The organism is Phycicoccus sp. Soil748 (assembly GCF_001428025.1).
Classification (GTDB): Bacteria; Actinomycetota; Actinomycetes; order Actinomycetales; family Dermatophilaceae; genus Pedococcus.
Genome location: NZ_LMSC01000008.1, coordinates 764 through 57,752 on the forward strand (window position 1 = coordinate 764; position 56,989 = coordinate 57,752).

Annotated in this window: 53 protein-coding genes and 3 pseudogenes (1 of these 56 only partly in view); 33 read left to right on the forward strand and 23 right to left on the reverse strand. The window is 73.2% G+C overall.

What is annotated here, in order from left to right:
* Nucleotides 1-214: 214 nt before the first annotated feature.
* The 8 genes and pseudogenes from ASG70_RS20410 to ASG70_RS12540 form a co-directional block, all read left to right on the forward strand.
* The coding region (locus ASG70_RS20410; protein WP_369818910.1) for a transglycosylase domain-containing protein at nt 215-639 on the forward strand (425 nt) is incomplete at its 3' end.
* 1 nt (nt 640) lies between these two features.
* A pseudogene (locus ASG70_RS20415) lies at nt 641-2,389 on the forward strand (transglycosylase domain-containing protein); the annotation flags it as partial.
* Complete coding sequence (locus tag ASG70_RS12515) at nt 2,386-3,810, forward strand: glycosyltransferase 87 family protein (RefSeq protein ID WP_056884207.1); 1,425 nt, start codon at nt 2,386-2,388, stop codon at nt 3,808-3,810. The pseudogene ASG70_RS20415 and the gene ASG70_RS12515, both read left to right, overlap by 4 nt.
* A gap of 168 nt (nt 3,811-3,978) precedes the next feature.
* Nucleotides 3,979-4,266 (forward strand): 30S ribosomal protein S6, encoded by a 288-nt coding sequence (gene rpsF / locus ASG70_RS12520; RefSeq protein WP_056884208.1) that lies wholly within the window; start codon nt 3,979-3,981, stop codon nt 4,264-4,266.
* A 68-nt stretch (nt 4,267-4,334) separates the two neighbouring features.
* Nucleotides 4,335-4,913 carry a single-stranded DNA-binding protein gene (locus ASG70_RS12525; RefSeq protein ID WP_056884209.1) on the forward strand — a complete coding sequence of 193 codons (579 nt, stop codon included), beginning with the start codon at nt 4,335-4,337 and terminating at the stop codon, nt 4,911-4,913.
* A 176-nt stretch (nt 4,914-5,089) separates the two neighbouring features.
* Nucleotides 5,090-5,326, forward strand: coding sequence for a 30S ribosomal protein S18 (gene rpsR, locus ASG70_RS12530; RefSeq protein WP_056884210.1), 237 nt, complete (start codon nt 5,090-5,092; stop codon nt 5,324-5,326).
* Nucleotides 5,327-5,350: 24 nt separating this feature from the next.
* Entirely contained in the window at nt 5,351-5,797 is a 447-nt protein-coding gene (gene rplI, locus ASG70_RS12535; RefSeq protein WP_056884211.1) for a 50S ribosomal protein L9, read from the forward strand.
* A gap of 132 nt (nt 5,798-5,929) precedes the next feature.
* Nucleotides 5,930-7,594 carry a DUF3352 domain-containing protein gene (locus tag ASG70_RS12540; protein WP_056884212.1) on the forward strand — a complete coding sequence of 555 codons (1,665 nt, stop codon included), beginning with the start codon at nt 5,930-5,932 and terminating at the stop codon, nt 7,592-7,594.
* Between the two features lie 79 nt (nt 7,595-7,673).
* On the opposite strand, the gene ASG70_RS12545 is transcribed toward ASG70_RS12540, so the two are convergent.
* Complete coding sequence (locus tag ASG70_RS12545) at nt 7,674-8,423, reverse strand: GntR family transcriptional regulator (RefSeq protein ID WP_056884213.1); 750 nt, start codon at nt 8,421-8,423, stop codon at nt 7,674-7,676.
* Between the two features lie 97 nt (nt 8,424-8,520).
* On the opposite strand from ASG70_RS12545, the gene ASG70_RS12550 reads away from it, so the two are divergent.
* The 7 genes and pseudogenes from ASG70_RS12550 to ASG70_RS12575 all read left to right on the forward strand — a co-directional run bounded on the left by ASG70_RS12550 (nt 8,521) and on the right by ASG70_RS12575 (nt 15,906).
* Nucleotides 8,521-9,525: a Gfo/Idh/MocA family oxidoreductase gene (locus tag ASG70_RS12550; protein WP_056884214.1), complete on the forward strand. Its 1,005-nt coding sequence runs from the start codon at nt 8,521-8,523 to the stop codon at nt 9,523-9,525.
* Between the two features lie 107 nt (nt 9,526-9,632).
* A pseudogene (locus tag ASG70_RS19675) lies at nt 9,633-10,253 on the forward strand (TIM barrel protein); the annotation flags it as partial.
* A gap of 183 nt (nt 10,254-10,436) precedes the next feature.
* Entirely contained in the window at nt 10,437-11,393 is a 957-nt protein-coding gene (gene iolC, locus ASG70_RS19680; protein ID WP_200949288.1) for a 5-dehydro-2-deoxygluconokinase, read from the forward strand.
* A complete protein-coding gene (locus ASG70_RS12560; protein ID WP_056884215.1) occupies nt 11,390-12,286 on the forward strand; it encodes a hypothetical protein in 897 nt (298 codons plus the stop codon). Before iolC ends, ASG70_RS12560 begins: the two co-directional genes overlap by 4 nt.
* Complete coding sequence (iolB, locus tag ASG70_RS12565) at nt 12,283-13,203, forward strand: 5-deoxy-glucuronate isomerase (protein WP_056884216.1); 921 nt, start codon at nt 12,283-12,285, stop codon at nt 13,201-13,203. The genes ASG70_RS12560 and iolB overlap by 4 nt, the downstream gene beginning before the upstream one ends.
* Nucleotides 13,200-15,170 carry a 3D-(3,5/4)-trihydroxycyclohexane-1,2-dione acylhydrolase (decyclizing) gene (iolD, locus tag ASG70_RS12570; RefSeq protein WP_056884217.1) on the forward strand — a complete coding sequence of 657 codons (1,971 nt, stop codon included), beginning with the start codon at nt 13,200-13,202 and terminating at the stop codon, nt 15,168-15,170. The genes iolB and iolD overlap by 4 nt, the downstream gene beginning before the upstream one ends.
* Nucleotides 15,171-15,303: 133 nt before the next feature.
* On the forward strand, nt 15,304-15,906 hold the full coding sequence (locus ASG70_RS12575) for a hypothetical protein (RefSeq protein ID WP_056884218.1): 603 nt from the start codon (nt 15,304-15,306) through the stop codon (nt 15,904-15,906).
* Between the two features lie 150 nt (nt 15,907-16,056).
* Here the strand turns inward: ASG70_RS12575 and ASG70_RS12580 are convergent, their stop codons facing one another.
* Entirely contained in the window at nt 16,057-16,785 is a 729-nt protein-coding gene (locus ASG70_RS12580; RefSeq protein ID WP_056884219.1) for a sulfite exporter TauE/SafE family protein, read from the reverse strand.
* Between the two features lie 93 nt (nt 16,786-16,878).
* Here ASG70_RS12580 and ASG70_RS12585 point away from each other — a divergent pair, with 93 nt between their 5' ends.
* The gene (locus ASG70_RS12585) at nt 16,879-18,402 is read left to right on the forward strand and encodes a gamma-glutamyltransferase (protein ID WP_056884220.1); all 1,524 of its coding nucleotides are present in this window, start codon (nt 16,879-16,881) and stop codon (nt 18,400-18,402) included.
* 84 nt (nt 18,403-18,486) lie between these two features.
* Here ASG70_RS12585 and ASG70_RS12590 read toward each other — a convergent pair whose 3' ends face one another.
* The 3 genes from ASG70_RS12590 to ASG70_RS12600 are packed head-to-tail and all read right to left on the reverse strand — an operon-like array spanning nt 18,487 to nt 23,160.
* On the reverse strand, nt 18,487-19,839 hold the full coding sequence (locus tag ASG70_RS12590) for an MATE family efflux transporter (RefSeq protein WP_056884221.1): 1,353 nt from the start codon (nt 19,837-19,839) through the stop codon (nt 18,487-18,489).
* 25 nt (nt 19,840-19,864) lie between these two features.
* Entirely contained in the window at nt 19,865-20,545 is a 681-nt protein-coding gene (locus ASG70_RS12595; RefSeq protein ID WP_162253914.1) for a TetR/AcrR family transcriptional regulator, read from the reverse strand.
* An 11-nt stretch (nt 20,546-20,556) separates the two neighbouring features.
* Nucleotides 20,557-23,160 carry a beta-glucosidase gene (locus ASG70_RS12600; protein ID WP_056884222.1) on the reverse strand — a complete coding sequence of 868 codons (2,604 nt, stop codon included), beginning with the start codon at nt 23,158-23,160 and terminating at the stop codon, nt 20,557-20,559.
* A gap of 115 nt (nt 23,161-23,275) precedes the next feature.
* Here ASG70_RS12600 and ASG70_RS12605 point away from each other — a divergent pair, with 115 nt between their 5' ends.
* Nucleotides 23,276-24,076 carry a PIG-L family deacetylase gene (locus tag ASG70_RS12605; RefSeq protein ID WP_056884223.1) on the forward strand — a complete coding sequence of 267 codons (801 nt, stop codon included), beginning with the start codon at nt 23,276-23,278 and terminating at the stop codon, nt 24,074-24,076.
* Nucleotides 24,077-24,123: 47 nt separating this feature from the next.
* On the opposite strand, the gene ASG70_RS12610 is transcribed toward ASG70_RS12605, so the two are convergent.
* The gene (locus ASG70_RS12610) at nt 24,124-24,813 is read right to left on the reverse strand and encodes a DNA alkylation repair protein (protein WP_056884224.1); all 690 of its coding nucleotides are present in this window, start codon (nt 24,811-24,813) and stop codon (nt 24,124-24,126) included.
* An 80-nt stretch (nt 24,814-24,893) separates the two neighbouring features.
* Between ASG70_RS12610 and ASG70_RS12615 the strand changes: the two genes are divergently transcribed.
* A complete protein-coding gene (locus tag ASG70_RS12615; RefSeq protein WP_056884225.1) occupies nt 24,894-25,259 on the forward strand; it encodes a hypothetical protein in 366 nt (121 codons plus the stop codon).
* A gap of 177 nt (nt 25,260-25,436) precedes the next feature.
* Here the strand turns inward: ASG70_RS12615 and ASG70_RS12620 are convergent, their stop codons facing one another.
* Nucleotides 25,437-25,709 (reverse strand): DUF2277 domain-containing protein, encoded by a 273-nt coding sequence (locus tag ASG70_RS12620; protein ID WP_056884226.1) that lies wholly within the window; start codon nt 25,707-25,709, stop codon nt 25,437-25,439.
* A 410-nt stretch (nt 25,710-26,119) separates the two neighbouring features.
* Here ASG70_RS12620 and dnaB point away from each other — a divergent pair, with 410 nt between their 5' ends.
* On the forward strand, nt 26,120-27,481 hold the full coding sequence (gene dnaB / locus ASG70_RS12625; protein ID WP_056884446.1) for a replicative DNA helicase: 1,362 nt from the start codon (nt 26,120-26,122) through the stop codon (nt 27,479-27,481).
* 31 nt (nt 27,482-27,512) lie between these two features.
* On the opposite strand, the gene ASG70_RS12630 is transcribed toward dnaB, so the two are convergent.
* On the reverse strand, nt 27,513-27,875 hold the full coding sequence (locus ASG70_RS12630; protein ID WP_056884227.1) for a bleomycin resistance protein: 363 nt from the start codon (nt 27,873-27,875) through the stop codon (nt 27,513-27,515).
* A 150-nt stretch (nt 27,876-28,025) separates the two neighbouring features.
* Entirely contained in the window at nt 28,026-28,922 is an 897-nt protein-coding gene (locus tag ASG70_RS12635) for a hypothetical protein (RefSeq protein ID WP_156399992.1), read from the reverse strand.
* Nucleotides 28,923-29,068: 146 nt separating this feature from the next.
* On the opposite strand from ASG70_RS12635, the gene ASG70_RS19345 reads away from it, so the two are divergent.
* Nucleotides 29,069-29,683: a hypothetical protein gene (locus tag ASG70_RS19345; protein ID WP_056884229.1), complete on the forward strand. Its 615-nt coding sequence runs from the start codon at nt 29,069-29,071 to the stop codon at nt 29,681-29,683.
* Nucleotides 29,684-29,800: 117 nt separating this feature from the next.
* Here ASG70_RS19345 and ASG70_RS12645 read toward each other — a convergent pair whose 3' ends face one another.
* The 12 genes from ASG70_RS12645 to ASG70_RS12700 form a co-directional block, all read right to left on the reverse strand.
* Nucleotides 29,801-30,325, reverse strand: a complete 525-nt coding sequence (locus ASG70_RS12645) for an SRPBCC domain-containing protein (protein WP_056884230.1) — start codon at nt 30,323-30,325, stop codon at nt 29,801-29,803.
* On the reverse strand, nt 30,322-30,639 hold the full coding sequence (locus ASG70_RS12650) for a helix-turn-helix transcriptional regulator (protein WP_056884231.1): 318 nt from the start codon (nt 30,637-30,639) through the stop codon (nt 30,322-30,324). The genes ASG70_RS12645 and ASG70_RS12650 overlap by 4 nt, the downstream gene beginning before the upstream one ends.
* 380 nt (nt 30,640-31,019) lie before the next feature.
* Nucleotides 31,020-32,744 (reverse strand): CCXG family PEP-CTERM protein, encoded by a 1,725-nt coding sequence (locus ASG70_RS12655; RefSeq protein ID WP_056884232.1) that lies wholly within the window; start codon nt 32,742-32,744, stop codon nt 31,020-31,022.
* A 232-nt stretch (nt 32,745-32,976) separates the two neighbouring features.
* Entirely contained in the window at nt 32,977-33,834 is an 858-nt protein-coding gene (locus ASG70_RS12660; protein WP_235531487.1) for a phosphotransferase, read from the reverse strand.
* A 25-nt stretch (nt 33,835-33,859) separates the two neighbouring features.
* Entirely contained in the window at nt 33,860-34,432 is a 573-nt protein-coding gene (locus tag ASG70_RS12665; protein WP_056884233.1) for a dienelactone hydrolase family protein, read from the reverse strand.
* A 102-nt stretch (nt 34,433-34,534) separates the two neighbouring features.
* Nucleotides 34,535-35,443, reverse strand: coding sequence for a DUF429 domain-containing protein (locus ASG70_RS12670; protein WP_056884234.1), 909 nt, complete (start codon nt 35,441-35,443; stop codon nt 34,535-34,537).
* A 7-nt stretch (nt 35,444-35,450) separates the two neighbouring features.
* Nucleotides 35,451-36,533 carry a DNA glycosylase AlkZ-like family protein gene (locus tag ASG70_RS12675; RefSeq protein ID WP_056884448.1) on the reverse strand — a complete coding sequence of 361 codons (1,083 nt, stop codon included), beginning with the start codon at nt 36,531-36,533 and terminating at the stop codon, nt 35,451-35,453.
* Between the two features lie 35 nt (nt 36,534-36,568).
* Nucleotides 36,569-37,564 (reverse strand): L-histidine N(alpha)-methyltransferase, encoded by a 996-nt coding sequence (egtD, locus tag ASG70_RS12680; RefSeq protein WP_056884235.1) that lies wholly within the window; start codon nt 37,562-37,564, stop codon nt 36,569-36,571.
* A gap of 129 nt (nt 37,565-37,693) precedes the next feature.
* A complete protein-coding gene (locus ASG70_RS12685) occupies nt 37,694-39,589 on the reverse strand; it encodes a VWA domain-containing protein (RefSeq protein ID WP_235531488.1) in 1,896 nt (631 codons plus the stop codon).
* 161 nt (nt 39,590-39,750) lie between these two features.
* Nucleotides 39,751-41,142, reverse strand: a complete 1,392-nt coding sequence (locus ASG70_RS12690) for a sigma 54-interacting transcriptional regulator (RefSeq protein WP_056884236.1) — start codon at nt 41,140-41,142, stop codon at nt 39,751-39,753.
* Nucleotides 41,143-41,217: 75 nt separating this feature from the next.
* Entirely contained in the window at nt 41,218-41,916 is a 699-nt protein-coding gene (locus ASG70_RS12695; RefSeq protein WP_056884237.1) for a VOC family protein, read from the reverse strand.
* 241 nt (nt 41,917-42,157) lie between these two features.
* Nucleotides 42,158-43,225, reverse strand: a complete 1,068-nt coding sequence (locus ASG70_RS12700) for an alkene reductase (protein WP_056884238.1) — start codon at nt 43,223-43,225, stop codon at nt 42,158-42,160.
* Nucleotides 43,226-43,332: 107 nt separating this feature from the next.
* Here ASG70_RS12700 and ASG70_RS12705 point away from each other — a divergent pair, with 107 nt between their 5' ends.
* Nucleotides 43,333-43,863: a 2'-5' RNA ligase family protein gene (locus ASG70_RS12705; RefSeq protein WP_056884239.1), complete on the forward strand. Its 531-nt coding sequence runs from the start codon at nt 43,333-43,335 to the stop codon at nt 43,861-43,863.
* 47 nt (nt 43,864-43,910) lie between these two features.
* Nucleotides 43,911-45,188, forward strand: a complete 1,278-nt coding sequence (locus tag ASG70_RS12710; RefSeq protein WP_082590722.1) for a cysteine desulfurase-like protein — start codon at nt 43,911-43,913, stop codon at nt 45,186-45,188.
* Nucleotides 45,189-45,260: 72 nt separating this feature from the next.
* On the opposite strand, the gene ASG70_RS12715 is transcribed toward ASG70_RS12710, so the two are convergent.
* Nucleotides 45,261-45,950: an NADPH-dependent F420 reductase gene (locus ASG70_RS12715; RefSeq protein ID WP_056884240.1), complete on the reverse strand. Its 690-nt coding sequence runs from the start codon at nt 45,948-45,950 to the stop codon at nt 45,261-45,263.
* A gap of 60 nt (nt 45,951-46,010) precedes the next feature.
* On the opposite strand from ASG70_RS12715, the gene ASG70_RS12720 reads away from it, so the two are divergent.
* The 7 genes and pseudogenes from ASG70_RS12720 to ASG70_RS12750 all read left to right on the forward strand — a co-directional run bounded on the left by ASG70_RS12720 (nt 46,011) and on the right by ASG70_RS12750 (nt 52,927).
* Nucleotides 46,011-46,547: a DinB family protein gene (locus ASG70_RS12720; protein ID WP_082590724.1), complete on the forward strand. Its 537-nt coding sequence runs from the start codon at nt 46,011-46,013 to the stop codon at nt 46,545-46,547.
* Nucleotides 46,548-46,594: 47 nt separating this feature from the next.
* A complete protein-coding gene (locus tag ASG70_RS12725; RefSeq protein ID WP_304437978.1) occupies nt 46,595-47,623 on the forward strand; it encodes a GTP pyrophosphokinase family protein in 1,029 nt (342 codons plus the stop codon).
* A gap of 78 nt (nt 47,624-47,701) precedes the next feature.
* A complete protein-coding gene (locus tag ASG70_RS12730; protein WP_056884242.1) occupies nt 47,702-48,133 on the forward strand; it encodes a VOC family protein in 432 nt (143 codons plus the stop codon).
* A 125-nt stretch (nt 48,134-48,258) separates the two neighbouring features.
* Complete coding sequence (locus ASG70_RS12735; RefSeq protein WP_056884243.1) at nt 48,259-49,752, forward strand: DUF4232 domain-containing protein; 1,494 nt, start codon at nt 48,259-48,261, stop codon at nt 49,750-49,752.
* 53 nt (nt 49,753-49,805) lie between these two features.
* On the forward strand, nt 49,806-51,254 hold the full coding sequence (locus tag ASG70_RS20420) for an ABC transporter substrate-binding protein/permease (protein ID WP_082590726.1): 1,449 nt from the start codon (nt 49,806-49,808) through the stop codon (nt 51,252-51,254).
* A 13-nt stretch (nt 51,255-51,267) separates the two neighbouring features.
* Nucleotides 51,268-52,037, forward strand: a pseudogene (locus ASG70_RS12745) (amino acid ABC transporter ATP-binding protein); the annotation flags it as partial.
* A 47-nt stretch (nt 52,038-52,084) separates the two neighbouring features.
* Nucleotides 52,085-52,927, forward strand: coding sequence for a nucleotidyltransferase domain-containing protein (locus ASG70_RS12750; RefSeq protein ID WP_056884245.1), 843 nt, complete (start codon nt 52,085-52,087; stop codon nt 52,925-52,927).
* Here the strand turns inward: ASG70_RS12750 and ASG70_RS12755 are convergent.
* Nucleotides 52,924-53,763 carry a UbiA family prenyltransferase gene (locus ASG70_RS12755; protein WP_056884246.1) on the reverse strand — a complete coding sequence of 280 codons (840 nt, stop codon included), beginning with the start codon at nt 53,761-53,763 and terminating at the stop codon, nt 52,924-52,926. The genes ASG70_RS12750 and ASG70_RS12755 overlap by 4 nt on opposite strands.
* Nucleotides 53,764-53,821: 58 nt before the next feature.
* On the opposite strand from ASG70_RS12755, the gene ASG70_RS12760 reads away from it, so the two are divergent.
* The 4 genes in view from ASG70_RS12760 to idi are tightly spaced (at most 2 nt apart) and all read left to right on the forward strand, a layout consistent with a single transcriptional unit that may run on beyond the window.
* On the forward strand, nt 53,822-54,886 hold the full coding sequence (locus ASG70_RS12760; protein WP_056884452.1) for a type III polyketide synthase: 1,065 nt from the start codon (nt 53,822-53,824) through the stop codon (nt 54,884-54,886).
* 2 nt (nt 54,887-54,888) lie between these two features.
* Entirely contained in the window at nt 54,889-55,410 is a 522-nt protein-coding gene (locus ASG70_RS19350; RefSeq protein WP_056884247.1) for an isoprenylcysteine carboxyl methyltransferase family protein, read from the forward strand.
* A complete protein-coding gene (locus tag ASG70_RS12770; protein WP_056884453.1) occupies nt 55,410-56,474 on the forward strand; it encodes an NAD(P)/FAD-dependent oxidoreductase in 1,065 nt (354 codons plus the stop codon). The genes ASG70_RS19350 and ASG70_RS12770 overlap by 1 nt, the downstream gene beginning before the upstream one ends.
* Nucleotides 56,471-56,989, forward strand: partial view of an isopentenyl-diphosphate Delta-isomerase gene (idi, locus tag ASG70_RS12775; protein WP_235531489.1) — the 5' portion only. 93 nt of this gene lie beyond the right edge of the window; only the first 519 of its 612 coding nucleotides appear in the window; its start codon is at nt 56,471-56,473; its stop codon lies beyond the right edge, outside the window. The genes ASG70_RS12770 and idi overlap by 4 nt, the downstream gene beginning before the upstream one ends.

Sequence of the window (56,989 nt, forward strand, 5' to 3'; positions counted from 1 at the left end):
ATACATGCCGCGGATATATCGAGTCGATACACCGGTNATGACGCATCGCCGACGGCGCCGGGAGGGCCGGGGGACCTCCTCGTTCCTGAGCGGCGGACCCGCTCCGATGAGGCAATCCACAGGTCAGCCGTCATACTGAGCCTCAGTTGTCGGGGACCGGGCCACTGCTGGACGCAGTGGCCCGACACCTGCTGTCTGCCGATCGGAAGGCCCCATGAGCTCCTCACGTCCCAAGACGCGCGCCCAGGCGAAGGCGGGCGGAGACCGTCGTGCCGGGGGCCCGAAGCCCCCGCAGAGCCGCAAGAAGCTGTGGGCCAAGCGGCTCGGCATCGTGGCGCTGGCCGGCTTCGTCCTGGCGATCGCGGGCTTCTTCGTCGCCTACGCCCTGATCAAGGCGCCGGAGCCCAACGACCTCGCGAGCGCGCAGGCCTCGGTCATCTACTACGCCGACGGCAAGACCGAGATCGACCGGATCAGCGAGGTCAACCGCGAGTCGGTCAAGCTCTCGCAGGTGCCTGTCGCCGTCCGGCGTGCCCACCTCGCGGCCGAGGACCGCAGCTTCTACCGCAACTCCGGCATCAGCCCGAGCGGTATCGCGCGTGCGGTCTGGGTGGGGCTGCGCGGCGGGGCCACCCAGGGNCGCAAGGGCAAGGAGATCATCATCTCCATCAAGATCGCGAAGCAGAAGTCCAAGGACCAGATCCTCGAGGACTACCTCAACACCATCTACTACGGCCGGGGCGCCTACGGCATCCAGACCGCGTCCAAGGCCTACTTCAACAAGGACGTCTCCAAGCTCACGCCGTCCGAGGGCGCCCTGCTCGCCTCGGTGATCCGCGGTCCGTCGTTCTACGACCCTGGCCTGGGCAAGCAGCAGGAGCAGAACGCCAGGGACCGCTGGACCTACGTCATGGACGGCATGAAGACCGAGGGCTGGATCTCGGCCGCCGACCGCGCCCAGGCGACCTTCCCCAAGGTCGTGACCTACAAGCCCCGGAAGGCCGCGAGCGGCCCCAACGGCTTCATCACCCAGGCCGTCAAGGACGAGCTCAAGGGCAAGCTCAAGCTCTCGGACGCCGACATCGACCGTGGCGGCTACAAGATCGTCACGACGATCGACAAGAAGGCCCAGGACGCCGCGGTCGCCGCGATCCGGGACCGGATGCCGACCGGCAAGGACGCGAGCACCCTGCGCGTCGGGCTCACCTCGATCAAGCCCGGAGACGGTGCGGTCGTGGCGATGTACGGCGGCGCGGACTACCGCAAGGAGCAGTTCAACACCGCGACCCAGGCCACCATGCAGGCCGGGTCGACGTTCAAGATCTTCACCCTGCTGGCCGCGGTGTCGGCGAAGGACCCGATCAGCACGAAGACGAAGTTCGACGGCCGGTCGCCGCAGTACTTCAAGGAGTTCGAGGACTCGGGTGCTTCGACCGACTTCCTGCGGCGCGGTGGGGTGCGCAACTTCGGTCCCTTCCCGGGTGAGCAGTTCGGCAACATCGACCTGCGCACGGCGACCGGCCACTCGGTCAACACCGTCTACGCGCAGCTCAACATCAAGGTCGGCCCCAAGGCGACGCGTGACGCCGCCGTCGCTGCCGGCCTGCCGGCCAAGGGCCTCGGCACCAACTACGCCAACGTCCTCGGCACCTCGCACGTCAAGATCATCGACATGGCCAACGCCTACGCCACGATCGCCGCGAAGGGCCAGCGGGTGACGCCGTACTTCATCCGGACCGTCAAGGGCGGTCCCGGCGAGCTCAACTACAAGGCCAAGCCGGCCAAGAAGGCCGCCTTCGACCCCGAGGTCATCGCCGACGTGACCGATGCGATGCAGCAGCCGATCAAGAACGGCACCGCGGAGTTCGCCCAGAACCTCGGCCGCCCCGCGGCGGGCAAGACCGGTACGACCACCGACAACAAGGCCGCGTGGTTCGACGGGTTCACCCCGCAGCTGGCGACGGCGGTCGGCATCTACAGCACCGGCAAGAACGGCGCCGAGCTGTCGATGAACGACGTCAACGGCGTCGAGCTGACCGGTGGCACCGTCCCGGTGCGGATCTGGACCGACTTCATGAAGGACGCCCTCGACGGCCAGAAGGTGCTCGACTTCCCGGCGCGCGCCGGCGTCGGCGACGACCAGGTGTACACCCCGCCCCCGCCGCCGCCGAGCACGTCGTCCACGACGAGCACCACGACGACGACCACGACGACCACCACCACCAGCACGACGACCACGCCGTCGACGACGAAGACGACGAAGCCCTCGCCGACGAGGACCAGGACGAACCCACCGCCGTCCCCGTCGACGACGGTGACGATCCCGGTGCCCGGCGGCACGGGGGCGCAGGGCACGCCCACGGCGCAGAGCTCCCCCACGACGCAGTGACGCGCCAGCGGGACGTGCTGCCGAGCAGCTCGCTGGCGGTCGTCGGCGGGCCGCTCGGCCGCCATGCCTCGGCGCGGGCGACCTCGTGGCTCGCGACGGTCGTGCCGCTGCTGGTCGCGGGGGCGGCGACGACGGCGCTGTCCGTCGTCGAGCGTGCCCACTGCGTCCAGAAGGGCTGGAACGGCTCCGACCAGTTCTGGCACGCCTGCTTCTCCGACCTGCCGGCGCAGTACCAGCTCGGCAACCTCGGCTCAGGCCTCGCGTCGTACGTCGGCGGTGACGGTGCACGGGCCGACCACCCGGTGCTCACCGGTGCCGTCATGGCCTGGCTCGGGGGCCTCGTGCCGGACGGCTCGCTGCTCGACCAGACGCGGTGGTACTTCGCGCTGTGGGCGCTGCTCGGTGCAGCCCTCGTCGTCGCGACCGTCTACCTCACGGCGGCCTCACGCCCGTACCACGCGGCCGACGCCGCGCACGTGGCGCTCAGCCCGGTCCTGCTCCTCGCCGCCTTGGTGTCCCCGGACCTGTTCGGGGTGGCGCTGGCCAGCGCGGGCCTGTGGGCGTGGGCGCGTCGCCGACCCGTCGTGGCCGGCGTGCTGCTCGGCCTCGCGGTGGTGGCGCGGACCTACCCCCTGCTGATCCTGCTGGCACTGGTCGTCCTCGGCGTGCGCAGCGGCCGGCTCGCGGCCGTGCGCCGCACCCTGCTCGCCGCTGCGGGGGCCGTCGCGATCGTCATGCTGCCCTTCCTCGTCGGCCACCCCTCGGCGATCCTGCGCTCGACGCAGGTGTGGTGGGACAGCGCCGCCGGCCTCGGCTCGGTGTGGATGGTGCCGCAGCTGCTCGGCCACCCGCTGCCCACCGGCCCGACCACCCTGGTCACCGTGGTCGGCCTCGCCGTGGCCGTGGTGGCGGGCACGCTGTTCGCGCTCGGCACCGACCGCCGCCCCACCGTGGCCGAGGTGGTCCTGGTCCTGGTCGGGCTCTCGCTGCTCGCCGGCAAGTCGTTCCCCGTGCAGGCGTCGCTGTGGCTGGTGCCCCTGGTCGCCCTGTACGGCGTCCGCTGGCGCGACCACCTCGTGTGGGCCGGTGCCGAGGCGCTGCACTTCCTCGCGGTGTGGCTCTACGTCGCTGGCCTGTCCAAGCCCGACCGCGGCCTGCCCGCCGGCTGGTACGCCGCGTTCCTGCTCCTGCGCGTTGCCTCGGTCGGCTACCTCGTGTGGCGGGTCTGGCGCACCGCCTCCCGTCGAGCCCCCGAGCCGCTGCCCGCCCCGACCCCCAGCGAGCCTGGGCCTTTGCTGGATGCGGCGGACCAGGACCCGTCGGATCCAGCAAGGACCGCGGTGGGGGACCTCGACGAGGTCGACGAGGTCGACGGGGAGTTCGCCGGGGCGCCGGACCGGCTGATCGTCCGCCTGGCCTGAGGCCCCGGGAGCCTGTGGACAAGTGATTCGGCGTTGTCGCCCGCGCCCGGTACCCTTGTCCAGTTCCCCCGAGGCTCGCCCACCGGTGCGCCCCAGGGGTTCGCACTGCAACCCTCCTGTCACGGAGAGACCGTGACCGCCATAGACCAAAGGAGGCGGGTTATCAGCATGCGTCAGTACGAACTCATGGTCATCCTCGACCCCGAGCTGGACGACCGCACGGTCGCTCCGTCGCTCGACAAGTTCCTCACCGTCATCACCAAGGACAAGGGCACCGTCGACAACGTTGACATCTGGGGCCGTCGTCGCCTGGCTTTCGAGATCAAGAAGAAGGCCGAGGGCATCTACGCCGTCGTCAACTTCACCGCGGAGCCGGCCACGGCCAAGGAGCTCGACCGCCAGCTCGGCCTCAACGAGTCGGTCATGCGCACCAAGCTCCTGCGCCCCGGCGCCTGAGCAGCCAGACTCTGCACCTGCACCACCCGTTCCACCAGACCTGACCTACCGAACAGGGGACACGCTTCATGGCTGGCGACACCATCATCACGGTCATCGGCAACATCACCGGCGACCCCGAGCTGCGCTTCACCCCCTCGGGTGCTGCCGTCGCGAACTTCACCGTGGCCTCCACGCCGCGGCAGTTCGACCGGCAGTCCAACGAGTGGAAGGACGGGGAGACCCTGTTCATGCGCTGCTCGGTGTGGCGCGACGCTGCCGAGAACGTGGCCGAGTCCCTCCAGCGGGGCACCCGGGTCATCGTCTCCGGCCGCCTGAAGTCTCGTTCGTACGAGACCAAGGAGGGCGAGAAGCGCACCGTCGTCGAGATGGAGGTCGACGAGGTCGGCCCGTCCCTGCGCTACGCGACGGCAAAGGTCAACCGCACCCAGCGCGGCACCGGCGGCGGAGGCTTCTCCGGCGGCGGCCAGCAGGGTGGTGGCGGCGCCGCTGGTGGAGGTTATGGCGGCGGCCAGCAGGAGGACCCCTGGGCGACCGGGCCCTCCGCCGGCGGCCAGGGTGGTTCGCAGGGCTCCCCGCAGGGTGGCGGCCAGCAGGGTGGCGGTTGGGGCGGCGGCGCGCCGTCCTACGACGAGCCCCCCTTCTGACCGGACCGGTCCCACCGGTACGCCGTCGGGTCGCGTTCGGACCGAACGCCCCCGCACGCCGTACCCACCACTGCCGAGCCGGCTGACACCGGCCAGGCAGGACACACTCGAAGAACACCATCCCTGGGAGACCAGGGCTCATCCGCGAAGACACTTCGCAGAAGGAGAGCACCACGATGGCCAAGCCCGTTGTGCGCAAGCCCAAGAAGAAGGCCAACCCGCTGAAGGCGGCGAAGGTCGAGAACATCGACTACAAGGACACCGCGCTGCTGCGCAAGTTCATCTCCGACCGCGGCAAGATCCGCGCGCGTCGGGTGACCGGTGTGTCCGTCCAGGAGCAGCGGCTCATCGCCACCGCGGTCAAGAACGCCCGCGAGATGGCGCTGCTGCCCTACTCCAGCTCGTCCCGCTGAGCCGGGGACCAGGAAGGAACTGACATGAAGGTCATCCTCACGCACGAGGTCTCCAGCCTCGGCAACCCCGGCGACGTCGTCGACGTCAAGGACGGGTACGCCCGCAACTTCCTGTTCCGCCGTGGCCTGGCCACCGCGTGGACCAAGGGTGGGCAGAAGGAGGTCGACGCGATCAACAAGGGCCGTGAGGTCCGCGCCGTGAAGACCCTCGACGAGGCCAAGTCCATCAAGGGCAACCTCGAGAACAAGGCCGTCAAGGTCGTCGCGCACGCCGGCACCGGCGGCCGCCTCTTCGGCGCCGTCTCCACCGCCGACGTCGCCTCCGCGGTCAAGGCCGCAGGCGGCCCGGAGCTCGACCGCCGCAAGATCGAGATCACCACCCCGATCAAGTCGGTCGGCACCCACGAGGCGCTCGTGCGCCTGCACCCCGAGGTTCAGGCCACCCTGAAGCTCGACGTGGTCGCCGGCTGATCGTCCGTTCGGCTCGAAAGGCCCGGTTCCCCCGCAGGGGGGACCGGGCCTTTCGTATAGTCGGCAGCCGCACAGTCGCCACAGCTGCCGGGGGGCGGCTGCACCAGGCGCCAGACCACACGGGGGAGAAGCATGTCCGGATCGTTGTTCGAGCCGAGCCGTCCTGAGCGGTCGGAGGGGGACCAGCCCGCCGAGCCCTACCGGCCGTCGGCCTACCAGTCCCAGTACGCCGCGGGATACCCCTCCCAGGAGGCCCTCGCCGCGCACGCCGCAGGGGACCACGGTTCTCACGGCCGCCCGCCCGAGGACGACGACGCGCCGCTGCTCGGCGGTCCGGCCCCGGCCCGCCGTCGTGGGCGGACGGTCGCCTTGGTGGGCGGCCTGCTCGGGATCGTCGTGCTCGGCAGCGGTGGCGCCTTCGCGTACTCCGCGCTGAGCGGTGGCGGCGCGCAGCCCGAGTCGGTGCTGCCGTCGACGGCCGTGGCGTTCGCCAAGGTCGACCTCGACCCGTCGGCCGGCCAGAAGATCGACGCCGTCCGCTTCCTGCGCAGCTTCCCGAAGGTCAAGGGCCAGGTGTCGGAGGACTCCGACCTGCGCAAGGTGGCCTTCGAGGCCCTGCAGAAGGACGGCAACCTCAAGGACGTCGACTACGCCAAGGACGTGGAGCCCTGGCTGGGCCAGCGCCTCGGCATCGCGCTCGTCCCGGGCGCCACCGCCAAGGACGAGCCGACCCCGGTCCTCGCCCTGGCGGTCACCGACGCCGGTGCGGCGAAGAAGAGCCTCCCGTCGGTCGCGTCCGGCCTCGGCGGCGCCTGCCGCGTGCTGGAGGACTACGCCGTGTGCACCGAGGGCAAGGACGGGGCCGCGCTCGACGCCGTCGTCACGGCGACCGAGAAGGGGTCGCTCGCCGACGCCCCCACCTTCCGCCAGGACATGGATGCCCTCGGTGAGGACGGCGTCGCGGCCGCGTGGTTCGACTCCGACAAGGCGACCCCCTTGATGGCGACGCTGGGCGGCGCCGCGGGGGTGCTGCCCTCCGGCGCGGCCAACCCGACCGGCAGCGGCCGGACCGCGGTCGCGCTGCGGTTCGACGGGCCCAACCTCGAGCTCGCCGGCCACGTCAACGGCGCGAAGACCCAGTTCATGGGCACCCAGCGGGTCGGCGCCGCGCTCAGCGGGCTCCCGGACGACACCCTGGCCGCGATCAGCGTCGCCAACGCGGGCGACCAGCTCAAGGCGGGGTGGCCGGAGGTCGAGAAGAGCCTGCGCGCGACGCTCGGCACCAAGGAGTTCGACGACGGTCTCAAGCAGGTCGAGGACATGCTCGGCATCTCGGTGCCGGACGACCTCGCCGCCGCCCTGGGCAGCCAGTTCACCGTGGCGTTCGGCGGGATGGGCTCGGACGGTGCGCCGAAGGTCGCCATCGTCGGCAACGGCGACCAGGCCGTGCTGCAGAAGATCGCCACGGCCGGGTCGGGCCTGACCTCCCCCGACGGGGTGGCGTTCCGCCCGGGTCAGGGACGGTCCGTGCTCGCGCTCACGGACGACTACGCCACCCAGGTGTCGACCGGCAAGGGCCTCGGCGAGATGCCCGGGTTCAAGGACTCCGTCCGTGACGTCGACAAGGCCCGGGTGGCCGGGTACGTCGACATCTCCGGGCTGGTCGCGGCGTTCAAGGACGAGTCACCCTCGTCCAAGCAGGACGCCGCCGACATCGCGAACCTGGCGGCGCTCGGGTTCACCGCCTCCGGTGAGGGCAACAGCGCCGACTTCTCGGTGCGGCTCACGACCAAGTAGTCCCCCCGGCCGGGACGCACGGCCACGCAGCCGAGGGCAGGACCGCGAGGCCCGCCTCCCCACCCGGGGACGGCGGGCCTCAGCGTTCGTCGACCATGACCTCGATGCTGTAGCTCGACGCCTTGTAGCAGTGGTCGCCGTACTCGACCGCGTTGCCGGCTGCGTCGAAGGCGCTGCGGCTCATGGTCAGCACCGGCTCGGTGCCACGGATCTGCAGGTGCCGGCGCTCGGCGGCGGTCGGCATCCGCGCCCCGATGACCTGGTGGGCCACGACGGGTCGCACGCCGCGCGCGCGCAGCACGGCGTACAGGCCCTCGTGCTCGAGCTGCTCGCGGGTGAGGTCGCCGAAGGTCGTCGGCAGCCAGTTGCGCATGACGGCCAGGGGGGTCGCGTCGGCGGTCCGCAGCCGGACGACGTGCAGCAGCTCGGCCTCGGGCGGCAGGTCGAGGGCAGCCGCCGCGTGCTCGTCGCGCACCACCTCGAGCGAGAGCACCCGGGTGGTGGGCGCGTCACCGGAGCGGGTGAGGTCGTCCCACAGGCTGGTGAGCTCGGCCCGGCGGTGCACCTTGCGGTTGGCGACCGTGGTGCCGAGCCCGCGGCGGCGCACGAGCAGGCCCTGGGCGACCAGGTCCTGGAACGCGCGGCGCACGGTCGGGCGCGACAGCCCGAGGCGTTCGCCGAGGGCCACCTCGTTCTCGAACGGGTCGCCCGGCTGGAGCCGACCGGCCGTCACGGCGGCGGCCAGCTGCTGCGCGAGCTGGTGGTAGAGCGGCACGGGGGAGGTGCGGTCGATCTGCACCTCGATCTGCACCCCGAGCTGCCTGGCCATGGGCGACAGGGTAGCGGCAGAGCGTTCTGAGGCGATGACATGAGAATGTCAGGACATTTGGTTGACAGGGTGGTCCGCGGTTGCCACGCTGGCCACCATGCGCATCGGCCTTGCGGGCGTCGGACGGATCGGCGCCTTCCACACCGAGACCCTCAGGGCGCTCGACGCCGTGGACGAGCTCGTCGTCACCGACGCCAACGCCGAGGTCGGCCGCGGGGTCGCGGCACGGCTCGGCGTGGGGTGGGCCGACAACCCCCGGGCGATGCTCGCCGAGGGGGTCGACGGGTTCGTCGTGGCCGCGGCCACCAACGCCCATGCCTCCCTGCTGCGGGCCGGGCTCGAGGCCGGGGTGCCGACCTTCTGCGAGAAGCCGGTCGCGGGCACCCTCGCCGAGAGCATCGAGCTGGCGAAGCTGGCCGCCAGCGTCGACGTGCCCGTGCACGTGGGGTTCCAGCGCCGCTTCGACGCCGGCTACCGGCGGGCCGCCGAGGTGGTCCGCAGCGGTGACCTCGGGTTCGTGCACACGCTGCGGGCGGTCACCGGCGACGAGGCCCCGCCCCACGCGGCATACATCCCCACCAGCGGCGGCATCTTCCGCGACTGCAACGTCCACGACTTCGACATCATCCGGTTCGTCACCGGCCGCGAGGTCGTCTCGGTCTTCGCGACCGGCTCCAACCGCGGTGAGGCGTTCTTCGGCCAGGCGGGTGACGTCGACACCGCGGCCGCGGTGCTCACCCTCGACGACGGCACGCTCGCCCAGGTCTCGTCCACGCGCTACAACGGCGCCGGGCACGACGTCCGGCTGGAGGTCGTCGGCAGCACCGGCAGCATCGCCGTCGGCCTCGACGACTCGCTGGCCCTCACCTCGGCCGAGCCCGGGGTCACCTTCCCGCCCGGGCCGGTGCACCACTCGTTCATGGACCGGTTCCTGCCGGCGTACCGCGCCGAGCTCACCGCCTTCGCCGACGTCGTCCGGGGGCTGCGCCCGTCGCCGTGCACCGTGGCCGACGCCCTCGAGGCGTTCCGGGTCGCCGAGGCCTGCGACATCTCGCGCCGCGAGGGCCGCGTCGTGCGGCTGGACGAGGTGGACTCGCTGTGACGGCGCGGCCGTTGGCGGAGCGTGTGGCGGGGGCGCCGATCTCGTGGGGCGTGTGCGAGGTGCCCGGGTGGGGCTGGCAGTACGACCCGGAGACGGTGCTCGCCCAGATGCAGGCCGTGGGGCTGCGCGCGACGGAGTTCGGGCCCGACGGGTTCCTCCCCGACGACGCCGCCGAGCGCTCGCGGGTGCTCGCCGCGCACGGGCTCTCGGCCGTGGCGCAGTTCGTGCCGGTGGTCGTGCACGACCCCGGGCACGACCCGCTGCCCGAGGCGCAGGAGGCGATGGCGGCGCTCGCGGAGGCCGGCGCGTCGGTGGTGGTGCTCGCCGCGGCCTCGGGGCGTGAGGGGTACGACGCGCGCCCGGTGCTCGACGACGCGGCGTGGGCGACGCTCCTCGCCAACCTCGACCGGCTCGACGACGCGGCGCGCAGCCACGGGCTCACCGCGACCCTGCACCCGCACGTCGGCACCATGGTCGAGACCGGGGAGGAGACCGCGCGGGTGCTCGCCGGCAGCCGCATCGCCCTCTGCCTCGACACCGGCCACCTGCTCATCGGCGGCGGCGACCCGGTGGCCCTGGCGGTCGAGCACCCCGAGCGCATCGCCCACGTCCACCTCAAGGACGTCCGCCTCGACCGGGCCCGACAGGTGCAGTCGGGCGAGGCGACCTACACCGAGGCGGTGCGCGACGGGATGTACGTCCCACTGGGCCAGGGCGACGTCGACGTCGCCGCCATCGTCCGCTCCCTCGAGGGTCAAGGGTATGCCGGCTGGTATGTCCTCGAGCAGGACACCATCCTGACGAGCGACCCCGGCGCGGTTGGCTCCGGCGCGGGTGGCTCCGGCGAGAACGCGCCCGGGTCGGGCGGGCCGCTGGAGTCCGTGCGGACGAGCCTGGCCCACCTGCTCGCGGTGGCGCCGGTGGCGCCGTACGACCTCGTGGCGATCGGCCGCACCGGGGTCGACATCTACCCGCTCCAGCACGGGGTGGGACTGGAGGACGTCGAGACGTTCCAGAAGTTCCTCGGGGGCAGCGCCACCAACGTGTCCGTCGCCGCGGCGCGGTACGGGCTGCGCACGGCCCTCATCACCCGCACGGGGGACGACCCGTTCGGCCGCTACGTGCACCGGGCGCTGCGCGAGCTCGGCGTGGACGACCGCTTCGTGACCGCGGTCGACGGACCACCCACCCCGGTGACGTTCTGCGAGGTGCACCCGCCGGACGACTTCCCGCTGTGGTTCTACCGCTACCCCATCGCCCCCGACCTGATGATCGAGGCGGACGAGCTCCCGCTCGAGGCGATCCGGGACGCGCGGATCCTGTGGGCCACGGTGACCGGCCTGTCGCAGGAGCCCAGCCGGGCGGCCCACTTCGCCGCGTGGGCGGCCCGCGGGCGCGCGGCCCACACCGTCCTCGACCTCGACTACCGGCCCATGTTCTGGCCGCACCCCGAGGAGGCCAGCGCCCAGGTGGCTGCCGCCCTCGAGCACGTCACCGTCGCGGTGGGCAACCGTGAGGAGTGCGAGGTGGCGGTCGGCGAGGTCGAGCCCCACCGTGCCGCGGACGCCCTGCTCGACCGGGGCGTGTCCCTCGCCGTCGTCAAGCAGGGGCCGAAGGGCGTGCTGGCGGCGACGCGCCAGGAGCGGGTCGAGGTGCCGGCGTTCCCCGTGGAGGTCGTCAACGGCCTCGGCGCGGGGGACGCGTTCGGGGGTGCCCTCTGCCACGGCCTGCTCAGCGGCTGGGACCTGCGCCGGACCCTGGAGTTCGCCAACGTCGCCGGCGCGGTCGTCGCCTCGAAGCTGGAGTGCTCCACCGCCATGCCGACCGAGCAAGAGGTCCTCGCCCTGCTCGCCGTGAGCCGGGCATGACCACCACCGGTCGCGTGTCGGTCGCCGAGCTCACCGAGATCCGCGCCCGCGAGCCTGCCCGGATCCGCGACGCCTGGGAGAACCGGTGCCTGCGGCCGCTGGTCCGCGACGACGGGCGGCTCCTGCTCGTGGCGGCCGACCACCCCGCGCGGGCCGCCCTCGGCGTGCGTGACCAGCCGCGGGCCATGGCCAGCCGGGTCGACCTGCTCGGGCGGCTCGTGACCGCCCTGTCGCGCCCCGGTGTCGACGGCGTCCTCGGGACCCCTGACGTCCTCGACGACCTGCTCCTCCTCGGTGCCCTCGAGGGGAAGGTCGCCATCGGGTCGATGAACCGGGGCGGCCTGCAGGGGGCCACGTTCGAGCTCGACGACCGGTTCACCGCCTACCGCGCCCGCGACCTCGCCGCGAACGGCCTCGACGGCGGCAAGATGCTCACCCGGATCTGCTTCGACGACCCGGGCACCGTCGCCACCCTCGAGGCGAGCGCGCAGGCGGTGACCGAGCTGGCCGAGCACGGCCTCATGGCGATGGTGGAGCCGTTCCTGTCCCAGCGCCGTGACGGGCGGGTCGTCAACCTGCTCGACCCCGACTCGGTCATCACCTCGATCGGCGTGGCGTCGGCGCTGGGCGCGTCGAGCGCCCACACCTGGCTCAAGCTGCCGGTCGTCGACGACCTGCCCCGGGTCATGGAGGCGACGACGCTGCCCACCCTGCTGCTGGGGGGCGACCCGGACGGCGACCCGCGCGACACCTACGCCTCGTGGGGGCGGGCGCTGGAGCTCCCCGCCGTACGCGGGCTCGTGGTCGGGCGTGCGCTGCTCTACCCGCCCGACGGCGACGTCGCCGCAGCGGTGGACATCGCGGCCGACCTCGTGCACGGTGGCGCCTCGTGAGCGACGACGCGCGCTGGGTGCTCCCGCGGGGTTCGGCGGCCCGCGACGGCTGGGACCTCGTGGTCGACGCCGAGACCCCGGGCTGGCGCCACACCGGCCTGTCCGTCGTGGCGCTCGGCGACGGTCAGCGCCGCGAGGTCAGCGCACCCGACCGTGAGCACCTCGTCGTCCCGCTGTCGGGTTCCGTCCTCGTCGAGTCGGGCGCCGACCGGGCCGAGCTCGCCGGGCGCGACTCGGTGTTCGCAGGACCCACGGACGTGACGTACGTCGCGAGCGGCCGAGACCTGTCCCTCACCGCCACCGGCGGCCCGGCGCGGGTGGCCGTGTGCTCAGCGGTCACGACGGCGGGGGACCTGCCGCCGACTCCCTCCTTCCGGCACCTCGCCGCCGCCGAGGTGCCGGTCGAGCTGCGGGGGGCCGGCGCGGCGAGCCGGGAGGTGCGGAACTTCGGCATCCCCGGGGTGCTCGAGGCCGACTCGCTGATCGCCTGCGAGGTGGTGACGCCTGCGGGCAACTGGAGCTCCTACCCGCCGCACAAGCACGACGAGGAGCGGCCGGGCGTGGAGACCGAGCTCGAGGAGATCTACTACTTCGAGGTCCAGGTGACCGAAGGGTCCCAGGCCTCGGCGGACCCGAACCCGGATCCCGTGGGCTACCAACGGGTCTACGGCACCGCCGACCGACCGATCGACGTGCTCGCCGAGGTGCGCAGCGGCGACGTCGTGCTCGTGCCGCACGGGTGGCACGGGCCGTCGATGGCGCCCCCCGGCTACGACCTCTACTACCTCAACGTCATGGCCGGTCCCGGGGCCGAGCGCGCTTGGCTGATCTGCGACGACCCGGCCCACGGCTGGGTGCGCGCGACGTGGGAGGGCCAAGCCGTCGACCCCCGACTTCCCCTGGGAGGCAACCGATGACGTCGCACGACGGATCGACGGCGGACGCCGACGGCACCGTACGGCTCACGGTGGCGCAGGCGCTGGTGCGGTTCCTCGCCCAGCAGTGGACCGAGCGCGACGGTGACCGGCAGAAGCTGTTCGCCGGCTGCCTCGGCATCTTCGGCCACGGCAACGTCGCCGGGATCGGGCAGGCGCTGCTGCAGGGTGAGCTCGGCGACGGCTCGGCCGCCCACGACGAGCACCTGCCCTACGTCCTCGTCCGCAACGAGCAGGCCATGGTCCACACGGCGGTGGGCTTCGCGCGGCAGAAGGACCGCCTGCAGACCTGGGCCTGCACCGCGTCGGTGGGACCCGGTTCGACCAACATGCTCACCGGTGCGGCGCTCGCCACCATCAACCGGATCCCGGTGCTGCTGTTGCCTTCCGGCACGTTCGCGACGCGGGTGTCGGCGCCGGTGCTGCAGGAGCTCGAGCAGCCGTACGCCGTCGACGTCACCGTCAACGACGCCTTCCGGCCGCTGTCGGCCTTCTTCGACCGCGTGCAGCGTCCCGAGCAGCTGCCGTCGGCCCTGCTGGCGGCCATGCGGGTGCTCACCGACCCGGCCGCGACCGGCGCCGTGACGATCGCGCTGCCGCAGGACGTGCAGGCCGAGGCCTTCGACTGGCCGGTCGAGCTCTTCGCCGAACGGGTCTGGCGGGTGGCCCGTCCGGTGCCCGAGGCGGTGGACATCGCCGACGCCGCAGCGCTGATCCGTTCTGCCGCAAGACCGTTCGTCGTGGCCGGTGGAGGGGTGCACTACTCGGGCGCGGAGGGGGCGCTGGGCGCCTTCTGCGACGCCACCGGTGTCCCGGTCGGCGAGACGCAGGCGGGCAAGGGGTCGCTGCCGCACGGGCACCCGCAGCTCATGGGCGCCGTGGGCTCGACCGGGACCACTGCTGCCAACGCGCTGGCGGCCGAGGCCGATGTCGTCGTCGGTGTCGGCACCCGGTGGAGCGACTTCACCACGGCGTCGCGAACGGCCTTCCAGGACAAGGGAGTCCGGTTCGTCAACATCAACGTCGCGCGGTTCGACGCGGGGAAGCAGGCGGGTCTGCCCGTGGTGGCCGATGCGCGTGAGGCCCTGACCGCGCTGACGTCCGCCCTGGAGGGGTATGCAGTCGAGCCGGCCCACCGCGACCGCCAGGCGGCGCTCTGGCGCGAGTGGGACGCGCGCGTCGAGGCGGCATACCACCCCGCGGCAGAGGTGACCGGGGCGTTGGCGCCGGGCCTGCTCACCCAGGCCGAGGTGCTCGGTGTGGTCAACGAGCTCACCGACCCGCGCGACGTCGTCCTGTGCGCGGCCGGCTCCATGCCGGGCGACCTGCACAAGCTGTGGCGGGTCCGCGACCGCAAGGGCTACCACGTCGAGTACGGCTACTCCTGCATGGGATACGAGGTCCCTGCCTCCATCGGGATCCGTCTCGCGGACCCGAGCCGCGACGTCTTCGCCATGGTCGGCGACGGCGGCTACCTGATGATGCCGACCGAGCTGGTGACGGCGGTGCAGGAGCGGGTCAAGGTCGTCGTCGTCCTCGTGCAGAACCACGGGTTCCACTCGATCGGGTCGCTGTCGGAGTCGCTGGGCTCACAGCGTTTCGGCACGAGCTACCGCTTCCGCGACACGGGTTCCGGTCGGTTGGAGGGGCCACGGCTGCCGGTGGACCTGGCCGCCAACGCCCGCAGCCTCGGTGCCCACGTCATCGAGGTGCACTCGCGATCCGAGCTGGAGCAGGCGGTCAAGGAGGCGAAGGCGGCACCGGCCGACGGCGGCCCGGTCGTCATCCACGTCGAGACCGACCCCACGGTGCACGCGCCTGACAGCGGCAGCTGGTGGGACGTGCCGGTGGCCCAGGTCGCCGAGCTGGACTCGACGCGTCGGGCCCACGCCGAGTACGTCGAGCACAAGCAGCGGCAGCGCCCCCTGGTCGGTCCCCAGGACGGCTGAGGTCCCCCACCTGCCGGGCCCCGCGCCGGCCGGGCCGTGGCCCGCGCTTGACGGTCCGCGGCTGGCGCGCGGATATTGGTCGTGGGTCCGCACCGCTCGCCGAACGTGGTGCGGGTGAAGGCGAGGTGCGGAGATGTCGCTGCTGCTTCGACGCCTGGCGGCCGGGGTGGGTGTCTTGCTGCTCACCGTCGTCGGACTGGTGCTGGCCCCTGCTGCGTCGGTGGCGGCGGACACGTCGCCGGTGTGTGCCCCCGACAGCAAGTCGAGGGTTGCCGACGTGACTGAGACACTGCACCACCTCGGGGACGTGGGTCTCGACGGTCACGTCTGGGCGCTGACCGATGTCGTCGTCCGGATCCAGGTGTGGCAGGTCGGCACGAGCCACTTCTGCATCCGGCGCGACCTCGACGGCACCTTCACGAGCTTCGCCGGCGTCAGCCCCAACCTGACTGGCACGATCAGCGCGGAGGTCCACGGCACGGTCCACGGGTTCGACTGGGCGGTCTTCACCGGCAAGTTCGTGCCGCGAGTCCCGGTGTCGGGTGACGTCGGCGACTTCGACGTCGGCTGCGACCAGACGGGTTTCTGCGCCCTGCACCGCAGCCCGGTCTACCTCTTCTTCCAGGACCAGGTGCAGGCCCTCCACGTGCGGTCGTTCGACTTCGTCTACGACGGTGGCTCGCACGGCACCTGGCACGAGTCGGACCGGGCCAGCATCGGCGACATCACTGGCTGACGGCTGACCCTGCTCACAAAGATGCGCTCTGCCCACGACACTTCGTGGGCAGAGCGCACTTCGGTGGGCACAGTGCCGGTGCGCCGCCGTGGCGACCTGCGTAGGGGCGACGGGTGCGCTCGTACGGCGGGTGTCCACCCGGCACCGAGGTCAGCGGGCGACGAGGGCCACCGCGGAGACGACGGTGGCGGCGAGCACGGCCTGGTCGAACCTGGCCTGGCTCAGCCGTCGCGCCGTGTGCAGCCCCGCCCAGGTCCCGAGCAGGACGAACGGCACGAGCAGGACGGTCCGCTGGAAGGTGCCCGCGGTGAACAGTCCGAGCCCGGCGCTGAACGGGACCTTGCACAGGTTGACCCCGAAGAAGAACAGCGCCCCGGTGCCGAGGAACCGCCGTTTCTCGACGCCCCGCGCCACGAGGTAGAGCGTCATGACGGCCCCGGCGGCGTTCGCCGTCATGGTCGTGAAACCCGCCGCCAGTCCGGTGCCGAGCGCCGCCGGCCGTGAGCGGGCGACCACGGAGGTGTCGGGCGAGCGCCACTGAAGCACGAGCTGCAGCGCCGCCGTCAAGAGCAGCAGCGCCCCGATCGAGCGGCGCAGCACCGTGTCGTCGACCACGGCGAGGAACGCCGCCCCCAGCGCGAGGCCGGGCAGGACGCTGGGCACGAGGCGGCGCAGCAGCGACCAGTCGGCATGCTGGCGGTAGTGCCACACCGCGACCAGGTCGCCGGTGATGAGCAGCAGCAGGATCGCGGCGGTCGACTCCCTGGCCGGCATGAGGTTGGCGAAGATGGCGATGGAGATGCTCGACAGCCCGCCGATGGAGGTCTTGGAGTAGCCGATCACCAGGGCGGCGACCACCAGCAGCAGCGCCTCGATCACGCTCGGACCCTATCCGCGGCGGTGCGGCCGTGCCGGGCGCGTCCACGTGACCACAACGCGCACCGACGCTGCAGGCGAGGCACAATCGGGCGCATGGTCAGGCGGGTCGCGGTCGTGGGGACGGGACCGGTCTCGGCGGAAGCGGGGTTGCACGCCGCCAGTGCCGGGGGCAACGCGGTCGACGCGGCGATCGCCGCCATCGTCGCGTCGATGACGACCGAGCCGGGCATCGTCTCCATGCTCGGGGGCGCGTTCGTCACCGTGTGGCCGGCCGGCGGCGACCCCGAGGTCATCGACGGCAACGTCGAGATGCCCGGGCGAGGGCTGCCCGTGGAACGTTTCGGCACCGGGCTCCGCGAGATCACCACGACGTACGGGGGCGGGGTCACCCTGTACGCGGGGCACGGCTCGGTGGCGACGCCGGGGGCCTTCGCCGCGCTCGGGGTGGCCCACGACCGGCACGGCAGCGCGCCGTGGCGCGAGGTCCTCGCCCCGAGCATCGCGGCGGCCGACGACGGGTTCACGCTCGGGGCCGCGGCGGCGAGCTACCTCGCCATCACCGGTGACAGCGTCTTCGCGTGGGACCCGAACACCGCCCCGCTGGTCAAGCACGCAGACGGGTCGCCCCTGGCGGCGGGCGAGCTCACGACCAATCCCGACCTGGCCCGCACCCTCGAGCAGGTCGTCGAGGAGGGCGCCCGCTCGCTCTACACGGGCGACCTGGCCGCGCGCATCGCCGCGGACAGCGCCGAGCGCGGTGGGCTCGTCACGGCCGCGGACCTCGCGGCATACCGCGCTGTCGTGCGGGCCCCGCTGCGGCTGCGCCTCGGCCAGTGGGACGTCGCCACCAACGCCCCGCCATCGGTGGGCGGCCCGATGCTGGCCGTGATGCTGCGTGAGCTCGGCGGCTCGGGCTGGAGCTGGGCGCGCATCATCGAGGTGCAGCGGCACGTGCTGTCCTACCGCCACGGCGTGCACGACCTGTCGACCGACCTCGAGGAGGACGGCTACGCCCTGCTCGAGCTGGTCGAGCGGCACGGGCTGGCGGGTCTGCCGACCTCGTCGTCGACGGCGAACGTCGCGGCGGTCGACAGCGACGGCACGGTCTGCACCATCACGGCATCGAGCGGGTACGGCTCGGGGGCCACGGTCCCCGGCACCGGCATGATGCTCAACAACTGCCTCGGCGAGCCCGAGCTCAACCGCCTCGGCCTGCACGCCCTCGCGCCCGGCACGCGCCTGGCCTCCAACATGGCGCCGTCGGTCGCGCGGTCCGACGGGGGTGGTGCGCTCGCGATCGGCAGCCCCGGCGCCGACCGGATCACCACGGCACTCATGCAGGTCCTCGGGCGGCACTGCCTCGAGGGTGCGTCGCTGCAGGACGCGGTGGACGCGCCGCGCGTGCACGTGCGGATCCTCGACGACGGCACCACCCGCGTCGACCACGAGGACGACCCGGGCATCCTCGCCGCGGTGGCCGACAGCGGCCTGCCGTCCTACAGCCACGGGCCGCTGTCGATGTACTTCGGCGGGGTCGGGGTCGCCGCGCGCGAGCCGGACGGCACCCTGCTCGCCGCGGGCGACCCCCGCCGCGAGGCCGCCACCCGCATCGGCTGACCGCCACCGCGTCGTTCGCGTCGGGCAGCTGGTTCGAGGTGTTCGAGGCCCGGATCCCGGCAGCGGAACACCTCGCACCAGGCGTCAGCGGGCTGCGCCCGTCACCGCCCAGCCGTCGCCGCGCACCCGCCGGTGGAAGAACAGCCCACGGATCGCCATGAACACGGTGAACACGGCCCACAGCACGGCGACGGCCCAGGGTGCACCGTGGGCCAGCAGCCGGTCGCCCGCGACGTGCACGGCGATGGCGAGCGGGGCGTAGAGGACGAACGTCGCCGCCATGGCCTTCGCCAGCCAGCGCCCGTCGCCGGCGCCGATGAGCACGCCGTCGACGACGAACACATATCCCGAGAGCGGCTGGCCCAGGGCGACGACCACCAGCGCCGCCGCGAGGGCCGACCGCACCGCCGGGTCCTCGGTGAACGCCAGTGGCAGCACCCGGTGCACCGCGAGGACCAGCACCCCCAACGCCGCCCCGCCCCACAGCCCCCAGCGCACCATGAGCGCGGTGGCCGACCGGGCGCCCGCCACGTCGCCGGCGCCGAGCGCCCGACCCGTGAGCGCCTGGGCTGCGATGGCCAGCGCGTCGAGCGCGAACGCGAGGAAGCTCCACACCGTCGCGGACACCTGGTAGGCCGCGAGCGGCACGTCGCCGAGCCCGGCCGCGACCCACGTGGTGAGCAGCAGGACCGCCCGCAGGGCGAGCGTGCGCACGAGCAGGGGTATGCCGGTGAGTGCCGCGCGGAGCACCCGGCCGGGGTGCGGGTGCAGGGTCGCACCGGCCCGGCGGGCGTGCCGGACGAGGACGACGACGAGCCCGGTCGCCATACCGGTCTGGGCGATGACGGTCCCCCACGCGGACCCGGCGATGCCCCAGCCGAGCCCGTAGACGAGGACGAGGTTGAGGACGATGTTCGACGTGAAACCAAGGACGGACGCGACCAGGGGCGTCCGGGTGTCCTGCAGCCCCCGGAGCACCCCGGTGGCCGCGAGGGCCACGAGCATCGCGGGGATGCCGAGGGCGGAGATGCGCAGGTAGGTCGCGGCGTACCCGAGCGCTGCCTCGGACGCGCCGAAGAGGCGGCACAGCGGCTCGGCCGAGAGCCCGACCGCCACGGCAGTCACGGCGCCGAGGCCGATGGCCAGCCACGTGCCGTCGACTCCTGCGCCCAGGGCACCGCGCTCGCTGCCGGCCCCGACCTGGCGGGCGACGATGGAGGTGGTGCCGTAGGCGAGGAAGACGAAGATGTTCGCGGCGGTGATGAGGGTGGCGCTGGCCACGCCGAGGCCGGCGAGCTGGGCGGTGCCGAGGTGGCCGATGATCGCGGAGTCGGCGAGCAGGAAGAGGGGCTCGGCCACGAGGGCGAGGAACGCGGGGACGGCGAGCCGCAGGACCTCCCGGCCCTGGGTGGACCCTGCCCCTCCGGCGCTGCGCACCGCGCCACGGTACCGGCGGGGTGGTTCAGCGGCCCCAGCGGTCGCGGACGGTGCCGACCCAGGTGGCGAAGTCGTCGGCCATGTCGACGGCCAAGGGGTCCATCAGCCACTGCACCTGCAGGCCGTCCATGAGGGCGACGGCCTGGCGGGCGAGCTGGTCGGCGGGCACGGCCTGGTCGGCCGAGCCGTCGCGGGCCGCCTCACGCAGGGCTTCGGCCAGCGACGTGACGGCCGACCGGTGGTGGGCCCGCAGCCACTCGTGGCCGGGGTGCCCCGGCTCGACGGCCTCACCGGCCAGGCTGGTGAACAGCCGCACCAGTCCCTCGCGCTCGCTGTTGAGGCCGACGAGGGTGACCATGTCGTCCCACACCTCCCAGCCCCGGGGCGGGTGGTCCCGCCCGGCGGCCAGCGTCTGCAGGTCGCGCAGGTCTCGGTGCTCGAGGACTGCGGCGAGAAGCTCCTCCTTGGCGGGGAAGTGGTGCAGCAGGCCGGTCTGGCTCAGCCCCGCGGCCTCGGCGATGCTCGTCATGGCGGTCGCGTGGAACCCTCGCTCGGCGAAGAGCTCCGCTGCCGCCTCGACGATGCGCTCGCGCGTCAGCCGGCTCGCCGAGCCCGGGGGCCGCCCGCGCCCGCGCCGCGGGCCGCCCTCGGACGCCTTCGCCGCGTCGGACCTCACATCGCCGGTGGCCCCATCGCCAGAGGTCACGTCGCCGGAGGTCACCGCGACGGCGTCAGCGGCAGCTCGGCGCGCACGTCGCCGAGTCCGCGGGCGACGAGCAGGGTGCCGCCGGTCAGCGGCTCACCCCAGGCGTTCGCCTCCTCGTCCCAGTGACGCCACAGCCGGGCGTCGGTCGCGATGGTGACGGTGCCCTCGCCGCCGGCGGGGACCCGTACCCCTGCGAAGCCGACGAGCCGGACCGGCTGGTCGTCCTCGTCCGGGCGCAGGTAGACCTGCACGACCTCACGGCTGTCGTGCTCGGAGCCGTTGGCCACAGTGACCTCGACGGAGGGCGCAGCGGAGCCAACCGCTGCGGAGCCAGCCGCCGACGCGCCGTCACCCGAGCCAGCGGCACCGGACCCGCCGTCGACCAGGCGGGCCGACTGGTAGGTCCACGCGCCGTACCCGTCGCCGGCGCCGAGCCAGTGGGCCGGGGCGGGGGCGTGCCCGGCGGCGTACCCGCGGTATCCCACGAAGGTCCCGTCGCCGTACTCCAGGGTGAGCCCGTCGGGCACCACGTCCCAGGCGGGGGCGGCTCCGTCGGCGGCCGGCCACGAGGTGACCAGGCGGCCGGCGGGCTCGCGCACCCCGAGCAGGGCGTCGGCCACCGCGTGGCCGCCTTCCTGCCCGGGCAGGCCGACGACGAGCACGGCGTCGACCTGGTCGAACCACGGCATGAGCACGGGGGTGGACGCGTTGACGACGACCACGGTGCGCTTCGCCGCGGACGCCACGGCCGAGACCATCGCGTCCTGCTCGCCGGTCAGCGCCAAGGTCGACTTGTCGGTCGCCTCGGTCTCCTGCTCCTCGGTGAGGCCGACCGCCACGACCGCGACGTCGGCGGTCCGGGCCGCCTCGACCGCCGCGGCGATGGTGTCGTCGGCCGAGGCCGGTACGGGGCGCGCGACGAGGGACTTCACCCCCATGCCGGACGCGATGAGGTGCGAGAGCTGGTTGACCTCGCCGTTGGGCGCGGGCCGCGGCTCGGAGCGGACGAGGGTCACGGTCGCCTCGACGAGCGCGCCCTCGGCGAGCTCGACGTCCTCGGTGAACCCAGGAGGCTTGAGCATCGCCTCGCCGGGGTCGTAGCCCTCGGCCACGAGGGTGCTGGCCGCGACCTGCTCACCGTCGACCGCGATGGTCCAGGCGCCGACGCCCACGGCGCCCAGCTGCGCCCGGCCCGCCTCGGTGACGCGGGCCGCGATGGTGACCCTGGCCGCCGGGCGCGGGAAGTCGTCGTCCCAGCCGACGCTGACGCTGGTGCCGTCACTGTGCGCCTCCCCGAGCAGGCCGCCGTCGGCGTCGTGGTGGAGCACCCGCACACCGGTCTCCCCGGTCTCGGGGTCCCGCAGCCACGCGGGGTCGGCGGCGACCGGGCGCTCGCGGACCTCGACCCCGTCGACGACGGTGAGCCGCTCGCCGAGCGCCTCGCGCAGGCCGTCGGCGATGGACACCTGGTAGGGCGGGTTGACGGTGGCAGAGCCGCCGCCCATGCAGATGGTGTCGACGCCGTGCCGGCCGATCAGCGCGACCGTGGCGGCGGCGCTGACGGTGTTGTCGGCCTCGCCGGTGTGGCCGGCCAGGGGAAGGACGCCACCGTCGTTGCGCAGGACGACCATGCCGTCGGTCGCGAGCCGCCGCAGCTGCTCGCGCCGGGCCGGGGCGTCGGGGGCGAGGGAGTCCGAGGGCCAGGTGCGCCGCTGCTCGTCGCTGCCCAGGGCGCCCACCCGCTCGGCCAGGCGCAGCAGCCGGACGACGTGCTCGTCGACGACGGACTCCTCGACCGCGCCGGACTCGACGTCGGCGACCAGGGCCTCGCCCCACGGACCGTCGGGGCCCGGCATCACCAGGTCGAGGCCGCCGAGTGCGGCCGGCGCGGAGGTCTTGGTCGCGAACCAGTCGGACATGAGCAGCCCGCCCCAGCCCCACTCGCCCTTCACCACCTGGTTGTTGACGTGGTCCTGCTCGGTCGCGGCGAACCCGTTGATGTCGTTGTAGGCGGCCATGATCGACCAGGCGTCGGCGTCCTGGACCGCGATCTCGAAGGGCAGCAGGTAGACCTCGCGCAGGGCCGTCTCGCTCACGACGGAGTTCATGTAGTTGCGCAGCGTCTCGGACTCGTTGGCCACCAGGTGCTTGAGGCACGCGCCGATGCCGCGGCCCTGCATACCCCGCACGTAGGCAGCCGCGAGCCTGCCGGTGAGCAGCGGGTCCTCGGAGTACGCCTCGAACAGACGGCCGCCGAGGGGGGTGCGGTGCAGGTTGATGGTCGGGCCGAGGACGACGTGGATCTGCTGGCGCTCAGCCTCCTCCGCGAGCATCTCGCCGACCTCGTGCGCGGTCTCCTCGCTCCACGCGCTGGCGAGGACCGTGGCGCTGGGGAAGAGCGCGACGTGGTCGCCGCCGGTGAACTTCAGGCCGCGCACGCCGGTCGGACCGTCGGAGAAGGCCATCGGCTCGAGCCCGATCGACTCCTCACCGTGGAGGGTGAACGACGTGGCGCCGGTGAGCAGGCGCACCTTGGTGGCGAGGTCGAGACGGCCCACGAGGTCGAGGAGCTCGGCGTGGCTGCGTCCCGGGGCGGGGATGGACGTGGTGGTCATGTCGGGTGCTCTTCCGGGACGAGGGCATTAATAGAGTCGAGTAACTATTACATCCCCGGCGCGGGTTGTCGAGGGTCCCGCCGCCGGTGTCCGTGGTGAGGGGCAGGATGGGCGCGTGACGACGATCGTGTTCCTGCACGCCCACCCCGACGACGAGGCCTCCCAGACCGCGGGTGCCATGGCGCGCGCCGCCGCAGAGGGGAGCCGGGTGGTCACGGTCTTCGCGACCGGCGGCGAGCACGGCGAGCTCCCGGCTGCCGGCCTGCCGGAGGGTGAGACCCTCACCGACTGGCGCCGCCGCGAGGCGCAGGCGTCGGCCGAGGTGCTCGGTGTGCAACGGGTGGCCTGGCTGGGCTACCGCGACTCGGGCATGACCGGCTGGGAGCAGAACTCCCACGCGGGCGCCTTCCACTCCGCCGACCTCGACGAGGCTGCCGGCCGGCTGGCCGCGGTGCTCGACGAGGAGGACGCCGACGTGCTGGTGGGCTACGACTGGCACGGCGGCTACGGCCACCCCGACCACGTGCGCGTCCACGCCGTCGTGCACCGGGCCGCCGAGCTCGCCGGCCGGCGCCCGCGCCTGCTGGAGTCGACGATGAACCGCGACCAGGTGCGGCGCTGGTACGAGCAGGCCGTGGCGGCCGGTCAGCAGGAGACCAGCTTCGACCCTGACCGCCCCATGGACGACGGCAACCCGCTCGGCACGCCGGAGGACGAGATCCACTGGCGGGTCGACGTCACCGGCTACCTCGCCCAGCGCCGGGCAGCGCTCGAGGCCCACCGCAGCCAGGCCACCGACATCGAGGGCATGCTCGGGATGCCCGAGGAGTTCTTCACGGCCTTCTTCGGGTTCGAGCACTACATCGAGCCCGGCCGCGAGCCCGGTATGCAGGAGGGCTGGCCCTTCGGCGCCTGAACGAGTCCGTGGCGCGCGCCCGGTGCCGGCGGCCGCCCTGCACCGGCTCAGAGGTGCTTCAGGGCCTCGCGACGGCTGAGCGGGGAGAGCCGGTCGCCGTACTCCTGCACCGTCGCCCGCACCCACTCCGGGTCCGTGCGTGCGTACTGGCGCAGGGCCCATCCGATGGCCTTGCGCAGCCAGAAGCTGGTGTCGGTGAGGTTGGGCTCGATGCACGCGCGCAGCAGCTCGGTGTCGGTGCGCTCGCGGAACGTCAGCTGGCTCAGGACGGCGGTCCGGCGCAGCCACAGGTCGTGGTCGGTGGCCCACGCTCGCACGACCGGTGCCACGTGGACCGGGTCGGCGAGCAGGATCGGGCCGACCCGGCGGCTGGCCACCTCGTCGACGAGGTCCCACCAGGCGCCCGTGGCGACGAGGTGGCGGTAGAGCGGGAGGGTCTCGGCGTCCTGCCACGGCCGGTAGGTGCGGTGGCCGGTCAGGGCGATCGCGGCGTACCGCTCCTCGCGGTGGGTGGCGCCGTCCCAGAGCTCGCGCACCGCGGCCTCCCAGTCGCCCCGGTCGGTGGGGCGCAGCCGTGGGTCGGCGAGAAGGGGGCGCAGCAGGGCTCGCAGCTCGGGTGAGGTGATGCCGCGGTACGGCATCGCCGACTTCATGTAGGCCTGCTGCGCCACTGCGCGCTGAGGGTCCCCGGCGCCCTCGACCGCGTGCCGGATCGCGCGGACGACGGGGTGTGTCACGGAGCCAGCATGGCCGAACGGGCGTCAGAATGTCGCCACGCCGCGGTCAGCCGCGGTCGCCGACCACGAGGGGGAACCACGTGTCCGTACCGCCGCCCGCCGGGCCGCCCGAGCCCAAGCCCGTCCCGGTGACCGTCGGCGGCACGCGCCGCCCCGTCACGCTGCCGACCTGGGTCAACGTCGTGCTGGTGCTCACCCTCTTCGTGTCGTGCGGCGCCAACCGCGACACCTCGAGCTATCCCCAGACGGACGAGATCGCCAACCAGGTCGTGAACCAGCTCCGGAACGGCACGGACGGCTCGGGGACGGTGTCCGGGGCCGACGTCCGGGACCTGTGCAAGATGCTCGGCGCGGTGCTCGACGCGCAGAAGAAGAAGGTCGACGACGTCATCCCCGGCGCCGTCACGCAGTGCGCCGACGCTGCTCGGCAGGCCGCCAACCCCTGACCGGGGCGACCCCGCGCCCGTCGCGATGGGTTCCACGACCGATCTCGGTCTGACCCTGTGAACCCGCCGACCGACGGACCTCCCATGACTGCCACCACCAAAGACGTCGCCGTACTGCGTGCTCGTCCATCAGGACATCCTGCTGGCCGGTTGTGGCCGGCCTCAAAGGGATTTCGGTCAGGCGGCGCCGTACCGGGTGCGGGCGCGCTCGCGTGCCTTCTCCGCCTCCACCTCGCGGTCCTTGGGAGGGGCGCTGGTGGTGAGGTGGTCGAGCAGGTGCTGCGTCGCGTGGGCGATCTCGGCGACGGCCTCGTCGAACGCCTCCTGGTTGGCCTGGCTCGGCTTCGTGCTGCCGCTGACCTTGCGGACGTACTGGAGCGCTGCCGCCCGCACCTCCTCGGTCGTGGCCGCAGGCTCGAAGTTGTGCAGCTGGCGGATGTTTCGGCACATGTTGGAAAGGCTACGGCGCACCACCGACAGAGCGCAGGGGTTCACAGGCGCGCTCGTCGGACGGACACGCCCGAACTATTTCGGGTCCACACCCGGTGGACGACATCCGTGCAGGTCAGCGAGGTGCGTTTGCTGCTGGTCGCCGCGCGTCCACAGGGTTATCCCCCGACTGTGCACAAGTGGCCCGGGCGTTGCGCACACGTTGTCCACACGCTCTCCACAGGGGCCGTTTGAGCGGGAGGGAGCAGCGCCCCTACGGTGTGGCGGGTCGCCTCCGCGAGCCGGTCNGTCCGCGCGGTGACCGACCGGGTCCCCACCGTTGTCGGCGGGTGGTGGTGTACTCGAATCACATCGGCGTTGTTCGTCCTCGATCGCGGTTGCAGGGAGTTGGCAGAGTGTCTCTTGCGGAGCTGAGCACCAGCGCGTTCAGTTCTGGAGGCGACGGCCCGCCCGGTGAGGACCGGGTGCCTCCCCAGGACGTCCACGCGGAGCAGTCCGTGCTCGGCGGCATGCTGCTGTCCAAGGACGCCATCGCCGACTGCGTCGAGGGCCTGCGTGGCACCGACTTCTACCGCCCGGCGCACGAGCTGATCTACGACGCGATCCTCGACCTCTACGGCCGCGGTGAGCCCGCCGACGCGATCACCGTGTCCGACGAGCTGTCCAAGCGCGGTGACCTCCAGCGCGTGGGTGGCCAGGCCTACCTGCACACCCTGATCCAGGCCGTCCCCACCGCGGCCAACGCCGGCTACTACGCCGAGATCGTCTCCGAGCGCGCCGTCCTGCGCCGCCTGGTGGAGGCCGGCACCCGCATCGTCCAGCTCGGCTACCAGCAGGGCAACGGCGACGTCGAGGACATCGTCAACGCCGCCCAGGCCGAGGTGTACGCCGTCGCCGACAAGCGCGGTGGAGAGGACTACGTCGCCCTTGGTGACGTCCTCGAGGACACCCTCAACGAGATCGAGGTCGCTGCCGGCCGCGACGCCAACGAGATGCTCGGTGTGCCCACCGGGTTCATCGAGCTCGACGAGCTGACCCACGGCCTGCACCCCGGTCAGATGATCGTCCTGGCCGCGCGTCCCGCCGTCGGCAAGTCGACCATGGGCCTCGACATCGCCCGCGCCGCGGCGATCAAGCACAAGCAGGCCACGGCCATCTTCTCCCTCGAGATGAGTCGCAGCGAGATCACCATGCGCTGCCTGTCGGCCGAGGCGCAGATCCAGCTGCAGGACCTGCGCAAGGGCACCATCGGCGACGCCGGCTGGAAGAAGCTGGCGCGCATCATGGGCCAGATCTCGGACTCGCCGCTGTTCATCGACGACTCCCCGAACATGTCGCTGATGGAGATCCGCGCCAAGTGCCGGCGCCTCAAGCAGCAGCACAACCTCAAGCTCGTCGTCATCGACTACCTCCAGCTCATGAGCTCGGGCAAGAAGGTCGAGTCGCGCCAGCAGGAGGTCTCGGAGTTCTCCCGTGCCCTCAAGCTGCTGGCCAAGGAGCTCGAGGTCCCGGTCATCGCGATCAGCCAGCTGAACCGTGGCTCGGAGCAGCGCGCTGACAAGCGCCCGGCGATGTCCGACCTGCGCGAGTCCGGCTCCATCGAGCAGGACGCCGACATGGTCATCCTGCTCCACCGCGAGCCCAAGCTCGAGGGCCGCGAGGGTGAGGTCGACGTCATCGTCGCCAAGCACCGCAACGGCCCCACCAAGGACATGGTGCTGGCGTTCCAGGGTCACTACGCCCGGTTCGCCAACATGGCCCAGAACTTCTGACCAACGCGGCCGAGGCCGGCTGACCCTGAGCTCACGGGTTCTGGATCAGGCGCAGGAGCGTCCCGTCGGGGTCGACGAGGTAGCCGATGCGCAGCCCTGAGGGTTCGAGCCGGGGCGGGTGCAGGCGCGGCCACCCTCGGTCCGCCTCGGGGACCCCGGTCCCACGGCACCGGGCGTAGAAGGTGTCGACGTCGTCGAGGCGCAGGCAGCAGCTGAAGGAGCTGGTCGCCGGGTCGAGGCCGGCGAACGGGAAGAACTCCAGCGTGAGGTCGTGCCCGGACAGGATCATCCAGCCCTCGTCGCGGTACACGGGCTCGAAGCCCAGCGCTGCGTAGAAGGCCGTCGTCGCGTCGAAGTCGCGAGACGGCAGGTTCGGGGTCGCCAGGTTGCCCACGTGTCCTCCCTTGCTCTCGGGCACAGTCTTCCCCTGCCCGGTGGGGTGGAGGAAGCGCCCAAGGTCCCTACCGAGTGCCCGCTGGGCGGGTGTGACGGCGCGGCGGGAGGGCTCGCCGGAAGGGGGCGCGTACCCAGCCTCCCGCTGTGCTCAGCCGGCGCGGCTGCGTACCCGGTCACGCACCTCGTGCAGCGCGGCGGCCATCTCGGCGCTGACCCGTTCGCGATCGGTGAGCCAGTCGAAGAGGACGTGGTCGTCCCTGGTCACGCCGAGCAGCACGTCTGCGGTGGCAGCGGCGACGAGCGCGCCGGTCCGGGGCACGGGCAGACCGTCCCCTGCGACCTCGTGCGTCCACGTGTCGGCGAGGGCGAGGAGGTCGTCGTCCACGTGCCGGCGGCGCGCCGAGGTCAGCGACGCAGCCGCGGCGGGCAGGGCGCCGACGGCCGCGTCGTCGACCGCGGCACGTACCTCGGCCACCAGCTCGTCGAGGTGCAGCTCCATCAGCCAGGAGGGCATGCCGCGCCCCGCGAGCACCCGGGACAACCAAGCCACCTGGCGCACTGCCTGCTCCTCGTCGAGCGGTGCGAGCGAGATGAGCCACGCGGAGTCCGAGCTCGCGAACCGCGCTCCGCGCTCGCCGTACCGGATGCCGTAGTAGGGCATGATGTCGAACGAGCGCTGCGCCGCCCGCACCGCGGCGCGCACCAGCGTGGCATCGGTCGTCACGGGGTAGGCGCCCGCCTCCGGGTTGACCACGGCAGCGTCGATCGACTGCCCGGTCGACCGTCGCAGCAGGCCGGCGACGACGTGCCGCTCCGCCTGCCCCACGAGGTCGGCGACGTGCGAGCCGGGACCGAACTCGGTGAGCCGGCCCTCGACGGCCGCCCGCAGTGTGGCGGCATCGGTGGAGCCGGTAGCCACGACGAGCCGCTCGATCCCCACGACGGCGGCGAGCACGGCAGGATCCTCGACGCGACCGGTGAGCGTGCGGTCGGCGTGGGCGAGGAGCAGCTCGCGGGCCTCGCGGGCCTGGACGTCGTCGGTCATGGCGCGCATTCTGCCGTGTCGCCTGCACCCTCCCCACCGTCCTGCCACACTGCCGGCAGGCAGGCACCGCAGGGGGCCTTATCGAGCACTCGGGGGCGGGGTATGGGGCGGTCGCGGCTGCCGCACCGCGGGCCGGTGAGGAGCCCGTGAACCCGGCAGAGATGTTGCGCCTCACCCCCACGCTGCTCTGGGTGCTGTTGCTTGCCCTCACTCTCTTCGTCCTGGCGCTGGGTGCCGTCGCCGGAGTCGCGGGCCTGGTGGTCCGCCGTCGCCTGGCCGCACCCGAGTCCGTGCCGGGACCACGGCCGCGCGCGACGCGCTGGCTCATCACCGGGCTGGTGGTCGACGGGCTCGTGCTCGCGGTGGCCGCCGTTGGGCTGGCCACCGCCCCGAGCTCTCACGTCCCGGTGCCGTCCGCCCGCGCCAGTGCCCAGGACGTGGTCGCGGCCTACCTCGACGCCTCGAACGCGCACGACGTCGGCACCATGAACGCGATCCTGGACCCCGCCCGCATGGGGACACTGAGCAGGTTCCGCGCCACGTGGGTCGTCGACGAGGTCGACATGCAGCCCGTGGAGGCCTACCACGAGCTCGACTCGGTGCTCCCGGCCGGCACCGAGGTCGTCCGGGTGCCCGTCGACCTGGTCGTCATCCGCGGAACCGACCTGACCGTGCCCGACCACACGCGTCTGCCCTGGGGTTTCGTCCTCGCCCGGCCGGACGCGCAGCACCGGTGGCGGATCGTCGACCAGGGGTTCTGACCCTGGGCTGGGCTGGGCTCTGGGTTTGGTCCGGTGCGGCCGGCCCGGCCGCCCGTGGCCCAGCGTGGGTGGCCGGGCGCGGGTGGCCGGGCATCCGCGGCTCGCACTCGGGGCGTGTCAGTCGTCGGTTGCGCCCTCGTACGCGGGGGTGAGCTCGGTCCACCGCGCCTTCCAGGCGGCGGCGGGAGCCTCGGCCGACCAACCGCCCTCGTGCACGGGGCCGTCCGTGGCGAGCGAGCGCCCGAGGTCCTCGAGGTGGACCTGCCACCCCGCGCCGTAGAAGTGCAGCGACCCGACCGGCAGGCCGCGTTCCTCGACCACGAGCCGGGTGCGATCGCCCTCGGCGGTGAGCCATGCCTCCAGCTGCGACTCGTCCTCCGTGCCCGGCTCGGTCGTGAGCAGGAGGTGGTGCGGCGCCTCGCAGGCCTCGATCACCGCCGGCCCGCTCCAGGTGCTGGTGAAGGTCGCGTGGACCGTGCCCCCCTCGCGCAGGTCGCCGTCGACCTCGGCGATCCAGCGAGCCAGCCGCTCCGGCGTCGTGCAGGCCGCCCACAGGTCGTCGATACCCGTGTCGTAGACGTCCTCGACCCGCACGGCCCCCCGCGTCCCGTCCAGTGCTCGTGTCGTTCCGATGATGTTCATGACGTCCCCTTCTTCCCTCGTGCGATCTCGGTGTGCAGTGCGTCGAGGCGGTGCTGCCACAACGCGCGGTAGTCCTCCAGCCACTCGTCGACCTCGACGAGGCCCTCCGGACGCAGGCTGTAGATCCGCCGCTGTGCCTCCTGCCGCACGTCGACGAGCCCGGCCTCGCGCAGCACCCGCAGGTGGCGCGACACCCCGGGCCGCGCGATGGGCAGGGCGTCCGCCAGCTCACCGGCCGCGGCCGAGTGGTCGCGCAGGATGCGCAGGACGGTCCGACGGCTCGGGTCGGCCAGGGCTTGGAGTACGGCATCCATGCCTGTCAACGTAGCCGGGCGGTTACGTAACCGCAAGGGTACGCGCAGGCCGTAGGGCGCGGGCCGTGGGGAGGAAAGCGGCCCATGGGCCGAAAGTTCGGGGCTGGGTATGGCGCGGGGCGCAGGGAAGCGGCCCATGGGCCGAAAGTTCGGGGTCGGGTACGGCGCGGTGGGCGGGGATGCGGCCCATGGNCTGGGGCTGGGTATGGCGCGGGGCCGCAGGGAAGCGGCCCATGGGCCGAAAGCTGGGGCTGGGTATGGCGCGGTGGGCGGGGATGCGGCCCATGGGCCGAAAGTTCCGGGGCGGCCTACGACAGCTGGGGCCACGGCTCTCGCCGTGACCCCAGCTGGTTCCACCGCCGCAGGGCGGCGGAGCGTGGTTACTTCAGCACGATGGTGGTCGTGTGGGCCACGCCGTCACCGAGGACGACCTGCAGCTGCCAGACACCGGCCGACAGCGGACGGGTGTCCAGGTTGTAGATGTACTGGCCGTCGCCGTAGCGGAAGGCGTTGCCGAGGTTGGCCGTCGAGGTGGCGGTCGCGTCCTTGGCCGAGCCCGTGGCGGGGAGCTTGGTCAGTACGAGGCGCGCTGCGCCGTCGGTGACTCCCGCGGAGTACCCGGTCAGGGCGAACTTCACGGGGATGCTGCGGCCCAGCTTGTAGGAGCCGCCGTCCACGACCGGCGCGAGCAGGCCCGACCAGCCGTAGGTGACGTCGACCGTGAAGGACTTCGAGGCGGCATTGCCGTGGGCGTCCGTCGCGGTGCAGGTGACGGTGGTCGAGCCCGGTCGGAACGAGCCGCCGGCCGGCGTGAGCGAGGTGCCACGGTCGTCGACACACGCGGGGACGACCGCCCCGTCGACGAGGTCGGTCGCGGTGACCGGTGCGTCGAAGGTGACGGGCGTGGATGACCCGGTCGCCGTGGCGGCCACCGTGGTGGGCGTCGCCAGGGCCGGTGCGGTGGTGTCCTCGACCTCGACGGCGAACGATGCAGAGCTGGTGTTGCCCTCCGCGTCGGTGGCCGCGCAGGTCACCGTCGAGGCGCCCACGGCGAACGTCGAGCCGGCGGCCGGGGTGCAGGTGACGGGCACGGTGCCGTCAACCGCGTCCGTGGCGGACGGCGCGTCCCAGGCGACGCTCGCCCCGGAGGCCGAGGTCGCTTCTGCGGTGCGGGTCGCCGGGATGCCGGTGATGGCCGGTGCCGTGGTGTCGACCACCGTGTACTGCTCGCTCTGCGAGCCGGTCAGGCCGCGGCTGTCGGTGTAGGAGCAGGTCGCCGTGCGGGCGCCGAGGCCGCCCGCGGCACGCGGACCGCTGGTCGCCGAGATCATGGCCGCCGGCGAGAGGGTGCCGTCGAACGCGTCGGTGACGAGGCAGCCCGGGTCGGCGCTGCCGTACTCGAGCGTGCGGCTGCCGGGCAGTCCGGTGACGCTCACCTGCGGCGGGCTCGTCTGCAGCGGGGTCCAGGACGACGCACCGACTGCCTGGTAGCGGGCGCCCCACGCGCCGTCGCAGCACGGCTCGGCGGCATACACCTCGATGGTGTGCGCGCCGGCAGTGAGGTCGGCGGTGTACGAGAGGGACGCGGAGGTGTTGTCCAGGGTGCCCCCCGCCCAGGTGTCGTACCAGTGGCCCACGACGACGACGCCGTCGACGAGCAGCTCGCTGCCGTTGCCGGCGTCCGGGCCGAACTGGAAGGTCCAGGACCCGTCCGTCGCGGCCGTGAAAGGCAGCACCAGGTGGGAGATGATGTTGGAGTTGGTGCCGCAGTACGCCTGGTTGGAGAGCCCGTCGGCGGAGACCGGCGTCACCCCGGTGTTGCAGTACCCCCAGTACGCCGTGCGGGACGCGCTCTCCCAGGCGTCGGCCATCGCCGACGGCGAGGACACGAACGAGGGCCAGTAGTGCGAGGTGTACGAGAGCTTGCCGACCGTCCCGCTCGGTGCGGTGTCGGCCATGGCGGCCGGTGCGAGCGCGCCGACGCCGAGGGCGATCGAGCCGAGGGCGGCGACACCGACTGCGCGTCGGGCGCGCGCTGCCCACCGCCCCGTCTGCTGGGTGCCGAGTCGTGAGATGGCGGTGCGAAGTGGGCGGCGTAGAGCCACAAGTCCTCCCGGTGTGAGCGGTCCCTGCTGGACCAGTGCCTGTGACGTTGCCACCCCTGACCTGCGGATATGTCCTCTTTGCCGGTGCTGAACGGATGAGAGTTGCTGGCCGAACGGCTGGTATCAGCGCACCGCTCCGTCCCGGTGCCCTCGTTTGGCACCGGGTGCCGCGACTGGTCGTGCCCGCAGGGTCCCCTTCGAGCCGGACGAGAGCCGGACCAGCGCGCGTCGCTCAGGCCGAGATGGCCGCGAGGGCGTCGTCCACCATGCGCAGCCCCTGGGCTTCGAACTCCTCGTCGCCGACCTGGTGCGCCCACGCGGCGGTGCTGACCGCCTCCCGCAGGAGCGTGCGGTGCCACGCCCCGGGCTCGCGGGGGTCGGCGCCGTACCCCTCGAGGAAGGCGCGTTCCAGGTCAGGCCGGCCACGGAACTGCTGCACCTGCAGACGGGCCAGGTCGGTCATGGCCGGGCGCAGTGCCGCGCGGCCGAAGTCGATGATGCTGACCACGCCGTCGTCGTCGACGAGCCAGTTGCGCGGCTGCCAGTCACCGTGGGTCGGCACGAGGGTCGTGGACGGGGTCGGCCACGAGGCGACGAGTCGGCGCAGTCTCGCCACGACGTCGCCGGCGATCCGGTGCGGGGAGTCGAGCCAGGCGAGGGTCCTGCGGTTCTCCCGTGCCTCGTGACCCTCGTCGGTGGTGCCGCCCTGACGGTGCAGGAGGGCCAGCAGCTTCCCGGCCTGGCGGTAGGTGGCCGCGGCGTGCTCGTGCTCGGTGCCCAGGACGAGCCGGCCAGACAGGTGGTGGGTGACGAGCAGGCGGGTGGGGAGGTCGGCGAAAGCCAGCAGGGGCGCCCGACCCAGCGAGGTCCACGGCTGCAGCCAGCTCTGGTGCGCCCGGATCTCCCGGGCCATGTGGTGGTCGTCAGGGCCGCCGGCCTTGACGATGTAGCGCCGGCCCGCGTGCACCACCTCGCGGACCGCGCGCTCGACCTGGCCCCAGCTGTGGTCGTGCACCACCTCGGCGCCGGGCAGCCAGAGGTCGAGCAGGTGCAGCTGATCGGCGGAGGGCAGGGCGACGGGAGCAGGCACGGCCGACACCCTAGGACCGCTCGCGTCAGAGCCCTGCCAGGAACGCGTCCAGCCTGTCGAGCAGCAGCGCGGTGGCCTCGGCGTCGTACGCCGGCAGCGAGGAGTCCATGAACAGGTGCTGGTCGCCGGGGTAGAGGAACAGCTCACCGCCGGCCTCCGCGACCAGTGCCTCGGCCGCCGGCTTGTCCCACTCGTTGTCGAACTCCGGGTCGTGCTCCATCGCGTGCACCTGGACCGGCAGGCCGGCGGGCCAGGTCGGGCTGAACTCGGAGACCGGCAGCGCCCCGCAGAGCAGGATGGCCCCGCGGGCCCCGCCACGGGTCTGGGCCAGCTGCTGGGCGGGGCCGAGCCCGAGCGAGATCCCGGCGTAGACGACCTCCGCGGGCAGGGTCTGAGCCGCCTCGACGCCCTTGGCGCTGATGGTCTCGAAGCCGACCTCGCGGGCGTGCCCGACACCCTCGTCCAGCGAGTCGAAGGTCTGGCCGTCATAGAGGTCGGGGGTGTGGATCGTGTGGCCCCGCCTGCGGAGCTCGTCGGCGAGTGCCGTCACCCCCTTCGTCAGCCCCTGCGCGTGGTGGAACAGCACGACCTCGGCCATGACGACCTTCCCCTCTCGTCGATGTGGGCCGGGGGCGTCCCGGCTGCGCCCACGCTAGCCCCGACCGGTGACAACCTCCCGGCTCGGACCGCCGGGCTTCCGTCAGGCCCAGATCGCGGCCGGGATGCCGTCGGACCAGGTCTGCGGCGGGTCGGGCAGCGGCCGCGCATCACCCGCCGCGTGACGGGCGGCCGTCCACGCCGCGGCACACGCGTCGAGGACGTCGTCGGCGGCATACCCGGGACCGGTCAGCACCGATGGCGAGGCGAGCCCGGCCGCAGCGAGGGCGGCGAGCCGATCGCGCCGCCCCTCGTCGGTCTTCTTGCCGGAGAGCAGCGGAGCCCCGGCCATGACCGCGAAGCTCAGCTCCGGGTGCACCTCCAGCACGCCGACCGTGGGACGGCTGCGGACCCAGGCGTCGACCTCGAGGATCTTCGCGCGCAGGGCGAAGGCCTGCGCGCCGACGCCCTGCCCGGCCAGGGCGCGGTTCACGACGTCGGCCTCGGCCCGGGTTGCCTCGGCGTACGCAGCGCGCGTCAGGGTCGTGAACACTGAGGACGCCTTCCCCGGCAGCGCCCTGCGCGCTAGGGCGTCGGCCTCGCGGGTGCTGGCGTCGGGCAGGCCGATGGGGATGTCGATGCCGACGACCTGGATGCCGAGCGACTGCCGGACCGACTCCACCAGGCCGGAGATCGACGAGGCGACGGCCACCCGGGGACGCGGCGCCCCGGGTTCGAGGATCGCCCCGACCCAGCCGGCCTTGCACGCGTCGACACCCAGGACGGGGACGGTCACCTCCACGGGCGGCAGCGGCACAGGACCGTCGTCGACCGCTGCGTCGGCGCGGCCGCCGACCGTGGCGAGGGCGGCACCGAGCTCGCGGACCGCGCTGTCCACCCGCTCCAGCGCGGCGTCGGCGCCACGGTCGCCGGCGGCGAGGCGGTCGCGGAGGTCGGTCGCCTCCGCGACCAGCCGGTCGGCGAGCCGCCGGACGTCGTCGGGGCCGGTCATGACGGCCTCACCGGAGCCTCGCGAGGCCGAGCCAGTCGGCGAGCGCGTCGATCTCGGCCTCCACGGCGGCGGTCATCTCCTCGGTGAACCTCACGTCCTGGTGCACGGCATACACCTCGAACACGCCCTCCTTGCGCTCTGCCTTCGCGTCGAGCTTCCCCACCAGGCGGTCGCCGTAGAGGATCGGCAGGGCGTAGTGGCCCCAGCGCCGCTGCGAGGTGGGTTTGTAGACCTCGAGGACGTACTCGAAGCCGAACAGCTCCTGCGCCCGCGACCGGTCGTAGACGAGCCGGTCGTAGGGCGACAGCAGGGCGGCGCGACCCCGGAACTCGTCGACGTCGTCGCGCTCGAGCACTTCGGGATCCACCCGCCACTGCCCGGCGACACCGTCGACCACCACCGGCACCCCCACCTCGCCGACGTGGACCGGCTCACCGGGCCGTGAGGTGCCGCCCACACGGGCGATGCCGAGGGAGGCGAGGCGGCGGGCCGCCCGCTGCCGGGCGGCCTCCTCGAGAGGCACCGCGGGGGCGTCCGGGTAGACGCGCTCGGCGAGGTCGAACAGCCGCTGGCGCCCCCGGCGTCCACTGACGGCGACCTCGGCCTTCCTCACGAGGAACTCCAGCATCTGGGTGACGTTGCGGTTGTTGGTCCAGCCGGACGATGGCCACGGTTCGACGCTGGTGTCCGGGATGTCGCGGGACAGCAACGGGCCGTGCTCCTCCAGCCTGGCGAGGACGTCGCGGCGGAACGGCTCGTTGACCCGGAGCCACTCGCGGGCGTCGGCCCAGGGCGGCCACGCCTCGTGACCTGCCAGGTGGAGGGGCACGTCGTCCATGGGACGGATCCGCCCGTCGAGCTCGACCAGGGTGCGGCTCTCGAGCGCCTGCTGCAGGTCGGCCGACCGGTAGGCCGACCCGAGCCGGCTCCAGAGCACCAGCTCGGCGCTCGGGGCGATGGGTGCCGCGGGATCGACCTGCACGAGGCCCAGCTGCTGCACTACCTCGATGAGGTCACCCGGTCGCGGCAGGTCCAGCAGCTGCGCGCGCACGGCGAGGCGCCGGGCCTGCGCACGGCTGATCTCCCGCACTGCGGTCTGCTCCCTGCTGGTCCGGCGCACAGCGGTCAGGCCGGGGTCCACAGAGAGCCGCTGAACCGGTTCGCGCGGTCGGTCCACCACCCGGCCGCGGCGAAGCCGGCCTGCTCGAACTCCGCCTGAAGGCGCTCGCGGGTGAACTTGGCCGAGATCTCGGTGCGCAGCTGCTCACCCGCCGCGAAGTCGACCTCCAGGTCGAGGTCGGCGATGCGCACGTGCACGTCGCGCACCGCCTCCAGGCGCATCTCGATCCAGGCGTGCTCGGCGTCCCACACGGCGACGTGGCGGAAGTCCGCTGCGTCGAAGTCGGCCCCGAGCCGGCTGTTGACCACCTCGAGGACGTTGAGGTTGAAGGCGGCCGTCACGCCTGCGGCGTCGTCGTAGGCCGGCAGGAGCACGTCGGGCGACTTCACGAGGTCGGCGCCCAGCAGGAAGGCGTCGCCCGCACGCAGGTCCGACCTCAGGGTGGTGAGGAAGTGCGCGCGCTGGTCGGGTGCCTGGTTGCCGATGGTGCCGCCGAGGAACACGACCAGCCGTCCACCGAACACCTCGCCCTCGTCGACAGCCAGCGCCTGCGCCAGCCCGTGCTCGAAGTCGGCCCGCACCGTCTCGATGTCGAGCGTCGGGTAGCGGGCGGCGAGGTCGTCGGCGGCGGCGTGCAGCGCGCTGTCGCTCACGTCGATCGCGCGGTAGGCGGCCTGCTCGCCTTCAGGGGTCGTGGCCAGCACCGCCTCGATGAGGGCGCGGGTCTTCTCGGAGGAGCCCGACCCGAGCTCGACGAGGTGGCGGCAGGACGCGGCACCGACGATCTCCGCGGCGTGGTCGAGGAGGATCTCGCGCTCGGCGGCGAACGGGTAGTACTCGGGGAGCCGGGTGATCTCCTCGTAGAGCTCGCTGCCGACCTTGTCGTAGAACCACTTCGGCGGCAGGGTCTTCGGGCTGCTGGTCAGCCCGGCGCGGACGTCCTGGGCGAGGCTGCGCTCGCTGAAGTCCTCGGGCAGGTGGTCTCGGTGTCGCTGGGCCATCGGCTCGCTCTCGTCCGTCCCGCCCCCCGGGGTCTCCGGGTCGGCGTGCTGGGCCGACGCTACCGACGGCCACCGACATCGGCCTCCCGAGAGGACGCGCAGGCCCCGATCCCTCGGTGGTGCCACCTCTCAGCCGGTGGCCCGTCGGCCGCGGCGCGCCTGGAGGTAGTCACTGACGACGTACTCGCCGAGCCGGTCGACGCTCGGGGTGAAGACGCGCCCACCCGCGCGCCGGGCGACGGCGTCGACGAACCGCGCCAGCCCCGGGTCCTCGCCGAGCATGAACACGTTGAGGGCGGCGCCGGACCGTCGCAGCTCGTCGACCTGGGCGACGGTCGCGCGCAGGGTGGCGTTGCTCGTGGGCCACCGGAAGGTCGGTACACCGTCGTCCCCGAGGTGCGCCGTCGGCTCACCGTCGGTGACCACGAGCACGACCGGCTGCGCCTGCGGGTGCCGGCGCAGGTGCCGGGTCGCCAGCATCAGCGCGTGCTGGAGGTTGGTGCCCTGTACCCACTCCGGCTCGGCGTCGGCGAGCTGCACGGGGGTCAGGCGGCGGGCGGCCAGGTTGAACCCGATGATCTCCAGGGCGTCCTGCCGGAACCGCGTCTGCACCAGGTGCGACAGCGCCAGCGCCGTCTGCTTCATCGGCCCCCAGCGACCCTCGTTGACCATCGAGAACGACATGTCGACGCACAGGGCGACCGCGGCGGTGGTGCGGCGCTCGGTCTCGACCACCTCGAAGTCGGACACGTCGAGGCTGACCCGGCCCGGCTGGATACCGGCGCGGCGCAGGGCGTTGCCGACCGTGCGGGGCACGTCGAGGGGTTGCTCGTCGCCGAACTCCCACGGGCGGGTCAGGCCGGTCGGCTCGTCGGCGTGGCCGCTGCGGCGGTCGTCGTGGTCGCCGTGTCCCTGCGCGGACAGGCCTTCGAACACCTTCTTCAGGGCCGTCTCGCCGAGGCGCCGGACCGCCCGAGGGGTCAGGCGGAGGCCGTCGTCGCCCTGGCTGAGGTAGCCCTGTCGCTCCAGCTCGCGTTCGAGCTGCCGCAGGGCCTCGAGGTCGCGGGCGACGTCGGCGCCGAGGTGCTGCTCGAGGCGTTCGACGTCGATGTCGTCCAGGCTCGACCCGGCGTAGGACTGCCCGACCTGCTCCATGAGCGACTCGAGGTCGGCGAGCTCGGCCACCGCCTCGACGGCGGCGCTGTAGCCCATCGGCTCACCGCCGGGCCGCATGCCGACGGGGCTGCCGCGGTCGAGGCCGGGTCGCAGCGCGCGCAGGTTGTCGCCGAGCTGGGCCATCTCCGAGGCGAGGTCGGCGTCCGCGAGCGCGTCGCTCATGAGCTGGGCCAGCTGCTCGCGCTGCTCGGGGCTGAGCGAGGCCATCATCCGCGCGGCCGCGGCCTGGCGCCGGGCGAGGGCGTCGATGAGCTCGTCGACGTCCTGCGGGTCCTCGGGGAACATCTCGCCGTGCTTGTCCATGAACTGCCGGAACGCGTCGGTGGTGTCCTCGCCCCGGGCGTGCGCGGCGAGCAGCTGGTTGAGGTCGGCGAGCATGTCGCGGACCGCGGCCATCGTCTCGGGGTCGGGGTCCGACAGTGCCCGCGCCATGCCGGTGAACTGGGCGTCGAGCACCTCGCGCTGCAGCATCTGGGCGATCGAGTCGTAGATCGACTTGGCCTCGGGGGAGTGCCACTCGTGGGAGGCGAGGGCGCGGACCTGTCCGGCGACGTCGTCGGGCAGGGTCGCGAGGTCCATCTCGGCGAGCCGGGCGTCGTCGGTGTCCTCACCGGCGAGGGTGTCGCGCTCCGCGGCGAGGGCCTGGTCGAGGGCGGCGCGCACCTGGTCGAGGGTGCCGGACAGGTTACCGCGCCGTCGGGCGGCGTCGCGGGCCCGGCGGATGCGGTCGGCGAGCTCGTCGAGGCCACGGCGTCCGTCGACGCCCTGGCGCAGCAGGTCGCGCAGCGCCTCGCGGGCGGAGCCGCCGGCGAGGACGTCGCGGCCGATCTGGTCGAGCGCGGAGCGCACGTCGAACGGCGGCGCGAGCGGGTCGGCACCCCCGTGCCACGGCCCGTAGCGGAAACGGTCACCGTGGTGCCCCGCGCCCGGTCCGGAGCCACGCCCCGAGCCATGCCCGGTACCCCGCCCGCCTCCGTCCCCGCGCCCGTGGGCGCCCGAGGAGGGCACGGTCAGGCCCCGTAGACCGTGCGGCCGGCCACGGTGTCCTTGTCCAGGCGCCGGGTGAGGTGCAGGCCCTCGAGGACGAACTCGACGGCCGCTGCGACCTGACCGGGCCCCGCGTCGTCGCCGTGGCCGAGCCGGTCGAGGACCTTGGACAGCCCCGGGGTCGCCCCGATCTGCGCGAGCAGGTCGGCTGCGGGCACCAGCTCGCCGGTCTCGACGACGTCGCCCTCGGCGAACCGCTCGGTGAACCCCGACAGGTCGAGGCCGGCCAGGCGCGCCCGGAAGGTCTCTGCCGTCGCGAGCCGCAGGAGGTGGTCGAGCACGTCGCGCTCGCGACCCTCCTCGCCCATCTCGAACTCCACCTTGCCGAGCAGCGTCGGCACCACCGTGGGGACGTCGCAGATGCGGGCCACCGCCTCGGCCTCGCCGGCCCGGGCGGCCCGACGCAGCGCGGACGCGCTCACGCTCTCTGCCGCCGCGATCGAGAACCGCGCCGACACCCCCGACCGCTGGTCGACCGCGGAGGACTCGCGCAGACCGCGGGTGAAGCGGGCCAGCACCTCGACGAGGTGCTCCGGCACGTCGGCCACCGTCTGGGCCTCCTGCTGGATCAGGCGGACCTCGTCGGAGACCTCCTCCTGGTAGTGCGTGCGGATCTCGGCGCCGAAACGGTCCTTGAGCGGGGTGATGATGCGGCCGCGGTTGGTGTAGTCCTCGGGGTTGGCCGTCGCGACGAGCAGCACGTCGAGCGGCAGGCGTAGCGAGTAGCCGCGGATCTGGATGTCGCGCTCCTCCAGGACGTTGAACATCGCGACCTGGATGCGCTCGGCGAGGTCGGGCAGCTCGTTGAGCCCGAAGACGCCGCGGTTGGCCCGGGGGACCAGGCCGTAGTGCACGGTCTCCGGGTCGCCGAGGGTGCGGCCCTGCGCCACCTTGACCGGGTCGACGTCGCCGACCAGGTCACCCACGCTGGTATCCGGCGTGGCCAGCTTCTCGGTGTAGCGCTCGTCGCGGTGCCGCCACACCACCGGCAGCTCGTCGCCCAGGTCGGCCTTGAGGCTCAGGCAGCGGGTGCAGACCGGCGCCGTCGGGTCGTCGTGGATCTCGCAGCCCGCGACGGCCGGCGACCACTCGTCGAGCAGCTGCCCGAGGGTGCGCATCAGGCGGGTCTTGCCCTGCCCGCGCTCGCCGAGGAGCACCAGGTCGTGCCCGGCCAGCAGGGCGCTCTCGAGCTCGGGCAGCACAGTGTCGTCGAAGCCGACGATCCCCGGGAACGCCGTCTCACCCGAACGCAGCCGGGCCAGCAGGTTGGCGCGGATCTCGGCCTTGACGCTGCGGTGGGCGTAGCCGGTGGCGACGAGCTCGCCGAGGGTGCCGGGACGTTCGGTCTGGGTCATTGCCCCACGCTACGTCCGGCCACCGACGGCCGACACCCGTGGGCACTGCCGGGCCGGGGAAGGGGCCGCGGACCGCTACTCGTCGACCGGGAAGGCGCAGAACTCGTTGCCCTCGGGGTCTGCCATCACCGTCCAGTGCGGCTGCGTGCCGAGGACCGTGGCGCCGGCCGCGACGAGCGCGTCGACCGAGGGGGCCTGGACGTCCCAGTGGAGGCGGTTCTTGCCACGCTTCGGCTCGGGGACGGGCACGAACACCAGGCCCTCGAACGGCAGCCCGGGAGCTGACCGCGCGTCCGTACCTGCCTCCAGCCACCACCAGTCGTGCTCGGTGTCGCTGCCCACCGCGAGGCCCAGCACCTCTCCCCACCAGCGCGCCACCTGCTCGGGGACCGCGCAGTCGACCACCACCTCGTACAGGCGGTAGGGCCGCAGCCGGTCTGGGGCGCGGACGAACGCGCAGAACTCGCCCCCCTCGGGGTCGGCCATCACGGTCCAGCGCTGCTCGTCGGTGGCCGGGACCAGCACGGTCGCGCCGAGAGCCTCCAGCGCCTCGACTGACTCGGTGTCGACGTCGAGGTGGACCCGGTGCTTGACCGTCTTGGGCTCCGGCACGGTGTTGAGCCACAGGCTCTGCTGCGGTGTCGCGCCCTCGAGGACGGCGGGGTCGGTGCGCCCCTCGCGGGCGGTGAGGCCGAGGACGGCCGACCAGAACGCGGCTTGTCGCCCTTCGTCGGACACGTCGAGGCAGAGGTCCTGGAACCGGGCGAGCGCCATCGGCCCAGCCTAGGGACGCTGGCGGCCNGCGTCCCCGCCTCACCCGCGTCCCCCGCCTCACCCGCGTCACCAGCCCACCCGCGTACCCAGCTCACCCGGGTACTCAGCCCATGGAAGTGCGCCCTGCCCACGAAGCCTCGTGGGCAGGGCGCACTCCGGTGGGCACAGCCCGCTGGACGGCGGGGCGGCCCGTCGACGCCGGTCGAGGGCGCCGAGGTCGGTGACGGTGGGTGACCGTCGGTCAGGCGGCCGGGTAGTCGGTGTAGCCCTCGGCACCGCCGCCGTAGAAGGTGGCCGGGTTGGGCTCGTTGAGCCCGAGGCCCTCGCGCCAGCGCTTCGGCAGGTCGGGGTTGGCCAGGAACGGGCGCCCCACCGCGACCAGGTCACCGAGGTCGCGCTCGAGCAGGCCCTCGACCGAGTCCAGCGTGGTGACCTCGCCGAACCCGCTGTTGATGATGACGGGGCCGCCGAACCGCTGGCGCAGGTCGCGCAGCAGCTCGGATGAGGGGTCGGCCAGGATGCTGAGGTAGGCGAGGCCGAGGTCGGCGATGCCGTCGACCAGCACGTCGTACGTGGCGCGCACGTCGGCCGGGTCCTCCTCGAGGACGCCCTGGATGTTGTGGGCCGGGGAGATCCGGATGCCGACCCGCTCGGCCCCGATGGCCTCGGCGACCGCGCGGGTCACCTCGACGGCAAGGCGCGCGCGGTTCTCGGGGGAGCCGCCGTACCCGTCGGTGCGGGTGTTGCTGCTCGGCGCCAGGAACTGGTGCAGGAGGTAGCCGTTGGCGGAGTGGACCTCCACGCCGTCGGCACCGGCGGCGACCGCCTGGCGGGCCGCGTGCACGAACTCGGCGACGATCCCCGGGACCTCGTCGGTCTCGAGGGCGCGGGGGGTGGGGTGGTCGACCTGGCCGCTCGCGGTGACCATCTTCCCCGGCGCGGCGATGGCGCTCGGGGCGACGGACTCGAGGCCGTTCTTGTTGTCGGGGTGGGCGATCCGGCCGGCGTGCATGAGCTGGATGAAGATGCGCCCGCCCTCGGCGTGCACGGCCTCGCTGACCTTGGCCCAGCCGGCGACCTGCTCGTCGCTGTGGATGCCGGGGGTGTCGAGGTAGCCCTGGCCGACGGCGCTGGGCTGGGTGCCCTCGCTGATGATGAGTCCGGCGCTCGCGCGCTGGCGGTAGTACTCGACGTTGAGGTCGGTCGGGACGCCACCTTCACCTGCGCGGTTGCGGGTGAGCGGGGCCATCACGAAGCGCTGCGGCAGCGTCCACGGGCCCACCTGGGCGTTCTCGAATGCGCGGGACATGCGTTCTCCTCGGAGTCGATGGGTGATCGACGGGGTCGATCGTCAAGACTTCAACAAGGGCGGCAACCGAGGTCGCGGCGCGTGCATTCCCCCGTGAGGATGGGCGGGTGCAGTCCGTGGAGCTCCTCCTCGACCCGGCCACCGACGCCGCGGTCCGCGCCGAGTGGGCGGCGCTGTCCGCCGCGGGCCTGCCCAGCCAGGCCGACCACCGGGGCGAGTCCAACGCCCCGCACGTGTCGGTCGCCGTGGCCGACGGGTTCCCGGCAACGGCTGAGGAGTCCCTGGTCACGGCTGTGCGTGCGCTGCCGTTCGACGTACGGCTCGGGCCGCCGGTCATGCTCGGTGGGCGCCGACTGGTGCTCGCGCGCCTCGTCGTCCCGGACCCGTCGCTGCTGGCCCTCCACGCAGAGGTGGCCACGGCCCTCACGGGGGCCGCCGGCCCCTCGCCCCACACCGCGCGCGGGCGGTGGGTGCCGCACGTCACGCTCGCCCGCGGCATACCGGTCGACGGGCTCGCGGCCGCGCTGGGCGTCCTGCGCGGGGCCGACGGAACCGTGCCCGAGATCGCGGGACGTGCGGTGGAGCTGCGCCGGTGGGACTCCGAGGCGAGGCGTACGTGGGCCGTGGGGGCCGCCTGACAGCGGCGGACCTGCCCGTTGCCGCGCGGGATGGCACAGTGCTCGGTATGCCGCCGACCGCACCCGCCGCCTCGACCTCACCCTCCGCCGACGCCGCCTCCGCTGCCGGCCACGGCGTCGCCACGCTCGACGTCGCTGCCCTGCGTGAGCACTTCCCAGCCCTGCAGGGTGGCGCCGCGCACTTCGACGGCCCGGGCGGGTCGCAGATCCCCTCGGCGGTGGCCGAGGCGGTCGCCGCGACGATGACGGCACCGATGTCGACGCGCGGGAGCGTGACGCAGGCCGAGCAGAACTCCGACGCCAACGTCCTGGCCGGCCGGGCCGCGCTCGCCGACCTGCTCGGCGCCCAGCCCGGGGGAGTCGTGTTCGGGCGCAGCATGACGGCGCTGACGTTCGACCTGTCGCGCACCCTCGCCAAGGACTGGGGCCCGGGCGACGAGGTCGTGGTGAGCCGGCTCGACCACGACGCCAACATCCGCCCGTGGGTGCTCGCCGCCGAGGCGGTGGGGGCGACCGTGCGCTGGGCCGAGTTCGACCCGACGACCGGCGAGCTCGACCCCCAGGCGTTCGCCGACGTGCTCTCCGACCGCACTCGGCTCGTCGCCGTCACCGGTGCCTCCAACCTCATCGGCACCAGGCCCGACGTCGCCGCGATCGCCGGCCTCGCCCACGACCGGGGAGCCCTCCTGTTCGTCGACGCCGTCCACCTCGCGGCCCACGCCTCGGTCGACCTCGAGGCGCTCGGCGCGGACGTCGTGGCGTGCTCGCCCTACAAGTTCTTCGGGCCCCACTGCGGTGCGCTCGCGGCCGACCCGGCCCTGCTCGAGACGCTTCGCCCCGACAAGCTGGCGCCGTCCTCCGACGCCGTGCCCGAGCGGTTCGAGCTGGGCACGCTGCCCTACGAGCTCATGGCCGGCACCGCGGCCGCCGTCGACTTCATCGCCGGCCTCGTGCCGGGGGAGGGGACCCGGCGTGAGCGGCTGGTCAGGTCGTTCGCCGCCGTGGAGGAGCACGAGTCGGCGCTGCGGACGCGGATCGAGGCTGCGCTCCTCGAGCTGCCCGGGGCCACGGTCCACTCGCGGGCGGCGCGGCGCACCCCGACCCTGCTCGTGGACTTCGCCGGCCAGGGCAGCGGCGAGGTCTACCGGTTCCTCGCGACGCGCGGCGTCAACGTCCCGGCCAGCAGCTTCTACGCGCTCGAGGCCTCTCGCGCCCTGGGGCTCGGTGACGCCGGCGCCCTACGCGTGGGAGTGGCGTCCTACACCGACGACTCGGACGTCGACCGCCTGCTCGACGGCTTGGAGGCGTACTTCGCCCAGGCCTGAACCATGACGGGAGCCGGGTCCGTCGGTACGGCGTGCTGCCGCACCGCACGGACCCGGCCTCCGTCGGGTGGGTCAGCTGTCGCGGTACCGCTTGGCGGCCGTGGCGCGGTCCGCGAGGGCGGCGGCGTCGACGGGGACGGCGCCCTTCGACCAGTCGGCGGGGTCAGCGGCGTACATGACGCCGTACGCCGCGGTGTCCCGCTGGGTGCGCCAGCCCTCGGCCAGCGGGCCGAGGTCGAGGGTGTCGTAGCCGATCTCGTCGAAGAGCCGCGTGACCGTCGCCTTGGCGTCCGCGTCGTCGCCGGCGATGGCCAGGGCGCTGCGCTCCGGTGAGCCCGCGGGCCGCGCGAGCGAGGCGAGGTGATCGAAGTAGATGTTGTTGAAGCCCTTGACCACGTACGACTGCGGCAGGTGCGCCTGGACGAGCTCGGAGGTCGTGGTCGACTCGTCGTCGAGCTCGGCGACCTGGCCGTCGCGCTGCGGGTAGTAGTTGAGGGTGTCGATGACGACCTTGCCCGCGAGCTCGTCGACGGGCACGTCCCGGTAGCTCTTGAGCGGGATGGTCAGGACGACCACGTCGCCCTCCTTCGCCGCCTCGGCCGCCGTCGCCGCACGCGCACCCGGGCCGAGCTCGGCCACCAGGTCGCCGAGCGTCTCCGGCCCGCGGCTGTTGCTCATCACGACCTCGTGCCCGGCCGCGAGGGCCAGACGTGCCACGGTGCTGCCGATGTTGCCACTGCCGATGAATCCCCATGTCGTCATGGCGTTGACAACCGCGCAACCCCTTCGCGGATTCCTGCCCCACACGAGAGGATCCGGCCCATGGTCCCCGAGCACACCCCCGCCACCGACGCCACGACCGCACCCGCCACCGCCGTCCCCTCCGAGCGGGAGGTGCTGCTGGAGTACCTCGACCACTTCCGTGACGCCTTCGCCCGCAAGTGCGAGGACCTGACCCCCGAGCAGCTGGCCACGCGGTCGGTGGAGCCGTCGACGCTGTCGCTGCTCGGGCTGCTGCGCCACCTGGCCAAGGTCGAGCAGATCTGGTTCCGGATCACCATGGAGGGTCAGCAGGTCCCGCGGCTCTACAACTGCGACGAGGTCCGTGACCACGACTTCGACGGTGCGGTCGCCGACCCCGACGTCGTCGCCGAGGCCTGGGAGTCGTGGCGCCGCGAGGTCGCGCACGCCCGCGAGTTCGTCGACCGCGCCGAGTCCCTCGAGGTCGTGAGCACCCACCCGACCCGCGACCGGATCTCGTTGCGGGAGCTGCTGGTCCACCTCATCGAGGAGTACGCCCGGCACTGCGGGCACGCCGACCTCCTGCGCGAACGGATCGACGGCCGCACGGGGGAGTAGGTGGCCCGTGGGCCCGTGCCGGCGCTGCATACGGCAGGGTGGGGCTCGTGACAGACGACCAGGACCGCGTCCGCGACGCCGTGCAGCGGTATGCCGCGGTGCACGACGACGTGCAGCGCGCCGCCGACGGGTTCGTCGCGATGATCACCGCGCTGCTCGACGATGCGGGCATCAACTACGTCTCGGTGACCGGGCGCGCCAAGAGCGTCGCCTCGTTCGCGGGCAAGGCCGCCCGCACCGGGCCGGACGGGAAGCCGCTCTACGACGACCCGTTCGAGCAGATCACCGACACCCTCGGGGTCCGGGTCGTGACCTACCTGCGCGACGACGTCACCGCGGTCGCCGACCTGCTCTCCGACCAGCTCAGCGTCCTCGACGACCGCGACCTCGGCCAGGAGACCGCGCGCCAGGGACGGTTCGGCTACGCGAGCCGACACCTGCTCGTCGCCATCGACCGCATCAAGGGCGCCCCGCCGCAGTACGACCCGCTCAAGGGGTACAGCGCCTCGGTGCAGGTGCGCTCGATCCTGCAGCACGCGTGGGCCGAGTTCGAGCACGACATCCGCTACAAGGGCACCATCCCCGAGGAGCACGTCAGCGACCTCGACCGCCGGTTCACCCTGGCCGCCGGGCTGCTCGAGCTCGCCGACCGGGAGTTCTCCGAGATCCGGCACCGGCTCCAGGCGACCATGGGCGAGCACACCCTCCCGGCGGACGACAACGACCCGCGGATCAGCGCCTCCGACCTCGCGACCTTCCTCGCCGGCCAGTTCACCGACGCCGGCTGGTCGCGCACCGACCACTACGCGTGGATCTCCGGGCTGCTGCTCGAGCTCGGGATCACCTCGCTCGAGGAGCTCGCCGGCCTGCTCCAGTCGATCGACGCCCCGGCCATCAACGCCAGGATGGGCTACCGCTACCCGGCCGGAGCCGTGCGCCGCCTCGACGACGCGCTGCTCGCGGTGTTCGGCACGCGATACCTCGGTCTGCACGGGAACGCCCACCGGGAGGCCTCCCTGCGGGCCCGCCTGGAGAAGCTGCGGACCACCCCGCTGGGGACCCCGCAGAAAGGCTGAGGCCGCTGTCGGGGCCCGGGTCTATCGTCCGGAGGACCAGCCCCGGGCAGGCCGGGGCCATACCTCTCGGGAGACCTCATGGCCTCGAAGCTCAACCCCTACATCGGTTTCGCCGACGACGCCCGGCAGGCCATGGAGTTCTACAAGGACGTCTTCGGCGGCACGCTGACGATGAGCACCTTCGGCGAGTACGGCTCGGGCGACGGGCCCGACAAGGACAAGATCATGCACGCCCAGCTCGAGACCGACGCGGGCTTCACCCTCATGGGGAGCGACGCCCCCGAGGGCATGGAGCACTCGAAGGGCTCGGCCATCACGATCAGCCTCAGCGGCGACGACCGCGACGAGCTGCGCGGCTACTGGGACAAGCTCTCCTCCGGCGGCGGCACCGTCACGATGCCGCTGGAGAAGCAGATGTGGGGCGACGAGTTCGGCATGTGCACGGACCAGTACGGCACCGCGTGGATGGTCAACATCGCCGGGGAGGGCCAAGGCCAGAGCCAGGGCTAGCGGCGGGATAGCCGCAGGGGCAGCACTTGGGGCAGCACTGGGGCACCGCTGGGGGCGGACCCGGGCCGACAGCGAGGGGGGAGTGCTCGAACGGCTGACCGGTTCGTCCCGGTTAGGGTCGGCACATGCAGTCGTGGGGGCGCTGGCTCGGTCGTGGTGTCGTCGTGGCCGCCGTCCTGCTGCTCCTCGTGGTGGCGTGGAAGTACGAGGCGTACTCCACCGTCTTCGGCGAGACGGCCTGCAAGCGCGACGCCCGGCTGTGCGACGACGCGGCGAACCGCCTGGCCCAGCGAGAGCTGGGTCGTTGGATGCTGGGGGCGACGGCCTTGCTCGGTCTGGGGCTCGTCCTCGTGGCAGCTCGCCGGGTGGTGGCGCCGCGGAGCCCGGCCATGGCCTCCGGGCACGGGCTGCACGCCCGGGAATGGCGGGACGTAGGGCCGGCGCTGCGGACCGGCCTCGTGCGGCACGTCGGCGTCGCGGCCCTGCGTGGCGTGGCGTCGGCCGCGGCCGTCGTGGTGCTCTCCCCGTTCTGGCTCTTCGGTGGGACAGCGCTCTACTGCGCACTCGCCCTCGGGTGGTTCGTCCTGCTCGCATGGCTGCTCGACCGGTCGCACCGGGTGCGCGCGCCCGGGGACGGGGACCTCGGCTCGCTGCTGGTCTCGGGCGCGGCGGCCACGGTCGGCGTGGGCAGCGGGGTGGTGACCGCGGTCGTCCTCCCACAGGTCGTGCCCGCACCTGTGGGGGCATCGTGGTTCGCCCTCGAGCCGGTGGTCCTCGCGGCGGCGACCGGGCTCGGGGCGGGGGCGACCGTGCTCGCGGCCCGGCTCCTGTCCGCCTCGACCACCCGCCGGCTCGACCAGCAGTCACCGACGGTCGATGGCCACGGCACCGCTGCCGTCGGTGCCGCGCCGACCGCTGCGGGCGGTGGCCCGGTCGTCGTCGCAGCAGTGGTGGCCATGGTGACCGTGCTGCTGGTGACCGCGACGCCCTGGGGAAGGGGAGCCGCCCGCGCGGTGCGCGACGACCTCTACCCGCGGGTGCAGTCGGCAGCCGCCTCGCCGCCCGCGACCGCCCCGGACGGGAACACCGGCAAGGAAGGTCCGACGCCGACCGGACCGAGCCCCGTACCCGCCCCGACCTCGGAGGCGCCTGAGCCCGCACCCGTCGTGGCCGACCGGCCCTGCGTGGACGGCGACCTGACCCTCTCGGCCCGGGGGTGGGACTCGGCCATGGGCAGCTCTGCCGTGTCCGTGGTGGCGACCAACACGTCGGCGACGGCGTGCTGGGTGCGTGGCTACCCCGCGCTTCGCCTCGAGCAGGGCGGCCGCGACCTGTCCCTGGTGGTGACCCCGTCGCCGACCCGGCGCTCCGGGGCGGGGAGCGTCGTCCCGGACCGTCGGGTCGGCCTCGCGGCCCGGGGTGGGGAGGCCTCCTTCGACCTGTGGTGGCGGGGCTACCGGCAGGCCGCTGACCAGCGGACGCCCCAGACGCTGGTGGTCACGCCGCCGGGCACGGGGGCGATCCGCCTGGGCCTTTCCGCGCCATACCTGCTCGACGTCGTCGAGGGTGCCGAAGTGACCGTGCTCCGCTGGAGCGGACCGCCGACGACCTCGCGCTGAGCGCCCGTGGACGCGCCCCTGCGGGCCGTGCCGCGCGTGGTTACGGTGGCAGGGTGAAGCGAGCCGCCCAGGTCCTGTTCGTGCTCGTCCTCGGTCTGCTGTACGTCGCGGTGCCCGCCACCGGTGCGTCGGCGGCCGTCCCCGCAGCCCGGCCCTCGGACCTGCCGCCCACCCTCAAGGTCGGCACGGAGGGGGTCTACCCGCCGTTCAGCTACCACGGCGGCACCGGCAACGGCCTGACCGGCTACGACATCGACGTCATGAACGCGATCGGCAAGCACCTCGGCGTCAAGGTCGAGTACGTCGAGACGCCGTTCGACTCCATGTTCGCGGCCTTGGAGGCGGGGCGCTTCGACGTGGTCGCCAACCAGATCACCTTCAACGAGGAGCGCAACGCGCGCTACGACCTGAGCGACCCCTACGTCGAGACGACAGGCGTCCTCGTGGTGCGCAAGGACGAGAAGGGCATCACCAAGCTCGCCGACCTCATGGGCAAGAAGGCCGCGGAGAACATCACCAGCAACTGGGCCGAGGTGGCCAAGGGCGCGGGTGCCACCATCGTCGGCGTCGACGACATGTCGCTCGCGATCGACAACCTCGAGCAGGGCCGCGTCGACGCCCTCGTCAACGACAAGCTCGCCATCCGCAACTACCTGCGCACCAAGCCCGACGCCGGGATCAAGGTGGTCGCCGAGACCAACGACGTGAGCAAGTCCGTCCTCGCGGCGAAGAAGGGCTCGGGCTACCTGCCCCAGCTCGACAAGGCGATCGCCGACCTCAAGGCGGACGGCACCCTCGACACCATCTACGCCAAGTACTTCGGCGCCGCCGCGACCACACCCAGCACCTGGGACATCATGCGCGACAACGCCTGGCCGATGGCTCGTGCCGCCCTCACCAAGACCATCCCGCTCACCGTCATCAGCTTCGCGGTCGGCATGGTCATCGCCCTCGCGATCGGCCTGATGCGGATGTCGAGCCACCCGGTCGTCGCCGGCGTCGCGCGGCTCTACATCTCCTTCATCCGCGGGACGCCGCTGCTGGTCCAGCTGTTCCTCATCTTCTACGCGCTGCCGCAGCTCGGGGTGAAGATCAACCCCTTCCTCGCCGCCGTGATCGCCTTCAGCCTCAACGTCGGTGGGTATGCGGCCGAGATCGTCCGCTCCTCCGTCGAGAGCCTGCCGAAGGGACAGTGGGAGGCCGCGTCGACGGTCGGGATGGGCTACGCCACCACGCTGCGGCGCATCATCCTGCCGCAGGCCGCGCGCACCGCGGTGCCACCGCTGTCCAACACGTTGATCTCCCTGGTCAAGGACACCTCGCTGGCGGCGACCATCCTGGTCGTCGAGCTGTTCCGCCGCGCACAGATCGCCGCCGCACCGAGCTTCGAGTTCCTCGCGCTCTACGGCATGGCCGCCCTCTACTACTGGGTGATCTGCCTGGTGCTGTCCTTCGCCCAGTCCCGCACCGAGACCCGACTGAACAGGTTCGTGGCCGCATGAGCACCCCGTCCGNTGGAGGTCGAGCACCTCGCGAAGTCGTTCGGCGACCACGCGGTCATCACCGACATCTCGTTCACGGTCGACCCCGGCACCGTCACCTGCGTCATCGGGCCGTCCGGGTCGGGCAAGACGACCCTGCTGCGCTCGCTCAACGCCCTGGAGGTGCCCGACCGCGGGGTCGTGCGGATCGGCGACACCACGGTCGACTTCGCCGGCATCAACCCCGGGCCGCGGGGCCGGCTGCCCAAGGACCAGCGGGCGGAGCTGATGGCCTTGCGCCGACACAGCGGGATGGTGTTCCAGGCGCACCACCTCTTCCCCCACAAGACCGCGCTCGAGAACGTCATCGAGGGGCCCGTGGTCGTCCAGGGGGAGCCGCTCGCCGAGGCCACCGCGCGGGCCCGTGAGCTGCTCACCCAGGTGGGGCTGGCCGAGCACGCCGACAAGTACCCGTTCCAGCTCTCGGGCGGGCAGCAGCAGCGGGTCGGCATCGCCCGGGCCCTGGCGATCCGCCCCGACCTGGTGCTCTTCGACGAACCCACCTCCGCCCTCGACCCCGAGCTGGTCGGCGACGTCCTGGGGGTCATGAAGGACCTCGCCTCCGAGGGCTGGACCATGGTGGTCGTCACCCACGAGCTGCGGTTCGCCCAGCAGGTGGCCGACCAGGTGCTGTTCATCGACGGCGGCGTCATCGTCGAGCAGGGACCGCCCCAGGAGGTCATCGCCAACCCGCAGCACCCGCGCACCCGCGCCTTCCTCACCCGCCTCCTCGAACCCATCTGAGGCGATATCCCGTTGCCCCGGCGGCCAGTAGTTGGCACGGTCGACCGGTGACCCCGCCCACCCCTCATGCCCAGCCCTCCCAGACGTCGCCCTCCCAGACCTCGCCCTCCCCGACCGGCATCCCCGAGCTCGATGGCGTCCTGGCCGAGCTCGTCGACCGGGCGCGGGACGCCCTCGGGGACGACTTCGTCGGGGTCTACCTGCAGGGCTCGTTCGCCCTCGGTGACGCCGACGCCGAGAGCGACTGCGACTTCCTCGTCGTGACCGGGTCGGCCCTGAGCGACGAGCAGCTGGCGCCGCTGCGCGCCTTCCACGCCGAGCTGCCGCACCGGCCCGGCACGTGGAACCGCCACCTCGAGGGCTCGTACGCCCCCGTGGGCGAGCTGGCCGACCTCGACGCCGTGGGACGGCCGTGGCAGTACGTCGACCACGGTCACGACACCCTCGGCCCGGACCCCCACTGCAACACCGAGGTGACGCGCTGGATCCTGCGGCACCACGGGGTACGCCTCGCCGGATCGCCGCCGGAGTCGTTGCTGCCCGCCGTCCCGGCGGCGGCGTTGCAGGCGCGCATGGCCGCCGAGATCCCCGATGCCGTGCAGGCGTGGGAGCGGCAGGAGCGGTGGCTGGCCTGGGACGCGCGGTACGCCCCGGCCACCATGGCGCGCATGTGGTTCACGCAGGTCCACGGCGAGGTGGTGTCGAAGAAGACCGCGATGAGGTGGCTGGCGGCGCGCCCGGAGGGCAGCGAGTGGGCGGCCCTGCTCGAGGCGGCTGCTCTCGCGCGAGGGGGACCGTACGACGCCCCGGTCGCCGACGAGGAGGTCGCCGCGGTACGCCGCCTCGTCCGTGCGGTCGGGCGGTGGTCCGCCGACCTCGCCACTGGCTAGCTGCGCAGCAGCAGCCCCAGGACGTCGACCAGCGCGATCCCGATCGAGGCGAGGAAGGGCGTCCTGCCGCGGGTCGCGACCGCTGCTGCAGCCAGTGCCAGGCAGAGGACCCCGCCCACGGCCGCGGAGAGCGGCACGGGTCCCGGCGGCCCGAGCACCGCGACCGCTGAGCCCGCCAGCAGCACCAGGGGTGCGAGGACGCGTACGGTGCGGGCGCCGAGCAGGTGCGGCAGGCCGCGTACCCCCGTCGCCGCGTCGTCGGCGAGGTCGGGCAGGGCGTTGAGCAGGTGCGCGCCGACGCCGAGCAGCGCTCCGGTCGCCAGCATCCACACCGGGGCCACGAGGGGGCGGGGCAGCGCCAGGGTGACGACCGTGGGCAGCGCCCCGAAGGCCACGGCATACGGCACGGCGGAGGCGGCGGTGCGCTTGAGGCCGAGGTTGTAGGCCCAGCCGGAACCCACGACGAGCAGCAGGTGGGTGGCGCCCGCTCGCCAGCCGCACGCCAGCGAGAGGACCACGCAGGCGGCGAGGGCGAGCGCCGTCGCGACCCATACCGTGCCCTCGGCCACCGCCCCGGTCGCCACGGGCTTGTCGGTGCGCCCCACAGCCCGGTCGCGCGAGGCGTCGACGAGGTCGTTGGACCAGCCGATCGACAGCTGTCCCGCCGCCACCGCGGCCACCACCAGGACGCCCCGCGCGGCGCCGGGCCCCGCCGCGACGGCGAGCAGCGCGGTCAAGGTGGTCACGGCGACCGAAGGACCGAGGTGGGCGGCCTGCAGCAGGGCCCGGGCGCGCGCCGGCACCGGCCGGGGGCCACGGTCGGTCGCTGCGTCCATGTCCGCAGCGTAGGCACCGGGGACGCGAAACCTCCCTCCGCGTGCCTAGGCTGTGGAGGTGAGCCAACTCCTCGCCGTCCGCGGCACGCTCCCCGAGCACCGTTACGCCCAGGGTGAGGTCACCGAGGTCTTCGCCGAGGTGCTGGCCCCCCACAAGCCGAACCTTCCTCTGCTGCAACGGATGCACGGCAATGCCGGCGTCGAGTTCCGCCACCTCGCGCTGCCGCTCGAGCGCTACCCCGAGCTCAAGGACTTCGGCGCCTCCAACGACGAGTTCATCCGCGTCGCCGTCGACCTCGGGGCCCGGGCGGTCGAGGAGGCGCTCGCAGCTGCGGGCCTCACGCCGCGTGACGTCGACCTGGTCGTCTCGGCCACCATCACCGGCCTCGCGGTCCCGTCCGTCGAGGCACGAATCGCCGCGCGCATCGGGCTGCGCGAGGACGTCAAGCGCGTCCCACTCGTGGGGCTCGGGTGCGTGGCCGGTGCCGCGGGGGTGGCGCGGGTGCACGACTACCTGGTCGGCCACCCCGGCGAGGTCGCCGTCCTGGTGTCGACCGAGCTGTGCAGCCTCACCGTCCAGCGCGACGACACCTCCATGGCCAACCTCGTGGCCAGCGGCCTGTTCGGCGACGGAGCCGCGGCGGTCGTCATGGTCGGCGCCGACCATGGCTCCGCGGCTGGTCCGCGGGTGCTGGCCACCCGCAGCCGGATGTATGCCGACACCGAGCGGGCGATGGGATGGGACGTCGGGGCCAGCGGCCTGCGCATCGTCCTCGGCGTCGAGGTGCCGGACCTCGTGCGCGACAACCTGCGCGCCGACGTCGACGGGTTCCTCGCCGACCACGGGCTCACCCGCGACGACCTCGGCTGGTACGTCGCCCACCCCGGCGGTCCCAAGGTGCTCGAGGCGATGCAGGAGGCCCTGGAGGTCGACCGGCACGCGCTCGGCATGACGTGGGACAGCCTCGCCCGCATCGGCAACCTGTCCTCCGCCTCGGTGCTGCACGTCCTCGCCGACACCCTGCGAGAGCGCCCGCCGGCGCCGGGTTCGCACGGCCTGCTGCTCGCGATGGGACCGGGGTTCTGCCTCGAGATGGTCCTGCTCCGCGCCGCCGAGGACTGACCGTGTCCGTCGTCCTCTACGTCGTCCTCGTCGCGGTCGTCGGGCTCGAGCGCGTGGCCGAGCTGGTGGTGTCCAACCGCAACGCGGCCTGGGCCTTCGCCCGCGGCGGCCGAGAGTCCGGCCGCGGCCACTACCCCGTGATGGTGGTGCTGCACACGGCGCTGCTGGTCGGGGCCGTGGTCGAGGTGCTCGCGCTGGACCGCGCCTTCCACCCGCTGCTCGGCTGGGCGATGCTGGCGCTGGTGCTGGGCTCGCAGGCCCTGCGCTGGTGGTGCATCCGCACCCTCGGCCACCAGTGGAACACCCGCGTGGTCGTCGTCCCCGGCGCCGGGCGGGTCACCACCGGGCCCTACCGCTGGTTCGCCCACCCCAACTACGTGGCGGTGGTGGTGGAGGGCGTGGCGCTCCCGCTCGTGCACACGGCGTGGGTGACCGCGCTGGTGTTCACCGTCCTCAACGCCGCGCTGCTCACCGTCCGGCTGCGCGCCGAGGAGCGCGCCCTCGCCGACCTGGTGGCGTCGTGATGCACGACGCCGACGTGCTCGTCGTCGGCGGTGGCCCGGTGGGGCTGGCCGCTGGCCTGATGGCAGCTCGAAGCGGCCGGTCAGCCGTCGTCCTCGAACCCCGTGACGGTCCCATCGACAAGGCCTGTGGCGAAGGGCTCATGCCGGGCGCGGTCGCGGCGCTCGGCCGCCTCGGCGTCGACCCGTCAGGCGTGCCGCTCACCGGGATCCGCTACCTCGCGGGCTCCCGTACCGCCCAGGCCGACTTCCGCGACGGCCCGGGACGCGGCGTGCGCCGCACCACCCTGCACGCCGCCCTGCGCGCCGCCGTCGACGCGGCCGGGGTCGCCGTGCTCCCGCTGGCCGCCGACGAGCTGACCCAGTCCGACGACGGCGTGCGCGTGACCACCCGCGAACCGGGCCGCCGACCGGGCCCGGTGGTCACCGCGCGCCACGTCATCGCCGCCGACGGCCTGCACTCCCCGACCCGTCGGGCCCTCGGGCTCGACGCCCCGGCGACCGGGACCGCCCGCTACGGCCTGCGCCGCCACCACCTGCTCGCCCCGTGGTCGGACCACGTCGAGGTCCACTGGGGTCCTGACGCCGAGGCCTACGTCACGCCGGTGGCGCCCGACCTGGTGGGGGTGGCGCTCCTCAGCCGCCGCCGCGCGGGGTACGACGTCTTGCTCGCCGGGTTCCCCGCGCTTCGGGCGCGGCTCGACGCTGCGGACCGGCCGCCCACCGACGTTCGTGGCGCCGGACCGCTGCGGCAGCGGGCTCGCCGCCGGGTGCAGGGCCGGGTGCTGCTCGTCGGCGACGCCAGCGGCTACGTCGACGCCCTCACCGGGGAGGGCATCGCCCTGGGCCTGGCGCAGGCGGCCGAGGCCGTCGCCGCCATCACGGCCGGACGACCCGAGGACTACGAGCGGGGCTGGCGACGGGCCAGCTGGCGCTACACGGTCCTCACGGAGGGCCTGGTCAGGGCCACGCGCCCGGCGTGGGCGCGTCGGGCCGTCGTCCCGGCGGCGCGCGCGGTGCCCGGGGTCTTCGCCGGTGCGGTGCACGAGCTCGGCAGGGTCCGGTGAGCACCGACCCGGCCGCCGGGCCGGGACCCGTGGAGGAGAGGGTCGTCCTGCTCGACGCCGTCGGCCGGGCGGTCGGCACGGCTCCCAAGGGCGGGGTGCACCACGCCGACACCCCGCTGCACCTCGCCTTCTCCGCCTACCTCTTCTCCGCCACCGGCGAGCTGCTCGTGACCCGGCGGGCGCTGGACAAGGCGACCTTCCCCGGCGTCTGGACCAACTCCGTGTGCGGGCACCCCGCACCGGGCGAGGCACCCGCGCAGGCGGTGGTCCGCCGCGCGCGGCGCGAGCTCGGCCTCGAGGTCACGCGGCTGCGTCTCGTGCTGCCCCGGTTCGCCTACCGCGCCGAGATGGACGGCGTCGTCGAGCACGAGATGTGCCCGGTGTACGCCGCGTGGTTGGCTCCCGGGGCCAGCCCGCGACTCGACCCGACCGAGGTCCACGAGGCCGTGTGGGTGCCGTGGCGCGAGTTCGCCGACGAGGTCCTCGCTGGGCGACGAGAGGTCTCGGTGTGGTGC

Coding starts and splice junctions, on each gene's coding strand:
- rpsF (WP_056884208.1), top strand. CDS start 3,979: ATGCGTCAGTACGAACTCATGGTCATCCTCGACCCCGAGCTGGACGAC.
- ASG70_RS12525 (WP_056884209.1), top strand. CDS start 4,335: ATGGCTGGCGACACCATCATCACGGTCATCGGCAACATCACCGGCGAC.
- rpsR (WP_056884210.1), top strand. CDS start 5,090: ATGGCCAAGCCCGTTGTGCGCAAGCCCAAGAAGAAGGCCAACCCGCTG.
- rplI (WP_056884211.1), top strand. CDS start 5,351: ATGAAGGTCATCCTCACGCACGAGGTCTCCAGCCTCGGCAACCCCGGC.
- ASG70_RS12540 (WP_056884212.1), top strand. CDS start 5,930: ATGTCCGGATCGTTGTTCGAGCCGAGCCGTCCTGAGCGGTCGGAGGGG.
- ASG70_RS12545 (WP_056884213.1), bottom strand. CDS start 8,423: ATGGCCAGGCAGCTCGGGGTGCAGATCGAGGTGCAGATCGACCGCACC.
- ASG70_RS12550 (WP_056884214.1), top strand. CDS start 8,521: ATGCGCATCGGCCTTGCGGGCGTCGGACGGATCGGCGCCTTCCACACC.
- ASG70_RS12560 (WP_056884215.1), top strand. CDS start 11,390: ATGACCACCACCGGTCGCGTGTCGGTCGCCGAGCTCACCGAGATCCGC.
- iolD (WP_056884217.1), top strand. CDS start 13,200: ATGACGTCGCACGACGGATCGACGGCGGACGCCGACGGCACCGTACGG.
- ASG70_RS12575 (WP_056884218.1), top strand. CDS start 15,304: ATGTCGCTGCTGCTTCGACGCCTGGCGGCCGGGGTGGGTGTCTTGCTG.
- ASG70_RS12585 (WP_056884220.1), top strand. CDS start 16,879: ATGGTCAGGCGGGTCGCGGTCGTGGGGACGGGACCGGTCTCGGCGGAA.
- ASG70_RS12600 (WP_056884222.1), bottom strand. CDS start 23,160: ATGACCACCACGTCCATCCCCGCCCCGGGACGCAGCCACGCCGAGCTC.
- ASG70_RS12620 (WP_056884226.1), bottom strand. CDS start 25,709: ATGTGCCGAAACATCCGCCAGCTGCACAACTTCGAGCCTGCGGCCACG.
- ASG70_RS12635 (WP_156399992.1), bottom strand. CDS start 28,922: ATGACCGACGACGTCCAGGCCCGCGAGGCCCGCGAGCTGCTCCTCGCC.
- ASG70_RS12645 (WP_056884230.1), bottom strand. CDS start 30,325: ATGAACATCATCGGAACGACACGAGCACTGGACGGGACGCGGGGGGCC.
- ASG70_RS12650 (WP_056884231.1), bottom strand. CDS start 30,639: ATGGATGCCGTACTCCAAGCCCTGGCCGACCCGAGCCGTCGGACCGTC.
- ASG70_RS12665 (WP_056884233.1), bottom strand. CDS start 34,432: ATGGCCGAGGTCGTGCTGTTCCACCACGCGCAGGGGCTGACGAAGGGG.
- ASG70_RS12670 (WP_056884234.1), bottom strand. CDS start 35,443: ATGACCGGCCCCGACGACGTCCGGCGGCTCGCCGACCGGCTGGTCGCG.
- egtD (WP_056884235.1), bottom strand. CDS start 37,564: ATGGCCCAGCGACACCGAGACCACCTGCCCGAGGACTTCAGCGAGCGC.
- ASG70_RS12690 (WP_056884236.1), bottom strand. CDS start 41,142: ATGACCCAGACCGAACGTCCCGGCACCCTCGGCGAGCTCGTCGCCACC.
- ASG70_RS12695 (WP_056884237.1), bottom strand. CDS start 41,916: ATGGCGCTCGCCCGGTTCCAGGACCTCTGCCTCGACGTGTCCGACGAA.
- ASG70_RS12700 (WP_056884238.1), bottom strand. CDS start 43,225: ATGTCCCGCGCATTCGAGAACGCCCAGGTGGGCCCGTGGACGCTGCCG.
- ASG70_RS12710 (WP_082590722.1), top strand. CDS start 43,911: ATGCCGCCGACCGCACCCGCCGCCTCGACCTCACCCTCCGCCGACGCC.
- ASG70_RS12715 (WP_056884240.1), bottom strand. CDS start 45,950: ATGACGACATGGGGATTCATCGGCAGTGGCAACATCGGCAGCACCGTG.
- ASG70_RS12720 (WP_082590724.1), top strand. CDS start 46,011: ATGGTCCCCGAGCACACCCCCGCCACCGACGCCACGACCGCACCCGCC.
- ASG70_RS12730 (WP_056884242.1), top strand. CDS start 47,702: ATGGCCTCGAAGCTCAACCCCTACATCGGTTTCGCCGACGACGCCCGG.
- ASG70_RS12735 (WP_056884243.1), top strand. CDS start 48,259: ATGCAGTCGTGGGGGCGCTGGCTCGGTCGTGGTGTCGTCGTGGCCGCC.
- ASG70_RS12755 (WP_056884246.1), bottom strand. CDS start 53,763: ATGGACGCAGCGACCGACCGTGGCCCCCGGCCGGTGCCGGCGCGCGCC.
- ASG70_RS12770 (WP_056884453.1), top strand. CDS start 55,410: ATGCACGACGCCGACGTGCTCGTCGTCGGCGGTGGCCCGGTGGGGCTG.